The 55,376-nt window shown below is 65.8% G+C and carries 57 protein-coding genes (2 of these 57 running past the window's edge); 36 read left to right on the plus strand and 21 right to left on the minus strand.

Translation table 11 applies throughout. The features are described 5' to 3' along the window. From VOI27_RS05395 to VOI27_RS05455, 13 genes are all read left to right on the plus strand, one after another. A protein-coding gene (locus tag VOI27_RS05395) for an aspartate kinase (RefSeq protein WP_323764281.1) crosses the window boundary here: on the plus strand, positions 1-593 show its 3' end. 646 nt of this gene lie to the left of the window's left edge; 593 of the gene's 1,239 nt are visible here — the last part of the coding sequence; the start codon falls outside the window, past its left edge; its stop codon occupies positions 591-593. 56 nt (positions 594-649) lie between these two features. Next, positions 650-1,432: a hypothetical protein gene (locus VOI27_RS05400; RefSeq protein WP_323764282.1), complete on the plus strand. Its 783-nt coding sequence runs from the start codon at positions 650-652 to the stop codon at positions 1,430-1,432. 68 nt (positions 1,433-1,500) lie between these two features. Further along, positions 1,501-3,741: a phosphoenolpyruvate--protein phosphotransferase gene (gene ptsP / locus VOI27_RS05405; protein ID WP_323764283.1), complete on the plus strand. Its 2,241-nt coding sequence runs from the start codon at positions 1,501-1,503 to the stop codon at positions 3,739-3,741. A 74-nt stretch (positions 3,742-3,815) separates the two neighbouring features. Next, positions 3,816-4,475, plus strand: coding sequence for a COG3650 family protein (locus VOI27_RS05410; protein ID WP_323764284.1), 660 nt, complete (start codon positions 3,816-3,818; stop codon positions 4,473-4,475). 59 nt (positions 4,476-4,534) lie between these two features. Further along, a complete protein-coding gene (locus VOI27_RS05415; RefSeq protein ID WP_323764285.1) occupies positions 4,535-4,891 on the plus strand; it encodes a hypothetical protein in 357 nt (118 codons plus the stop codon). After that, positions 4,888-5,781 carry a DMT family transporter gene (locus tag VOI27_RS05420; protein WP_323764286.1) on the plus strand — a complete coding sequence of 298 codons (894 nt, stop codon included), beginning with the start codon at positions 4,888-4,890 and terminating at the stop codon, positions 5,779-5,781. Before VOI27_RS05415 ends, VOI27_RS05420 begins: the two co-directional genes overlap by 4 nt. A gap of 98 nt (positions 5,782-5,879) precedes the next feature. After that, positions 5,880-7,058 (plus strand): OmpP1/FadL family transporter, encoded by a 1,179-nt coding sequence (locus VOI27_RS05425; RefSeq protein WP_323764287.1) that lies wholly within the window; start codon positions 5,880-5,882, stop codon positions 7,056-7,058. Between the two features lie 111 nt (positions 7,059-7,169). Further along, positions 7,170-8,042: an ATPase gene (locus tag VOI27_RS05430; RefSeq protein WP_323764288.1), complete on the plus strand. Its 873-nt coding sequence runs from the start codon at positions 7,170-7,172 to the stop codon at positions 8,040-8,042. 59 nt (positions 8,043-8,101) lie between these two features. Continuing rightward, positions 8,102-9,040, plus strand: coding sequence for a homoserine O-acetyltransferase MetA (gene metA, locus VOI27_RS05435; RefSeq protein WP_323764289.1), 939 nt, complete (start codon positions 8,102-8,104; stop codon positions 9,038-9,040). After that, entirely contained in the window at positions 9,040-10,008 is a 969-nt protein-coding gene (locus VOI27_RS05440) for an alpha/beta hydrolase (protein ID WP_323764372.1), read from the plus strand. The genes metA and VOI27_RS05440 overlap by 1 nt, the downstream gene beginning before the upstream one ends. Positions 10,009-10,062: 54 nt before the next feature. Continuing rightward, the gene (ppk2, locus tag VOI27_RS05445; protein ID WP_323764290.1) at positions 10,063-10,947 is read left to right on the plus strand and encodes a polyphosphate kinase 2; all 885 of its coding nucleotides are present in this window, start codon (positions 10,063-10,065) and stop codon (positions 10,945-10,947) included. Then, entirely contained in the window at positions 10,940-11,557 is a 618-nt protein-coding gene (locus tag VOI27_RS05450) for a TetR/AcrR family transcriptional regulator (RefSeq protein ID WP_323764291.1), read from the plus strand. The genes ppk2 and VOI27_RS05450 overlap by 8 nt, the downstream gene beginning before the upstream one ends. Positions 11,558-11,566: 9 nt before the next feature. Further along, positions 11,567-12,424, plus strand: coding sequence for a sulfotransferase family protein (locus tag VOI27_RS05455; RefSeq protein ID WP_323764292.1), 858 nt, complete (start codon positions 11,567-11,569; stop codon positions 12,422-12,424). Here VOI27_RS05455 and VOI27_RS05460 read toward each other — a convergent pair. The 4 genes from VOI27_RS05460 to VOI27_RS05475 form a co-directional block, all read right to left on the minus strand. Next, positions 12,411-13,448 (minus strand): glycosyltransferase family 2 protein, encoded by a 1,038-nt coding sequence (locus VOI27_RS05460; RefSeq protein WP_323764293.1) that lies wholly within the window; start codon positions 13,446-13,448, stop codon positions 12,411-12,413. The genes VOI27_RS05455 and VOI27_RS05460 overlap by 14 nt on opposite strands. Before the next feature lie 131 nt (positions 13,449-13,579). After that, positions 13,580-14,068, minus strand: a complete 489-nt coding sequence (rpsI, locus tag VOI27_RS05465) for a 30S ribosomal protein S9 (protein WP_323764294.1) — start codon at positions 14,066-14,068, stop codon at positions 13,580-13,582. Next, the gene (gene rplM, locus VOI27_RS05470) at positions 14,068-14,532 is read right to left on the minus strand and encodes a 50S ribosomal protein L13 (protein WP_323764295.1); all 465 of its coding nucleotides are present in this window, start codon (positions 14,530-14,532) and stop codon (positions 14,068-14,070) included. Before rplM ends, rpsI begins: the two co-directional genes overlap by 1 nt. A 174-nt stretch (positions 14,533-14,706) precedes the next feature. Next, positions 14,707-16,104 carry a PLP-dependent aminotransferase family protein gene (locus VOI27_RS05475; protein ID WP_323764296.1) on the minus strand — a complete coding sequence of 466 codons (1,398 nt, stop codon included), beginning with the start codon at positions 16,102-16,104 and terminating at the stop codon, positions 14,707-14,709. A gap of 96 nt (positions 16,105-16,200) precedes the next feature. On the opposite strand from VOI27_RS05475, the gene VOI27_RS05480 reads away from it, so the two are divergent. After that, positions 16,201-16,431, plus strand: a complete 231-nt coding sequence (locus tag VOI27_RS05480; RefSeq protein ID WP_323764297.1) for a DUF1127 domain-containing protein — start codon at positions 16,201-16,203, stop codon at positions 16,429-16,431. A 139-nt stretch (positions 16,432-16,570) separates the two neighbouring features. On the opposite strand, the gene VOI27_RS05485 is transcribed toward VOI27_RS05480, so the two are convergent. Continuing rightward, positions 16,571-17,017 carry a PaaI family thioesterase gene (locus tag VOI27_RS05485; RefSeq protein WP_323764298.1) on the minus strand — a complete coding sequence of 149 codons (447 nt, stop codon included), beginning with the start codon at positions 17,015-17,017 and terminating at the stop codon, positions 16,571-16,573. A 56-nt stretch (positions 17,018-17,073) separates the two neighbouring features. Here VOI27_RS05485 and VOI27_RS05490 point away from each other — a divergent pair, with 56 nt between their 5' ends. Genes VOI27_RS05490 through gluQRS form a run of 3 tightly spaced genes read left to right on the plus strand, consistent with a single transcriptional unit; the run spans position 17,074 to position 20,113 of the window. Continuing rightward, entirely contained in the window at positions 17,074-17,859 is a 786-nt protein-coding gene (locus VOI27_RS05490) for an enoyl-CoA hydratase (protein WP_323764299.1), read from the plus strand. Positions 17,860-17,898: 39 nt separating this feature from the next. Continuing rightward, on the plus strand, positions 17,899-19,251 hold the full coding sequence (gene trmFO, locus VOI27_RS05495) for a methylenetetrahydrofolate--tRNA-(uracil(54)-C(5))-methyltransferase (FADH(2)-oxidizing) TrmFO (RefSeq protein ID WP_323764300.1): 1,353 nt from the start codon (positions 17,899-17,901) through the stop codon (positions 19,249-19,251). Positions 19,252-19,255: 4 nt separating this feature from the next. Beyond that, entirely contained in the window at positions 19,256-20,113 is an 858-nt protein-coding gene (gluQRS, locus tag VOI27_RS05500) for a tRNA glutamyl-Q(34) synthetase GluQRS (protein WP_323764301.1), read from the plus strand. Between the two features lie 25 nt (positions 20,114-20,138). Here the strand turns inward: gluQRS and hisI are convergent, their stop codons facing one another. After that, positions 20,139-20,498 (minus strand): phosphoribosyl-AMP cyclohydrolase, encoded by a 360-nt coding sequence (hisI, locus tag VOI27_RS05505; RefSeq protein WP_323764302.1) that lies wholly within the window; start codon positions 20,496-20,498, stop codon positions 20,139-20,141. Between the two features lie 71 nt (positions 20,499-20,569). Here hisI and VOI27_RS05510 point away from each other — a divergent pair, with 71 nt between their 5' ends. Further along, complete coding sequence (locus tag VOI27_RS05510) at positions 20,570-21,016, plus strand: iron-sulfur cluster assembly scaffold protein (RefSeq protein ID WP_323764303.1); 447 nt, start codon at positions 20,570-20,572, stop codon at positions 21,014-21,016. A gap of 176 nt (positions 21,017-21,192) precedes the next feature. Here VOI27_RS05510 and VOI27_RS05515 read toward each other — a convergent pair whose 3' ends face one another. The 5 genes from VOI27_RS05515 to VOI27_RS05535 all read right to left on the minus strand — a co-directional run bounded on the left by VOI27_RS05515 (position 21,193) and on the right by VOI27_RS05535 (position 26,789). Then, on the minus strand, positions 21,193-21,315 hold the full coding sequence (locus VOI27_RS05515; protein WP_323764304.1) for a hypothetical protein: 123 nt from the start codon (positions 21,313-21,315) through the stop codon (positions 21,193-21,195). 100 nt (positions 21,316-21,415) lie between these two features. Beyond that, positions 21,416-23,506, minus strand: a complete 2,091-nt coding sequence (recG, locus tag VOI27_RS05520; protein WP_323764305.1) for an ATP-dependent DNA helicase RecG — start codon at positions 23,504-23,506, stop codon at positions 21,416-21,418. Then, the gene (gene ligA / locus VOI27_RS05525) at positions 23,503-25,620 is read right to left on the minus strand and encodes an NAD-dependent DNA ligase LigA (protein WP_323764306.1); all 2,118 of its coding nucleotides are present in this window, start codon (positions 25,618-25,620) and stop codon (positions 23,503-23,505) included. The genes recG and ligA overlap by 4 nt, the downstream gene beginning before the upstream one ends. A 74-nt stretch (positions 25,621-25,694) precedes the next feature. Further along, positions 25,695-26,414, minus strand: a complete 720-nt coding sequence (gene ctrA / locus VOI27_RS05530) for a response regulator transcription factor CtrA (RefSeq protein WP_323764307.1) — start codon at positions 26,412-26,414, stop codon at positions 25,695-25,697. A 96-nt stretch (positions 26,415-26,510) separates the two neighbouring features. Further along, positions 26,511-26,789, minus strand: a complete 279-nt coding sequence (locus VOI27_RS05535; protein WP_323764308.1) for a DUF1153 domain-containing protein — start codon at positions 26,787-26,789, stop codon at positions 26,511-26,513. A 123-nt stretch (positions 26,790-26,912) separates the two neighbouring features. Here VOI27_RS05535 and mnmA point away from each other — a divergent pair, with 123 nt between their 5' ends. Continuing rightward, a complete protein-coding gene (gene mnmA / locus VOI27_RS05540; protein ID WP_323764309.1) occupies positions 26,913-28,058 on the plus strand; it encodes a tRNA 2-thiouridine(34) synthase MnmA in 1,146 nt (381 codons plus the stop codon). Positions 28,059-28,127: 69 nt separating this feature from the next. On the opposite strand, the gene VOI27_RS05545 is transcribed toward mnmA, so the two are convergent. Then, a complete protein-coding gene (locus tag VOI27_RS05545; protein WP_323764310.1) occupies positions 28,128-29,357 on the minus strand; it encodes a glycerophosphodiester phosphodiesterase family protein in 1,230 nt (409 codons plus the stop codon). 95 nt (positions 29,358-29,452) lie between these two features. Then, positions 29,453-29,749, minus strand: coding sequence for an antibiotic biosynthesis monooxygenase family protein (locus tag VOI27_RS05550; RefSeq protein ID WP_323764311.1), 297 nt, complete (start codon positions 29,747-29,749; stop codon positions 29,453-29,455). Between the two features lie 196 nt (positions 29,750-29,945). Between VOI27_RS05550 and VOI27_RS05555 the strand changes: the two genes are divergently transcribed. Further along, complete coding sequence (locus tag VOI27_RS05555) at positions 29,946-31,166, plus strand: alpha/beta fold hydrolase (RefSeq protein ID WP_323764312.1); 1,221 nt, start codon at positions 29,946-29,948, stop codon at positions 31,164-31,166. A gap of 6 nt (positions 31,167-31,172) precedes the next feature. Here the strand turns inward: VOI27_RS05555 and VOI27_RS05560 are convergent, their stop codons facing one another. Beyond that, positions 31,173-32,327: a sugar-transfer associated ATP-grasp domain-containing protein gene (locus VOI27_RS05560; protein WP_323764313.1), complete on the minus strand. Its 1,155-nt coding sequence runs from the start codon at positions 32,325-32,327 to the stop codon at positions 31,173-31,175. Between the two features lie 191 nt (positions 32,328-32,518). Here VOI27_RS05560 and purB point away from each other — a divergent pair, with 191 nt between their 5' ends. From purB to VOI27_RS05580, 4 genes are all read left to right on the plus strand, one after another. Continuing rightward, positions 32,519-33,826: an adenylosuccinate lyase gene (gene purB / locus VOI27_RS05565; RefSeq protein ID WP_323764314.1), complete on the plus strand. Its 1,308-nt coding sequence runs from the start codon at positions 32,519-32,521 to the stop codon at positions 33,824-33,826. 86 nt (positions 33,827-33,912) lie between these two features. Beyond that, positions 33,913-34,065: a chitin-binding domain-containing protein gene (locus tag VOI27_RS05570; RefSeq protein WP_323764315.1), complete on the plus strand. Its 153-nt coding sequence runs from the start codon at positions 33,913-33,915 to the stop codon at positions 34,063-34,065. An 89-nt stretch (positions 34,066-34,154) separates the two neighbouring features. Continuing rightward, positions 34,155-35,237: a flagellar motor switch protein FliG gene (locus VOI27_RS05575; RefSeq protein ID WP_323764316.1), complete on the plus strand. Its 1,083-nt coding sequence runs from the start codon at positions 34,155-34,157 to the stop codon at positions 35,235-35,237. A gap of 41 nt (positions 35,238-35,278) precedes the next feature. Further along, entirely contained in the window at positions 35,279-36,166 is an 888-nt protein-coding gene (locus VOI27_RS05580; protein ID WP_323764317.1) for a DMT family transporter, read from the plus strand. On the opposite strand, the gene VOI27_RS05585 is transcribed toward VOI27_RS05580, so the two are convergent. After that, positions 36,167-36,886, minus strand: coding sequence for a DUF1223 domain-containing protein (locus tag VOI27_RS05585; protein WP_323764318.1), 720 nt, complete (start codon positions 36,884-36,886; stop codon positions 36,167-36,169). It lies immediately after the preceding gene. Positions 36,887-37,106: 220 nt separating this feature from the next. On the opposite strand from VOI27_RS05585, the gene acnA reads away from it, so the two are divergent. The 5 genes from acnA to VOI27_RS05610 all read left to right on the plus strand — a co-directional run bounded on the left by acnA (position 37,107) and on the right by VOI27_RS05610 (position 45,049). Then, on the plus strand, positions 37,107-39,881 hold the full coding sequence (acnA, locus tag VOI27_RS05590; protein WP_323764319.1) for an aconitate hydratase AcnA: 2,775 nt from the start codon (positions 37,107-37,109) through the stop codon (positions 39,879-39,881). Between the two features lie 241 nt (positions 39,882-40,122). Beyond that, positions 40,123-41,151, plus strand: coding sequence for a Hint domain-containing protein (locus VOI27_RS05595; protein ID WP_323764320.1), 1,029 nt, complete (start codon positions 40,123-40,125; stop codon positions 41,149-41,151). Positions 41,152-41,483: 332 nt separating this feature from the next. Continuing rightward, a complete protein-coding gene (locus VOI27_RS05600) occupies positions 41,484-42,389 on the plus strand; it encodes a Hint domain-containing protein (protein WP_323764321.1) in 906 nt (301 codons plus the stop codon). 358 nt (positions 42,390-42,747) lie between these two features. Further along, the gene (locus VOI27_RS05605) at positions 42,748-43,632 is read left to right on the plus strand and encodes a Hint domain-containing protein (RefSeq protein WP_323764322.1); all 885 of its coding nucleotides are present in this window, start codon (positions 42,748-42,750) and stop codon (positions 43,630-43,632) included. A gap of 244 nt (positions 43,633-43,876) precedes the next feature. Continuing rightward, entirely contained in the window at positions 43,877-45,049 is a 1,173-nt protein-coding gene (locus VOI27_RS05610; RefSeq protein ID WP_323764323.1) for a Hint domain-containing protein, read from the plus strand. 15 nt (positions 45,050-45,064) lie between these two features. On the opposite strand, the gene VOI27_RS05615 is transcribed toward VOI27_RS05610, so the two are convergent. Continuing rightward, positions 45,065-46,069, minus strand: a complete 1,005-nt coding sequence (locus tag VOI27_RS05615; RefSeq protein WP_323764324.1) for a hypothetical protein — start codon at positions 46,067-46,069, stop codon at positions 45,065-45,067. 267 nt (positions 46,070-46,336) lie between these two features. On the opposite strand from VOI27_RS05615, the gene VOI27_RS05620 reads away from it, so the two are divergent. Beyond that, positions 46,337-47,245, plus strand: a complete 909-nt coding sequence (locus VOI27_RS05620) for a Hint domain-containing protein (RefSeq protein ID WP_323764325.1) — start codon at positions 46,337-46,339, stop codon at positions 47,243-47,245. Between the two features lie 243 nt (positions 47,246-47,488). Then, the gene (locus tag VOI27_RS05625) at positions 47,489-47,611 is read left to right on the plus strand and encodes a hypothetical protein (protein ID WP_323764326.1); all 123 of its coding nucleotides are present in this window, start codon (positions 47,489-47,491) and stop codon (positions 47,609-47,611) included. Here the strand turns inward: VOI27_RS05625 and ccmD are convergent. The 5 genes from ccmD to VOI27_RS05650 all read right to left on the minus strand — a co-directional run bounded on the left by ccmD (position 47,596) and on the right by VOI27_RS05650 (position 50,453). Continuing rightward, complete coding sequence (ccmD, locus tag VOI27_RS05630; protein ID WP_323764327.1) at positions 47,596-47,760, minus strand: heme exporter protein CcmD; 165 nt, start codon at positions 47,758-47,760, stop codon at positions 47,596-47,598. The two genes, VOI27_RS05625 and ccmD, sit on opposite strands and share 16 nt — an antisense overlap. After that, positions 47,757-48,488 (minus strand): heme ABC transporter permease, encoded by a 732-nt coding sequence (locus VOI27_RS05635; RefSeq protein ID WP_323764328.1) that lies wholly within the window; start codon positions 48,486-48,488, stop codon positions 47,757-47,759. Before VOI27_RS05635 ends, ccmD begins: the two co-directional genes overlap by 4 nt. A gap of 261 nt (positions 48,489-48,749) precedes the next feature. Continuing rightward, complete coding sequence (gene ccmB / locus VOI27_RS05640; protein WP_323764329.1) at positions 48,750-49,406, minus strand: heme exporter protein CcmB; 657 nt, start codon at positions 49,404-49,406, stop codon at positions 48,750-48,752. Then, positions 49,403-50,017 (minus strand): heme ABC exporter ATP-binding protein CcmA, encoded by a 615-nt coding sequence (ccmA, locus tag VOI27_RS05645; RefSeq protein ID WP_323764330.1) that lies wholly within the window; start codon positions 50,015-50,017, stop codon positions 49,403-49,405. Before ccmA ends, ccmB begins: the two co-directional genes overlap by 4 nt. A 70-nt stretch (positions 50,018-50,087) precedes the next feature. Beyond that, complete coding sequence (locus VOI27_RS05650) at positions 50,088-50,453, minus strand: Mth938-like domain-containing protein (protein ID WP_323764331.1); 366 nt, start codon at positions 50,451-50,453, stop codon at positions 50,088-50,090. Positions 50,454-51,159: 706 nt separating this feature from the next. Here VOI27_RS05650 and yajC point away from each other — a divergent pair. From yajC to serS, 5 genes are all read left to right on the plus strand, one after another. Then, positions 51,160-51,450: a preprotein translocase subunit YajC gene (gene yajC / locus VOI27_RS05655; RefSeq protein ID WP_323764332.1), complete on the plus strand. Its 291-nt coding sequence runs from the start codon at positions 51,160-51,162 to the stop codon at positions 51,448-51,450. A 21-nt stretch (positions 51,451-51,471) separates the two neighbouring features. Continuing rightward, entirely contained in the window at positions 51,472-53,133 is a 1,662-nt protein-coding gene (secD, locus tag VOI27_RS05660) for a protein translocase subunit SecD (protein ID WP_323764333.1), read from the plus strand. Between the two features lie 4 nt (positions 53,134-53,137). Continuing rightward, positions 53,138-54,103, plus strand: coding sequence for a protein translocase subunit SecF (gene secF, locus VOI27_RS05665; RefSeq protein ID WP_323764334.1), 966 nt, complete (start codon positions 53,138-53,140; stop codon positions 54,101-54,103). Further along, the gene (locus VOI27_RS05670; RefSeq protein ID WP_323764335.1) at positions 54,096-54,848 is read left to right on the plus strand and encodes a sulfite exporter TauE/SafE family protein; all 753 of its coding nucleotides are present in this window, start codon (positions 54,096-54,098) and stop codon (positions 54,846-54,848) included. The genes secF and VOI27_RS05670 overlap by 8 nt, the downstream gene beginning before the upstream one ends. A 73-nt stretch (positions 54,849-54,921) precedes the next feature. After that, positions 54,922-55,376: the 5' end (the start) of a serine--tRNA ligase gene (gene serS / locus VOI27_RS05675; protein ID WP_323764336.1), read on the plus strand. 838 nt of this gene lie beyond the right edge of the window; only the first 455 of its 1,293 coding nucleotides appear in the window; it begins with the start codon at positions 54,922-54,924; its stop codon lies off the right edge, out of view.

The following is a 55,376-nucleotide window of genomic DNA, read 5'->3' on the forward strand; positions in this document are numbered from 1 at the left end:
CGGTCGAGCTGGCGATGCGCTACAACGTGAAGCTGCGGGTGCTTTCGAGCTTCGAGGAAATGGACGATGCGGCCGGAACGCTCGTCTGCGATGAGGAAGAAATCATGGAACTCAATGTCGTCTCTGGCGTGGCCTATTCCCGTGACGAGGCCAAGATGACCCTGATCTCGGTGGCCGACCGCCCCGGCATCGCCGCCGCGATCTTTGGCCCGCTGTCGGATGCCGGCGTCAACGTCGACATGATCGTTCAGAACATCTCGGAAGAGGGCCGCACCGACATGACCTTCTCCTGCCCCACCGATCAGGTAAAGCGGGCGGAAAAGGCAATGTCCGACGCCAAGGCCTCGGGCGCGATCAACTACCACGACATCGTCGCCGACACCGGTGTCGCCAAGGTCTCGGTCGTGGGGATCGGCATGCGGTCCCACGCCGGCGTGGCGGCCAAGATGTTCAAGGTACTCTCGGATGAGGGTATCAACATCAAGGTCATTACAACCTCCGAGATAAAAATTTCCGTTCTGATCGACCGGAAATATATGGAACTCGCCGTGCAGGCCCTGCATGATGCCTTCGAACTGGAAAAAGCGACCTGACGCCCCCGCCCTGAGACGGGCCTGGGGCAAGTCGGGTCCGAACGGGGAGATCGGCGATGCGACACGCGGCTTTTGCCGTCGCTCTTGGTGCCTGCCTGCCGCTTGCCGCGGCGGCCGAGCCGCTGTTCTTTTCCTCGGTCACCTCGAATGACATCGACTATATTCATGCCACCGACCCCGACGCGCTGGCCTGTCTGGTAGATCGCGGCGACGGACGCCGCGAGATGCCAGACAAGCGCGGCGGCCCGCTGATCGCCGAGGGGGTGCACCTGTTTGATGCGCGCTATCTTGATGGTGCGGTGGTGCCGATCTGGGCGCATCCGGCGCTGGGTGACCGGGCCGCGGCCCTGCAGACGGTCGCGCCGCTGGCACAGGCCATCGGCAAGCTGCCGGCCTTCATGCGCGCGGGGCTGGACCATGTGGTGGTGCTCAAGGGCGACGAGAGCGCCTTTGCCGAGGACCGCGGGCGCTTCTTCGTGGTCTATTCCGACAATGTGGCACGCCGCATCGCCACCCATGATCTTGAGGAAACGGTGTTTCACGAGAGCGTCCATGCCACGCTCGACCAGCCGCACGCGCGTTCCGAGGGCTGGCTTGCGGCGCAACGGGCCGACGGCGCCTTTCTGACCGGCTATGGCGCCGAAAACCCCGAGGGCGAGGACTTGGCCGAGACGCTGCTGATCGCCCATGCGGCGCTGCGTCATCCTGACAGGCTGCCGGCGGCCGTGCATCAGGCGCTCGCGACACAGGTCCCCCAGCGGCTGGCCTTTCTCGAGCAGCTTCTGTCGCGGCTGGACCGGCCGCCGACAGTGCAGGACAGGGCCACGGTTTGCGGCTAGACGAAGACGGCACTACTGCGGAGCCTCCGCACAACGATACACCGGTCCGAACGAGGGGACAGCACCACATGCCAGAAGGTACGGAAAGCGAAAGCCGCAAGCTTCTCAAACGCTTGCGCGACCTCATGGCCGAGGAAGCCGCCGGTCAGGAACGGCTCGACAAGATCACCCACCTGACCGCGGATTCGATGAAGACCGAGGTCTGCTCGGTCTATCTGTTCCGCGACGAGGACACGCTCGAGCTTTGTGCCACCGAGGGGCTCAAGGCCGAGGCGGTGCACCAGACCCGGCTGCGGGTCGGCGAGGGTCTGGTCGGCCGGGTGGCCCGGCAAGGCAACATCATCAACACCGCCAATGCGCCGCAGGCGCCGGGCTTTCGCTACATGGCCGAGACCGGCGAGGAGATCTATTCCTCCTTTCTCGGCGTGCCGATCCAGCGGCTGGGCGAGATGCTGGGCGTGCTGGTGGTGCAGTCGAAAGAGGCCCGCGAATTCACCGCCGACGAGGTCTATGCGCTCGAGGTTGTGGCAATGGTGCTGGCCGAGATGACCGAGCTGGGCGCCTTTGTCGGCGAGGGCGCGGCGCTCTCGGCGCGGCACACCCAGCCGTATCTGATCCGCGGCATCACCGGGCAGGAAGGCGCGGCCGAGGGCCATGTCTGGCTGCACGAGCCGCGGGTCGTGGTCACCAACCCGATCGCCGAGGATCCGCACCGCGAGCTCGACCGGCTCAAGGAAGCGGTCGACAAGCTGCGCATCGGCGTCGACGAGATGCTCGAAGGCGCGATGGGCGGCGATGCCGAACAGCTCGAGGTGCTGCAGGCCTATCGCATGTTCGCCAATTCGCGCAGCTGGATGCGGCGGATGGAAGAGGACATCGCCCGGGGGCTCTCGGCCGAGGCCGCCGTCGAGAAAGAGCAATCCGCCGCCCGCACCCGCTTGGGTCAGGTGCCCGATGCCTATCTGCGCGAGCGGCTGCATGATCTCGACGACCTGTCGAACCGGCTGCTGCGCATCCTCACCGGACAGGGCAGCGTCACCGGCGCCGAGATGCCCGACGACCCGATCCTGATCGCCCGCAACATCGGCCCCGGCGAGCTTCTGGAATACGGCCGCCAGCTCAAGGGCATCGTGCTCGAGGAGGGCTCTGTCGGCAGCCATGCCGCCATCGTCGCGCGGGCACTGGCGATCCCGCTGGTCTTGCAGGCCAAGCGGGTGACCACCGAGGCGCTCAATGGCAACCACATCATGGTCGATGGCGATCAGGGCGTGGTCCACCTGCGCCCCGATGACAACGTGGTCACCGCCTTCCGCGACAAGATGGCGATGCTGCACAAGGCGCAGGAGCGGTATTCCTCGATCCGCGAGAAGCCGGCGAGAACGCTGTGCGGCAAGACCATCGCGCTGCAGATGAACGCCGGGCTGATGGCCGACCTGCCCTCGCTTGAAAACTCTGGCGCCGAGGGCGTGGGCCTGTTCCGCACCGAGCTGCAGTTCCTGATCCGCAACCAGATGCCGCGCCGGATGGAACTGGCCCAGCTTTATTCGGGGGTGCTCGACGCCGCCCACGGCAAGCGCGTGGTGTTCCGCACGCTCGACATCGGTTCGGACAAGGTGCTGCCCTACATGAAGGCCACCGACGAGCCCAACCCGGCGCTGGGCTGGCGCGCGATCCGGGTCGCGCTGGACCGGCCCGGCGTGATGCGGATGCAGCTGCAGGCGCTGTTGCGCGCCGCCAATGGCCGGCCGCTGTCGGTGATGTTTCCTTTCATCGCGCAGTACAGCGAATACCGCCAGGCCCGGGCCGAGATGGACAAGGCAATCGAACGCGAGACCATCCTCGGCCATCCCCTGCCCTCCAAGCTCGAAGTCGGCGCCATGCTCGAGACGCCGTCGCTGGCCTTTGCACCGAATGCTTTCTTCGAGGAGGTGGAGTTCGTGTCGATCGGCGGCAACGATCTCAAGCAGTTCTTCTTTGCCGCCGACCGCGAGAACGAGCGGGTGCGGCGGCGCTATGACACGCTCAATACCTCCTTTCTCAGCTTTCTCGAGATGATCATCGCCCGCTGCGACAGCACCGGCACCCAGGTCAGCTTTTGCGGCGAGGATGCCGGCCGGCCGATCGAGGCGATCTGCATGGCGGCGATGGGGCTGCGCACGCTGTCGATGCGGCCGGCGTCGATCGGTCCGGTCAAGCACCTGCTGCGGCGCACCAACCTCGACGAGCTGCGCGGGGTGATCGATGCCGAACGCAAGCGCGGTGCCGAAACCGTGCGCGATGCGGTGATGGAGTATCTGCGCACGCATTAGGCGCAAGACAGATGCCGCGCGCCCGTTTCGCGCTATACTCAGATCCGAGCCCTTTGGAATCGGAGCCCCCTGTGATGTTGCGCCCTGCCCTGTCCTCTTCTGCCCTGCTGCGCCCTGCTCTTTTGGCCAGCCTCCTCGCCTGCGCCGCCGGCACGGCCCTTGCCGAGCCGGGCTATTTCCGGGTCACCGGCGTGGCCTCTGACGACACGCTGAACGTCCGCGCCGAGCCGGATGCCGGCAGTGCCGACATCGGTGACCTCGCCCATGACCAGAGTGCCGTCGAGGTGCTCGACACCGACGCCAGCGGCGACTGGGGGCGGATCACCTGGGAGGAAAGCCACGGCTGGGTGGCGATGCGCTTTCTCACGCCTGAGGAACTGCCGATGATCGGCGACAGCCGTCTGCCGGCCGGGCTGCTCTGCACCGGGACCGAGCCATTCTGGTCGATCCGCTACACCGCCGACACCGCGCTCTACTCGGATTTCAACAACAATACCGCCAACCTGCCGATGACCGACCAGCTCACCGCCGCCGGGCGGGCGGGGTTTCCGGTGCTGCTGCGCCATGGCGCCAGCAACGTGACGGCCACCGCGGTGATCCGGGCGCAGCTCTGCTCCGACGGCATGAGCGACCGCGACTACCCCTATGCCGCCGGCCTGATGATCGAGGCCGGCAAGGAGCGGATCCTGTTTGACGGCTGCTGCCGGCTGCCGCTCGAGGCGGGCTCGAATTAACGCCTGAATGGCGCGCTGTCCCCTTTTCAATCGCGCCGGCATATGGTCCTTATCGCGGCATGTTACGCAGTGCCGCCCTGTCCCTGATGCTCTTTGCCGCGCCGGCGCTGGCGCGCGATCTGCCGTTGTCCTGCGCAGGCGAGGCCCCCGGCTGGCGGCTTGATCTACTGGGGCCGGTGGCGGTGTTCCATTTCCCCGCGCGTACCGAGATGGAGGTCCGGCTGACCACCCCGGCCGAGGGCCGCGACTGGCCGATTGCCAAGACCCTGACCGGCCCCCGCGACACCGCCATCGTGGTGCTGCAGGAACGCGCCTGCGTCACCGGTCACGGAAGCTTTCCGATCGAGGCGCAGGTGCTGACCCAGCGCGGCACCACGCCGATCCTGCTCACCGGCTGCTGCGCGGTGGTGGAATGAGCGATACCGTCAAGGCCGCGCTCTGGATGATCGGGGCGATCGTCTCGTTCACCTCGATGGCAGTGGCCGGGCGCGAGGTGAGCCTCAACCTCGATACCTTTGAAATCATGATGTACCGCAGCCTGATCGGCGTGGTCATCGTCGTGGTGGTCGCAGGCGTCACCGGCAGTCTGGGCCAGGTGACCCGCCGCAACCTGGGCGTGCATGCCATCCGCAATCTGAGCCACTTCGCCGGCCAGAACCTGTGGTTCTACTCGATCACCGCGATCCCCCTGGCGCAGGTTTTCGCGCTCGAATTCACTTCGCCGCTCTGGGTCATCGTTCTGGCGCCGCTGATCCTGGGCGAGCGGCTGACACGGGTGGGTGTCATTGCGGCGGGCATCGGCTTTGTCGGCATCCTGATCGTCACTCGTCCCAACCCCGAGACGCTGGAGTTCGGCCAGCTCACCGCGGCGCTGGCGGCGATCGGCTTTGCCGGATCGGCGGTCTTTACCCGGCTTCTGACCCGGACCGAGACGATCACCTGCATCCTGTTCTATCTCACTGTGATGCAAGCGGTTTTCGGGATCATCTGCGCCGGCTTCGATGGTGATGTCGCGCTGCCGACGGCGGCCAACCTGCCCTGGGTGGCGCTGATCGCCTGTGCCGGGCTGGTGGCGCATTTCTGCCTGACCACGGCGCTCAAGCTGGCGCCGGCGGCGGTGGTCATGCCGATTGATTTCGCCCGTCTGCCAGTGATCGCCCTGGTCGGGATGTGGGTCTATTTCGAGCCGCTGGACCTGCTGGTTCTGGCCGGCGCGGCGATCATCTTTGGGGGCAATTACCTCAACATCTGGTCTGCCTCGCGGGTCCGCGGCCCGGTGCGTGGCGTTGACGTAACAGAAAAGTAACGTCACGGCACAACCACAAGTATGACGTTGGGTCAGGAATTGACCCAAAACTCCCCTGCGACATAGCGTTCAGGCAGGGAAGAGACAGGAAAATCCAGATGAAATATATAGCAAGCGCCGCCTCGGCGGCCTGCCTTGTCGCAGGCGTGGCCCAGGCGGGCGGCCTCGAACGGGCGCGACCGGCCGAGTCCATTCTGTTCGAGCAGGGCAATTATGTTCAGTTCTCGTTTTCGCAGACCGATGCGGACGTGTCGGGCGACTACCCCGCCTTTGTCGGTGGCGGCAGCACCGGCGACATGTCGGAGGCCACCCAGCACATCGGCTTTGGCCTGAAGATGGCGATCAACGACCGGTTCGACTTTGCCATGCTGATGTCGCAGCCCTATGCGGCCGATGCGAGCTATGGACAGGGCTTCTACGAGGGGCTCACCGCGCGCTGGAACAGCACCGCCGTCGACGCCATCCTCAAGTACAAGATCAACGACCGGATCTCGGTCTATGGCGGTCCGAGCCTGCTGACCTCTTCGGCCGATATCACCATCCCGCTGACGCTGGCCAATATCGCTTCCGACCCCGACGGTCCGGCGCTGCTGGGCGGCGGCCCGCAGCCGGGCTCGATCGTCAGCGACTATTCCGCCTCGAGCTCGAGGGAGACCGACCTCGGCTTCATCGTCGGTACCGCCTATGAGATCCCCGACTATGCGCTGCGCGTGGCGCTGACCTATCGCTCGGAGATCGAGCATGAATTCGACGCCCGCGAAAGCTATACCCAGCTCACGCTGCCCGGCGGCGTGCCGACCTTTGCCGCGGTGGCCACCAACAGCGACCTGCCGATCATCATGCCGCAATCGCTGACCCTGGATTTCCAGACCGGCGTGGCGCCCAAGACGCTGGTCTTCGGCTCGGTCAAATGGACCGAATGGTCCAAGTGGCAGGTCAAGCCCGGCAACTACGAGGCCGAGACCGGCGGCGAGATCACCAGCTTCGACAATGACACCTTCACCTATCAGCTCGGTGTCGGCCGTCAGCTCTCGGACGAGCTCTCGGTGTTTGCCCGGGCCGGCTACGAATCGAAGAAGGGCGGCGAACGCTCGCGTCTGTCGCCCACCGACGGCTATACCTCGATCGGCCTCGGCGGCAGCTATACCATGGGACAGGTCAAGATCACCGCCGGCGTCGAACACGCCTGGCTGGGCGATGCGGAATCGAGCACGCCCACCGACTTTTCCGACAACACCGCCACCGGTTTCGGCATCAGCGTCGGCTTCGCCTTCTGAGGCCCGCACGACATCCGCTCACGGATCGGCCCCGTTCGCGTTCATCGCGGCGGGGCTTTTTCGTGGCGGGCGGCTGTGCTAGGCGAAGCCCGAGACCAACGGGACCGTGACATGCTCTATTCATCTGCCGACGACTGGCGCCGCGCGCGCAAGAAACGGGTGCTGTTCTTTGGCATGTCCGGCCTGGGAAAGACCCATGTCTCCAACCTGTTGCGCGACAATGGCGACTGGTTCCACTATTCCATCGATTACCGCATCGGCACCCGTTACATGGGCGAATACATCGCCGACAATGCCAAGGCGCACGCCATGCAGGTGCCGTTTCTGCGCGACCTGCTGCTGTCAGACAGCATCTACATCGGCTCGAACATCTCGTTTCACAACCTGACCCCGGTTTCGGCCTATCTGGGCAAGCCCGGCAACCCCGACCACGGCGGTCTGCCGATGACGGAATACACCCGCCGGCAGGACCAGTTCCGCCAGGCCGAGATCAACGCGCTGATGGACACCGGCTATTTCATCGACCGGGCGCAGGCGCTTTATGACTACCCGCATTTCATCTGCGACACCGGCGGCTCGATCTGCGAATGGGTCGATCCCGAGGATCCGGCCGACCCGGTGCTGACCGCGCTTTCGGACCGCACGCTGATGATCTGGATCGAAGGCTCCGAGGCGCATACCCAGGAGCTCATTCGCCGCTTCAACCGCGCGCCCAAGCCGATGGCCTATCAGCCGGCCTTCCTCGCCCGCTGCTGGCAGGAATACCTGGCCGAAGAGGGCTGCACCGAGGCCGAGGTCGACCCAGATGCCTTTATCCGCTGGACCTATGGCCGGGCGCTGGCGCATCGCCAGCCGCTCTATGCCGCGATGGCTCGGAACTGGGGCGTGACGGTCACCGCCGACGAGATCGCGCACGTGCGCGATCAGGCCGATTTCACCGATCTGGTGGCGCGGGCCATCGCTCAGCCCGGTCCGCGCGCCTGACCGCTTGTGGCGCGCGCCGCTCTGGCCTATTCCTCTGACGCCACAGGAAAGGACACCCGATGCCCCTGAAACTGCCCAGTGATCTGCCCGCCTTCGACGTGCTCTCGCGCGAGGGTGTGATGGTCATGGCAGAGCAACAGGCCGAGCATCAGGACATCCGCCCCCTGCGCATCGGGCTGCTGAACCTGATGCCCAAGAAGATCGCCACCGAGACCCAGTTCGCCCGGCTGATCGGTGCCTCGCCGCTGCAGATCGAGCTGACGCTGATCCGGATGAGCGAGCATGAGACCAAGACCACCTCGGCCGAGCACATGGAGAGCTTTTATCACCCGTTCCGCGAGATCAAGCACCAGAAGTTCGACGGGCTGATCATCACCGGCGCCCCGATCGAGCATCTGCCCTTTGCCGATGTCACCTATTGGGACGAGCTCACCCAGATCCTCGACTGGACCCAGACCAACGTGCATTCCACCTTTGGCGTCTGCTGGGGCGGCATGGCGATGATCAACTATTTCCACGGCGTGCAGAAACACATCCTGCCCGCCAAGGCCTTTGGCTGTTTCCGTCACACCAACCTCGATCCGGCCTCGCCCTATCTGCGCGGCTTCTCGGACGAGTTCGTGATCCCGGTCAGCCGCTGGACCGAAATGCGCCAACCCGAGATCGACGCCGCGCCGGGGCTGCGCACGCTTCTGGGCAGCGACGAAGTCGGGCCCTGTCTGGTCGAGGATCCGACCCACCGGGCGCTCTATATCTTCAACCATTTCGAATATGACAGCGGCACGCTCAAGGAGGAATACGACCGCGACGTCGCCAATGGCACCGCGATCAACGTGCCGCGCAACTACTACCCCGGCGACGACCCCTCGAAAAAGCCGCAGAACCGCTGGCGCAGCCACGCGCATCTGCTCTACGGCAACTGGATCAGCGAAATGTACCTGACGACGCCCTTCGACATGAGCGAGATCGGTTGCAAATCGACCGACCTGCGCGGCTGATGGTCGCCAACCTGGCCTTTGCCCTGTTGACCGTGGCGCTTCTGGCCGGAGGCGTCTTTCTGATCGACCGGCGGGCCGACCTGCGCGAGGCCGAGGCCGAGGCGAAATATGGCCCCAAGGGCGAGCTCATCGACGTGGACGGCACCACGGTGCACGCGCTGGTGACCGGCGAGGGCCCGGATCTGGTGTTGATCCACGGCGCCTCGGGCAACCTGCGCGATTTCACCTTCGATCTGGTCGAGCCGCTGGCGCGCAACTACCGGGTGATCGCCTTTGACCGCCCCGGTCTTGGCTGGACCGACCCGCTGGACGGAACCGCCGACACCCCGCGCCACCAGGCGCGTCTGCTGCAACAGGCGGCCGACCGGCTGGGCGTCTCGACCCCGCTGGTGCTGGGCCACTCCTTTGGCGGTGCTGTGGCGCTGGGCTGGGCACTCGAGCGGCCCGAGGAGACCGCCGGGCTGGTGCTGCTGGGCGCGGTGTCGAACCCCTGGCCTGGCGGGCTGGACACGCTCTATCACGTCAATGCCTCGCGCCTTGGCGGTGCGCTGGTGGTGCCGCTGATCACCGCCTTTGCGCCCCTCACCCGGGTGCATGCGGCGCTCGAGGCGATCTTTGCGCCGCAGCGGGTGCCGGTGGGCTATGCCCGCCACATCGGCGCCGGGCTGACCCTGCGCCGCGACAGCCTGCGCGCCAATGCCCGGCAGATCATCGACCTGCGGCCGCAGGTGGTCGAGATGTCAGCGCAGTACCCGCGCCTCGGGATGCCGGTCGAGATCCTTCATGGAGAGGCCGATACCATCGTGCCGCTCGAGGTCCATTCCGTGCCACTGAGCCGCCAGCTGCCGGACGCCAATCTGGTGCGGATGCCGGGCGTCGGCCACATGCCGCATCACGCCGATCCCGAGGCGGTGATCGCCGCGGTCGATCGTGCCGCGGCCCGCGCCGGGCTTCGTGAAGGGCATTAACATTGCAACACCGGACCTAAGACGCCATATTTCAATAAAAATATGCGAGGCTCCATGGCTAGACCCTTTGACGGCGCGATCAGCGCCTTTTTCGAGAACGACGCCCCCAAGAACATCCGCAACGCCATCAAGCGCTCCGAGAAGGGCGAGATGCTGTCGGAAGGCTACCCCTATCTCGAACGCATGCCGCGCAAGGCCTATGACAAGGTCATGGCGGCGCTGCAGATCGAGTTGGTCAAGCTGCAGGCCTGGGTCAAGGACAGCGGCGCGCGGGTCGCCGTGGTGTTTGAAGGCCGCGATGCCGCCGGCAAGGGCGGCACGATCAAGCGCTTCCGCGAGAACCTGAACCCGCGGGTGGCGCAGGTGGTGGCGCTGCCGAAACCCTCAGACAGCGAGGCCGGGCAATGGTATTTCCAGCGCTACATCACCCGCCTGCCCACCGCCGGTGAAATCGTGCTGTTCGACCGCTCGTGGTACAACCGCGCGGTGGTGGAAAAGGTCTTCGGCTTCTGCACCGACGAAGAACGCGAACGGTTTTTCGACCAGGCGCCGGATTTCGAAAAGATGCTGGTGGATGAAGGCATTATCCTGATCAAGCTCTGGCTCAACGTCGGCCGCGCCGAGCAGTTGCGCCGCTTTCTCAGCCGCGAGAAGGACCCGCTCAAGCACTGGAAGCTGAGTTGGGTCGATGTCGAGGGCCTCAAGCGCTGGGACGCCTACACCGCCGCCATCGCCGAGACCTTCGAGCGCACCGATACCGAGGTCGCACCCTGGACGGTGGTGCGCTCGGACGACAAGCGCCGGGCGCGGATCAATGCGCTGCGCACCGTGCTGCACCGGATCGACTATGCCAACAAGGACGCCCATGCCATCGGCCAGATCGACCCGCTGATCGCCGGCGGGCCGGAGCTGTGGCAGGCCCGCGCGCAAGATGCCTAAACGCGGCTATCACCATGGCAACCTGCGGCAGGCGCTGATTGATGCGGCGCTGAAGCTGATCGAGGATCGGGGGCCGACCGGCTTTACCCTGTCCGAGGCGGCCAAGCAGGCTGGCGTGACCCCGGCGGCAGTCTATCGCCACTTCGAGGGCCGCGAGGACCTGATCGCCGAGGCGGCCCTGCAGGGTTACGAGATCTTCGCCCACGTGATGGAATACGCCTATGACGGCGGCAAGCCCTCGGCGCTGGGGGCCTTCGAGGCCACCGGCCGCGCCTACCTGGCCTTTGCCCGCAAGCACCCCGGCCACTACATCGCGATGTTCGAAAGCGGCGTCTCGGTCAACAAGACGCCGGATCTGGCCGCCGCCTCGGCCCGGGCCCGTGGCGTGCTGGAAAAGGCTGCAGAGGGGCTGTCGGAACACATTCCGGCCGACAAGCGGCCCCCCGCCGCGATGTTCTCGGCGCATATCTGGGCGATGAGCCACGGCGTGGTCGAGCTGTTTGCCCGCGGCTCGCCCGGCACCCGCAGCCCCTATCCGCCGGAAGAATTGCTGGAAGCCGGAATTGGCATATACCTGCGCGGGCTTGGCCTGATCCCGCCGGACGCGTAAGGCAGACCCATGAGCGACAAGACCTTCTTCCTCGGCCTCGGTGGCCAGAAATGCGGATCGAGCTGGATCCAGGCCTATCTCAACCGGCAGGCGGGCGCCGACTTCGGCCGGCTCGGCGAATACCAGATCTGGGAGGCCGACCTCGGCTCGGTCTTTGATCGCTACAAAGTGCCGCAGCCCTCCGCCCTCGAAACGCTGCGCGCCGAGGCCAAGCGCCGGCTGGGCCTGTCAGAGCCTGCCGCCTATCTGCGCTGGCGCCTGCAACGGGACCGGTCGCAGTATTTCGGCTATTTCGAACGGCTGCTGGCCAAGCCCGGCGTGACCATGACCGGTGACATCACACCCAGTTATGCCGCCTTGCCCGCGCCGCTGCTGCACAAGATCAAGGACGGTTTCGAAGCCTCTGGAATTGCGACGAAAGCCATGTTCTCGATGCGCGACCCGGTGGCCCGAATCCGCTCGCATTACCGGATGGATCTCGACAAGGGCATCGCCCCGGAGCCTGTGGATTTCGAGACCGGTCTGCGCGCCTTTTACCCCAGCGCGGAGGCCGCCGCGCGCACCCGCTATGACATGACACTCGACGCCATGGAGACGGTCTTTGCCCCCGAGGACCGCTTCCTCTGCCTCTTCGAGGAGCTCTTCACGCCAGAGGGCGTCACCGCGCTGGCGGGGTTCGCCGGCGTCCCGGTCGAGGCCGGGGCCGGCAGCCGCAAGGTCAACGCCCGCGGCTCGGCCGGCGGCATCTCTGACGCATTGACCGCCGAGATTGCCCGCCATTACGCCCCGGTCTATGCCGCGGTGGCCCGACGGCTGCCGCAGGTGCTCGAACTCTGGCCCAGCGCGCGGTTTCTCACCAGCGCATGAGGCCGGCGTCGATCAGCTGCTGCGGCGATTCAAAGCGCACCGAGTTCTCGTCCAGAAAACTGCCCTCCCGGGCCTGCATGCGCGCCAGAAGCTCGGCATAATAGCGGTACTTCGCGGCACCGTTGGCATGTGCGCCCCATGTCATGGCGCGGGCGATCTTGTCCGCGAATTGCGCGGTAAAGACGAAATGCGCCACCGTCAGCAAAACGGTCTCGCTGGGCGGCAGGTTGGCGTAATGCGAGCCGGTCAGCCGGCTCTGCCCGTCGCGCAGCACCAGCGGCGTCTTGTGGCGTGGCGACTTCTGGAACTGCTGCGCCTTCCTGGCCTTCGACGACATGTAGAGCCGTTGCAGCCCCCGCCGCTCGACCTTGGGCTCGATCCCGAACTGCTTGAAAAGCCGCGCGGTTTTCGATTTCCCCAGAAGCTCAGGCTGGGCGCCGGGGACCAGCCTGACCAGTTCTTCCGACTGGAAATAGGGATAGGCTTCGAGCAGCCCGTCAAAGCTGCGCGGCAGATCGCCGGAAAGCCCGGCCACATCGGCGGGAAAGAACTCCACCACCGTAGAAATCGCCGAAGGCGCGCCCTCGGCCGCGAGCCGGGTCACCACCTCGCGGATCGAGCTGACACCGGGGGGCAGCAGCAGGAACTCGTCGGCATCGACATAGGCCACATAGGCGCCGTCGAAGAACAGATGCGGCAGGGCGATCTTGAAGTAGGTGCCGGCGCGCTCTTGCCGGGTCTCGCCCTCGGGGTCGCGATAGGTGATCTCGTCGCCGAAGCCGAGGTCTGACTGCATCACCACGCAATCGGGCTGCGCGGCAAGATAGGTGACGGTGCCGTCGTCGGAGGCGTCGTCGAAGATCAGGAACTGCTCGAAACCGATGGCGCGGTAGTGCGACAGGAAGGCCGGCAGGAATCCCATCTCGTTCTTCATGGTGGAAAACAGCGTCAGCCGGTCGGCGTCCACCTGCCCGCTCACCACCCGGGCCAGCCGGCCCGCGTCTTCTATGCCATATGCGCTCATGTCAGAGCCTTCGGATCTTGCGCGGCGCGCGTCAAGCCCCTGCGCGAGGAGGCCCCGCAAGGGCCGAGGAGCAGCACATGAAAAAGGCCGCCTGAAACAGGCGGCCTTTTCCGAAATCTTGGTGGTACAGCTTAACGCTTGGAGAACTGGAAGCTCCGGCGCGCCTTGCGCTTACCGTATTTCTTGCGTTCCACCACGCGGCTGTCGCGGGTCAGGAAGCCGGCGGCCTTCAGAGCGCCGCGCAGGCTGGGATCATAGAGTTGCAGCGCCTTGGAGATGCCGTGCTTGACCGCACCGGCCTGACCGGAGAGGCCACCGCCCTTGACGGTTGCCTGCACGTCGAACTGGTCTTCGACACCGGCGACCGAAAACGCCTGGCGCAGGATCATCTGCAGCACCGGACGGGCGAAATAGACGTTCAGTTCCTTGCCGTTGACGGTGACCTTGCCGGAGCCCGGCTTGATCCAGACACGGGCGACCGCGTCCTTCCGCTTGCCGGTGGCATAGGCACGGCCCAGCGCGTCACGCACGGGCTCGCGCGGGGTTGCCACCTCGGCCACGGCCTCGACACCGCCGGTGACGGCGTTCAGGTCTTCGAGGGAATTCACTTGCTCAGCCATTATTTCGCCACCCGGGTGTTTTTCGAGTTCATGTTCTTGACGTCGAGCACTTCGGGCGACTGCGCCTCATGGGGGTGCTCGGTGCCGGCATAGACGCGCAGGTTGGTCATCTGCTGGCGCGCCAGACGGTTGCCCGGCAGCATGCGCTTGACCGCGAGGGTCACGACGCGCTCGGGGTGGGCGCCCTCGAGGATTTGCTGCTTGGTGCGCGACTTGATGCCACCGGGGTGGCCGGTGTGCCAGTAGTGGTGCTCTTCGCGCTTCTTGCCGGTCAGCTGGACCTTGTCGGCATTGACGATGATGACGTTGTCACCGCAGTCCATGTGGGGCGTGAAGGAGGGCTTGTGCTTGCCGCGCAGGCGCGTGGCGACGATCGAGGCGAGACGACCGAGCACCACGCCTTCGGCGTCGATGACGATCCATTTCTTCTCGATGTCTGCCGGTGTCGCAGAGAAGGTTTTCATATCGGGTCTACCCTTGGGTCTTGAGGTCCGACGCTTCGGGGGACCCCCGGCGCCAAATTCGATGGGCGGGTTATAAAGGCTTGCGGGTCACAGTCAAGTTGGGTTGTCGCGAATTATGGCAGTGATTTCAATATCTTGAAAATTAGGTACTATTTTACCCCACAATTCACCCGGTCACACCCCGATGTTCTGCGGCGGATTGTCCAGCAGGCGGCGCAGGCGCAGCATCGCGTCCTCGAAGGCGGCCAGCGAGACCTCGGCATTGATCGAGATCCGCACCGCATGCGGCACCCGGGCCTCGCGCATGGCGAAATCCTCGGCGCTGCGGATCTTGAGGCCCTGCGCCTCGGCCGCCTGGCAGAAGGCCGAGACCCGCCAGCCCTCCGGCAGCCGCAGCCAGAAGAACGGCACATCGGCGTTCCACGTCAGGTCGTAGCTTCCCAGCGCATTGACCCCGGCGCGGATGTAGCGGCCCACCTCGGCGCGCACATCGGCTGCCAGCCGGTCGGCGGACGGCGCGCCGAGCAGCACGCCGATGGTCTCGGCCAGCGGCGTCGAGAGGCCGAAGAAGCCGTATTCCGCCGCCCGGCGTAGCGCCGCAGCGCTGTCGCGCGGCGCGACGGCAAACCCCACCCTGAGCGCCGGGGTCAGCTGCTTGGAGATCGAGGCGATGTACCAGGTCTGCTCCGGCAGCAGCATGCGATAGCCGGGCTGGCGCGCCTCGGCCAGACGATAGCAGTCGTCCTCCAGAATCTGGAAACCGCGCGCCCGCGCCACCTCGGCAATCGCTTCGCGGCGCGCCAGGGGCGTGTGCAGGCAGGTCGGGCTCTGCACCTCTGGCGAGGTACAGAGCAGCTGCGCCGCATGGGTGCGGGCCAGACGGTCGAGCTCTTCGGGGATGATGCCCTGGGCGTCCATCGGCACCGGCACCACCTCGGCGCGCAACAGCTCGGCGGCGCGGCGGAAGCCGGGATAAGAGAGCTCCTCGACCAGGATCACCGGCCGGCGGCCGCGCAGTACGCATTGCATCACCAGCGAGACGGCGTTCTGGCCGCCATGGGTAAAGACCAGCTGTTCGGGATCGACCGGCCCCAGCTGCGCAGTCGAGAGCCAGCGCGCCGCCGCCTGACGGGCGCTGTCGGAAGCGCGGGCCGAGGGGTAGTTGAGCAGGTCGGTGGCCTCGCTCTCGGCCACCTCGCGCAGGGCGCGGCGGATGGCCCCCACCTGGCCGACATCCGGCAGATGTGGGCTGAAAAGCGATACAATTCCGGTCTCGCGCGGCGGGTTGCGGATATGCAGCCGCGGCTCGGGACGCGCGGGCGCCTCCTGCCCCGCGACAAAGGTGCCGCGCCCGACCTCGGCATGCAGCACGCCCTTGTCGGTCAGCACCGAATAGGCCCGCGCCACCGTGCCCGGGGTGATTTTCAGCTCCCAGGCAAGGTCACGCACCGGCGGCAGCTTGTCGCCGGGGGTGAGCCGGCCGTCGGAGATCGCAGCCTGGATCAGCTCGGCCACCGCACGATACTTCGGCCCCGGCATGCCCGAGATATCACCGATTGAAATTGTATCCATCACAATATTTCCATGGATCATTGCACCCCAGTAATGTATCAATTTCTTACGGCAATTCGCCACATTGTGTCAATACAATTTACGGAAGGACATCCCATGGCACATCTCCATCAGACCCAAGTGCAGGCAACAGGCTTTCTCGACGGCCGTTCGCTGACCCCGATCGCATCGGTGGCGCTCAAGGTGGTCGTGGCGATTGCGAAATGGGAGTTCAACCACCGCACCCGCACCCGTCTGAAACATCTTGATGATCACATGCTGCGTGACATCGGCGTGACGCGCGATCTGGCCGACAGAGAGGCCACTCGCCCGTTCTGGCAGGGGTGAGATCCCGCTCCTGACAGACCTCTTCCTGGGCCCGGAGGCATTGCTCCGGGCCTTTTTTCGTGTGTCAGTGCCAGGCAAGGCAGCCCCGTCCCGGACCCCGCTCCGGGATCTCTCCCCGTTCGCCCCGGGAGGTCCCGGGTCACGTCCGGGACGCGGGGTGGCCCTGACGCGCCGGCGGGATCGAATAGGTCAGGCTGGCACGGGCCACCGGCGCCGCCTGACCCTCGGAAGACAGCAGGCAGTCGACCACGCTCAGCGTCCGGCCGAGCTTGAGCAGCCGGAACTCGCCCAGCACATCCGCCCCCGCCGCCGGTTTGCGCATGAAGTCGATCGAGCAATTGGTCGTCACCGCTAGCGCCTGCCGGCCGATCCGCGACATGGTGATCACATAGGCCCCCACATCCGCCAGAGCGAACATCGCCGGGCCCGAAACCGTGCCGCCCGGGCGCAGGTGCTGCTCTGAGGCATGCAGCCGCATCACCAGCGCCGTCTCGTCGAGCCGGTCGATCGAGAACATGCCCTCGACCTGTGGAAACACCTCGCTCAGAAAGGCGGTCATCTCTTCGGCATTCACGACTATCGTCATTCTTCCCTCTCGCGCTGCGTGGCGCTAGGCTGCCGCCGAGGACGAGGGAGGGCAAGATGGCGATTTTGGAACGTAGCGACACCGGCGCCGTGGCGCACCTGCGGATGAACGCGCCCGAGCGGCTGAATGCGCTCTCCGACGAGATGCTGGCGGCGCTTCAGGGCCAGATCGACACGCTGCGCGAGGACCGGGCGATTCGCGCCGTGGTGATCTCTGGCGCCGGCAAGGCGTTCTGCGCCGGCCATGACCTCAAGCAGATGCAACAGGGCCGCCAGTCCGAAGACGGCGGCCGCGGCTATTTCGCCGATCTCTTCGCCCGATGCGCCAGCGTGATGACCGGCCTGACCCGCCTGCCCCAGCCGGTGATCGCCCAGGTCCACGGCATCGCCACCGCGGCCGGCTGCCAGATGGTGGCCAGCTGCGACATGGCGGTTGCGGCCGAGGGCACGCGGTTCGGCGTCAACGGCGTCAACATCGGGCTGTTCTGTTCGACGCCGATGGTGGCGCTGTCGCGCAACATTCCGCGCAAGAAGGCCTTTGAAATGCTCACCACCGGCCAGTTCATCGAGGCCGACGAAGCCGAGACACTGGGGCTGGTCAACCGCGTGGTCCCGGCCGGGGCGCTGGAGGCCGAGGCCGCGGCGCTGGCCGAACAGGTGGCCGCCAAGCTCGGAACAGCTGTGCGCATCGGCAAGGAGGCGTTCTATGCCCAGTCCGAACTGGGGCTCGACGCCGCCTATGCCTATACCGGCGCGGTCATGGTCGAGAACATGCTCGAGCGCGACACCAGCGAGGGGATCAGCGCCTTTCTCGCCAAACGCCCGCCGAGCTGGCAGCAGTGACCCTTTGACAGGACCGTCAAAAGGCGTATGTCAGCGCGCATGACACAAGAGCTTCATATCGTCGGCGGCGGCATGGCCGGATCCGAGGCCGCCTGGCAGGCCGCGCAGCTGGGCGTGCCCGTGGTGATCCACGAGATGCGCCCCAAGGTCGAGACCTTTGCCCATCGCACCGGCAACCTGGCCGAGATGGTCTGTTCCAACTCCTTCCGCTCGGATGACGACGAGCAGAACGCCGTGGGCCTGTTGCATTGGGAAATGCGCGCCGCGAACGGCCTGATCATGGCCACCGCCGACAAGAACCGCCTGCCCGCCGGCGGCGCCCTCGCGGTCGACCGCGACCCCTTTGCCGAGGATGTGACCGCCGCCCTCAAGGCCCTGCCCAACGTGTGGGTCGAATACGGCGAGATCACCGAGCTGCCGTGCGACGGCCAGTGGATCATCGCCACCGGCCCGCTGACCTCCTCGGCTCTGGGCGAGGCGATCCGGGCCGAGACCGGTGCCGATGCGCTGGCCTTCTTCGACGCCATCGCGCCCATTGTCTATGCCGAGAGCATCGACATGTCGAAGGCCTGGATGCAATCGCGCTATGACAAGGGCGAGACCGAGGCGGAGCAGAAGGCCTATCTCAATTGCCCGATGGACCGCGAGCAATACGAGGCCTTCATCGACGCCCTGTTGGCGGCAGAGAAGACCGAGTTCCACGAGGGCGAAACCGCCGGCTATTTCGACGGCTGCCTGCCGATCGAGGTGATGGCCGAACGGGGCCGCGAGACCCTGCGCCACGGCCCGATGAAGCCCGTGGGCCTGACCAATCCGCACCAGCCGGAGGTCAAGGCCCATGCCGTGGTGCAATTGCGCCGCGACAACGCTTTGGGAACGCTGTACAATATCGTGGGCTTTCAGACCAAGATGAAGTACGGCGCGCAGACCGAAGTGCTTCGTATGATCCCCGGCTTGGAAGCGGCACGCTTTGCCCGGCTGGGCGGCATCCACCGCAACACCTTCCTCAACTCGCCCACCCTGCTCGACGCTCAGATGCGGTTGAAATCGCGGCCCAACATCCGTTTTGCCGGCCAGATCACCGGTGTCGAGGGCTATGTCGAAAGCGCCGCCATGGGTCTGTTGGCGGGGCGCATGGCCGCCGCCGAAATCCTTGGCCAGCCTCTGCCGGAAGTGCCGCAGGACAGCGCCATGGGCGCGCTCATTCATCACATCACCGGCGGTGCCGAGGCCAAGACCTTCCAGCCGATGAACGTCAATTTCGGGCTGTTCCGCCCGGTGGACGGGCTCAAGGGCGGGCGTCGTGGCCGCAAGGACCGCTACAAGGCCTATACCGACCGCGCGAAATCCGCCTGGACCGACTGGCTCGGCGCGATGGCCAACGCCGCCTGAGGCGATGGGCTTTCGCACCCGATTTGCCCCCTCGCCGTCCGGGCCGCTGCACCTGGGCCATGCCTACTCGGCCCTGACGGCCTTTGACATGGCGCAGGCCGCAAGCGGCACCTTCCACCTGCGCCTTGATGACATCGACCAGAGCCGCGCCCGGCCGGAGTGGGAAGCGCAGATCTCCGACGACCTGCACTGGCTCGGCCTCTCTTGGCCCGCCCCGGTCTGGCGCCAATCCGACCGCCTGCCGGGCTACCGCGCCGCGCTCGAACGCCTCTGGGCGCAAGGTCTGCTCTATCCCTGCACCTGCAGTCGCCGCGACATCCAGGCCGCGGCCAATGCCCCGCAGGAAGGCGCACCGCTGCATGGCCCGGACGGGCTGGTCTATCCCGGCACCTGTCGCGACAGGCCCCGCCACGGGCCGATGCCAGCGGGAGAGGCAATCAGACTTGACATGAGAAAAGCCATGCAAGCCATTGGTTCCACGTCATTTCAGGAGCACATCCACCACCCCGGCCGACACGAGGTCACGCCCGATGAGATGATCGCAACGGTCGGCGACGTGGTGCTGGCGCGCCGTGACATGGGCACCTCCTATCACCTCTCGATCGTCATCGACGACGCCGAGCAGCAGATCACCGATGTCATCCGCGGCCAGGATCTGTTTGACGCGACCGCGATCCACGTGGTGCTGCAGCGCCTGCTCGGCCTGCCCACGCCGCGCTATCACCACCATCGGCTGATCCGCGACGAGACCGGCAAGCGCCTTGCCAAGCGCGACGACGCCCGCGCCATCGCGCTCTACCGCGCCGAGGGCCATACCCCTGCCGCGATCCGCCGGATGATCGGCCTCGGGCCGGCCGCGTGACGAACCTGGCGAGGGCCCTGCCCTTTCAGCTCTCAGGCTGCATCAACTCGACCTCGGCACCGCTGCGGACCTCGGTATAGAAGCAGGTGCGCCGGCCGGTGTGACAGGCCGCGCCGGTCTGATTGACCGTCAGCAGCAGGCAATCGCGGTCGCAGTCGATGCGGAAATCCACCAGTTCCTGTACATGGCCCGAGGTTTCGCCCTTGATCCAGAAGCTCTGCCGCGAGCGCGACCAATAAGTCACCCGGCCGGTGGCCAATGTGCGCGAGACGGCCTCGGCGTTCATCCAGGCCATCATCAGCACTTCACCGCTCGTGGCGTCCTGCGCAATTGCCGGGATCAGGCCGGCCTCGTTGTAGACCAAGGTCGAAGGATCGAAGGACATGGCTGAAAAACCTTTTGCATCACCGCTGTGGACGCCTATTTAAGAAACGCAGGACAAAAGAGAAAGCCGTCATGGCCGAAACCGATCTGATCAAGCTCTATTCCGCCCGCATTCTGGCCCTTGCTGCGGATATCCCGCACAGCCAGCGACTCGATGCGCCCGAAGCCACGGTCAAGAAACGCTCGCCGCTCTGCGGATCGACGGTGACAGTGGACGTGGTGATGAAGGATGGTCGCGTCGCCGCCTTCGGCCAGGACGTCAAGGCCTGCGCCCTCGGGCAATCGGCAGCCTCGGTGCTGGGCGCGGTGGTGATCGGGCGCAGCCCGGAAGAGCTCGAAAAGGCACAGACCGAGCTGCGCGCGATGTTGAAACAGGGCGGTCCGGTGCCGGAGGCGCCGTTCGAGGGCTACGAAGTTCTGGAACCCGCGCGGGAGTACCGCAACCGCCATGCCTCGATCCTGCTGGCGCTTGAGGCGACGGTCGAGGCCGCCCGAGAGGCGCTGGCTGTTTCCGCCTGAAACAAATCAAAATTGACAGAAAAAAGGCCGCCTTCAGAAGAAGGCGGCCAAGGAAAGCACTCACGTCCAGACGGGGGTGTTGAGGCAGACCCCGAGCTCCCAAGGGGATTGGGAAGAGGCAGGTTCGCGCGGTACGGACAGGCGCGCGAGACGCGAGAGCAGGCAGACACATTCCTTCAGATAAAGGCCGGCAGATGCAGGCCGGCGACCAGGAGAAACACCAGCGATACGGCGCCCATGGCGTCGTGAAGAAAGCTGAGATCGAAACGACGGCGGGTCTTTGTCACTTTCTTGAGCATGATGTGTCTCCGTTGCGGTGTTGTCTCTTTGTTCTCATACTGGAAACGTTCTGTAAAGAACTTTCTGAGAACATTTGGGAACAAACCGCTAATGGAGGCGCTAACCCACTGATATCAAACGTATGGCTTCATCCTGCCGCATCAACCAAAGCAGAACACGCGTCGCCCGCCCCCTGACGCTCTCGAGCGTGGGGTCGGTGGTCAGCAGCGCGCGCGCATCGGTCTGGGCAGTCGACATCAGGCCGGTCTGGCTTTCCACATCGGCCACCCGGAATCGCGGCACCCCGGATTGCGCCGTACCGATCACGTCGCCGGCGCCGCGCATTGCGAGGTCGGTCTCGGAGATGACGAAACCGTCCTCGGTATTGCGCAACGTTTCCAATCGCTTGCGCCCGGCCTCACCAAGTGGCGACTGATACAGCAGCAGGCAGGTCGACGCCTGATCGCCCCGCCCCACCCGGCCGCGCAGCTGGTGCAATTGCGCGAGCCCGAAGGTCTCGGCGCGCTCGATCACCATGATCGTCGCGTTCGGCACGTTGACGCCGACCTCGATCACCGTGGTGGCCACCAGAACGGAGGTTTCGCCGGCTTGAAACCGGCGCATGGCGGCATCCTTGTCGGCCGGTGGCATCTGCCCGTGCACCAGCCCCACGCGCCCCTCGCCAAGCGCGGCGCGCAGCCGTTTGAACCGCTCCTCGGCGGCGGTCATGTCAGAGGTCTCGCTCTCCTCGACCAGCGGGCAGACCCAATAGACCTGCCGGCCCTCGTCGGCGGCGGCCCGGATGCGGCCCACCACCTCGCTCAGCCGTTCGGTCGAGACCAGCGCGGTGGTGATCGGCTTGCGCCCCGGCGGCTTCTCGTCGAGCACCGAGACGTCCATGTCGCCGTATTGCGCCAGAGCCAGACTGCGGGGGATCGGTGTCGCGGTCATCACCAGCACGTCGGCCAGCACCCCCTTGGCCCCCAGCGCCAGCCGTTGCCGAACGCCGAACCGGTGCTGTTCATCGACCACGGCGAGCCGCAGGTCGCGAAACACCACATCCTCCTGAAACACCGCGTGGGTGCCGACAAGCACCTGAATTTCCCCGTTTTTCAACGCCGAGAGCTTTGCTGCCCGCTCGGCGCCCTTATCACGCCCGGTGAGCAGCTCGAGCACCACGCCGGCGCTTTCCGCCAGCGGCTGCAGCCCTTCAAGGTGCTGCCGTGCGAGTATCTCGGTCGGCGCCATCATCACGCCCTGCCCGCCGGCCTCGACCGCGATCAGCAGGGCCATGAAGGCCACAAGGGTCTTGCCGGCGCCGACGTCGCCCTGCAAAAGCCGGTTCATCCGCTTGTCCCGCGCCATGTCGCCGGCGATATCCGCAATCGCCCGGGTCTGCGCTCCGGTGGGCACGTAAGGCAGGGATTTCAATACCTTGCCCTGCAACACTCCGGTGCCTTCGCTGCTTCGCCCGGCGCCCTTGCGGCGGGTCTGCCGGGCCAGAGCCAGGGTCATCTGATGCGCGAAGAGTTCGTCATAGGCCAGACGCAAACGCGCCGGATGCATCGGCGAGAGCATAGCGCCATCCTCAGGAGTGTGCGCCTGCGCCAGTGCCTCGGCCCAGGTCGGCCACCCCTCTTGGCGCAGCAGCGAAGGCTCGATCCATTCCGCCAGTTCAGGCACCCGGGTCAGGGCCCCCTGCGCAGCCTTGTGCATCGCTTTTTGCGTCACCCCGGCGGTCAGCGGATAGACCGGCTCGAAATCGGGGATCTCATGCGCCTCATCGAGTGGCAGGATGTGATCGGGGTGCACCATCTGGGCCATCCCGTCGAACAGCTCGACCTTGCCAGAGACCACGCGGCGCGCGCCGCTTGGCAGGATTTTACGCAGATAGTCGCCGCGGGCGTGGAAAAATACGAGCTGGAAGGCGGCCTGCGCGTCCTGAACGGTGACGCGATAGGCACCGGAACGGCTGCGCGGCGCGGTATGGCGGCCGATCTCGACCTCGACGGTGACCACGCCGGGCAGATCGGCGCCCTGCACGCTGTCGCGCTTGCGCCGGTCGATGCCGGAATGCGGCAGGGTAAAGAGCAGGTCGCGCGGGGCCTCGATCGCCAGCCCCGCGAGGGACTTGGCGGTCTTGGGGCCGACGCCCGGCAAGGTCTCGAGGTCCGCGAACAGCGGAAACAGCGGCTCCGGCCGGCTGCTCATGCGCCGATCAGGGCCAGCCACCCGTCTTCGTCCAGCATCTTTATCCCCAGTTCGGCGGCCTTCTTGCCCTTCGATCCCGCGCCCGGGCCGGCGACCACCAGGTCGGTCTTCGTCGACACCGACCCCGAGACCTTGGCGCCCAGCGCCTCGGCCCGGGCCTTGGCCTCGGCGCGGGTCATCTTCTCGAGCGAGCCGGTGAAGACGATGGTCATGCCGGCCACCGGGCTGCCTTCGACTTTTGGTTTGGCGGCATCCTGGATGTCGAGCTGCGCGGCCAGCCGGTCGATCGCGGCGCGCTCGGCCTCCTGGCCGAAGGCCGCGACCAGCGAGGTGGCCATGACCTGGCCCACGCCGTCGACGCCGAGCAGGTCGTCCCAGGCCGCGCCCTCCATCGGTTGCGCCTCGGTCATCGCGGCATCGAAGGCGTTCCATGCGCCGTAGTGGCCGGCCAGCAGGTTGGCGGATTGCTCGCCCACATGGCGGATGCCGAGGCCGAAGATCAGCCGGGAGAGTGGGATTTTCCGGCGCTCGTCGATGGCCTCAAAGAGCTTCTGCGCCGATTTCTCGCCCCAGCCCTCGCGGTTTTTCAGCTGCTGCATCCCCTGGCCGTAGCGCTCGCGCAGGGTAAAGATGTCGGCCGGTTCGGCGATCCAGCCGTCGCGATAGAATTGCTCGACCTGTTTGGCGCCGAGCCCGTCGATGTCAAACGCCTGGCGGGAGACGAAATGTTTCAATTTCTCAATCTGTTGCGCTGGGCAGATCAGCCCGCCGGTGCAGCGGCGCACGGCGTCGCCCTCATCGCGCAGCGCCTCCGATCCGCAGTCCGGGCAGGTCTCGGGAAAGACGTAGGGCGCGCTGTCCTCAGGGCGTTTCGACAGGTCGACATCGGCCACCTTGGGAATCACGTCGCCGGCGCGGTAGACCTGCACCCAGTCGCCGATCCGGATGTCCTTGCCACTGCGGATCTCGCCGCCGCTGCTGTCGCGGCCGGCAATGTAGTCCTCGTTGTGCAGGGTGGCATTCGAGACGACGACGCCGCCGACGGTCACCGGGGTGAGCCGCGCCACCGGGCTCAGCGCGCCGGTGCGACCGACCTGGATGTCGATGCCGTCAAGCCGCGTCCAGGCCAGTTCGGCGGGGAACTTATGCGCAATCGCCCAGCGCGGCGTGGTCGAGCGAAAGCCCAGGCGCTCCTGCAGATCGAGCCGGTCGATCTTGTAGACCACACCGTCGATGTCATAACCCAGCGTCGCGCGCTGCGCCTCGATCGCGCGGTAGAGCGCCATCATCTCGGCCGGGGTCTCGCAGCGGCGGGTCAGATCGTTGGTCTGGAACCCCAGGTCAGCCAGTCGCTCGATGGCGGCGGATTGCGTCTCGGCCAGCGGCTCCGACAGCACACCCCAGCTGTAGGCGAAAAACGCCAGCGGCCGGTCGCGGGTGATTTCGGGGTCGAGCTGGCGCAGGGAGCCGGCGGCGGCGTTGCGCGGGTTGGCAAAGCTCTTGCCGCCGCGCTCGGACTGGCGGAGATTGAGCGCCTCGAAATCGGCGTGGCGCATGTAGACCTCGCCGCGCACCTCGAGCACCTCCGGCGCGCCGGTCAGTATCTCGGGGATGGTGTCGATGGTGCGGGCATTGGCGGTGACGTTTTCGCCGGTCTCGCCATCGCCCCGGGTCGCGGCGGTGACCAGCCGGCCGTTCTCATAGCGCAGCGAGAGCGAGAGCCCGTCGATCTTGGGTTCGGCGGTATAGGCGAGCGGTTCGTCCTCGGGCCAGTTGAGATAGCGGCGAATGCCGGTGTCGAACTCGAGCACATCGCTGTCGTCGAAGGCATTGCCGAGGCTCATCATCCGCAGCTGGTGGGGGACCTTGGCAAAACCCTCGGCAGGCGCAGCGCCGACCTGGTCCGACGGGCTGTCTTCACGCTTGAGCGCCGGAAAGCGCGCCTCGATCTCGGCGTTGCGGCGTTTGAGCGCATCGTAATCGGCATCGGCGATCTCCGGTGCGTCCTCGCCGTGATAGGCTTGGTTGGCGGCCCCCAGCACCTCGGCCAGCGCCGCGAGTTCCTCGCGCGCCTGATCTTCGGTCAATTCGGAAACAGCAGTGTCGCGCGTCATCTAACCCCCCGCAATTCTTCCCAAGTGATAGGGCGCGGGCGGCACAGGGTCCAGTCGGTTTGCGCGGGCTCGGATCAGGCGCCGATGGCGAGACGATCGCCGCCGTCGAGTTCCTTGGGGCTCGGGTCGCGCAGCACATAGCCCCGGCCCCAGACGGTCTCGATGTAATTGTCGCCGCCGGTGGCATTGCTGAGCTTCTTGCGAAGTTTACAGATAAAGACGTCGATGATCTTCAATTCCGGCTCGTCCATGCCGCCGTAAAGGTGATTGAGGAACATCTCCTTGGTCAGGGTCGTGCCCTTGCGCAGGCTGAGCAATTCGAGCATCTGGTATTCCTTGCCGGTCAGATGGACCGGCCGTCCGCCGACCTCCACCGTCTTGGCATCGAGATCGACCGAGATCTGCCCGGTGTGGATCACCGATTGCGAATGCTCCTTGGAGCGGCGGATGATCGCGTGGATGCGCGCCACCAGTTCCTCGCGGTGGAACGGCTTGGTCAGGTAATCATCGGCGCCAAAGCCGAAGCCCTTGAGTTTGTTGTCAGTATCGTCGGACCCGGAGAGGATCAGGATGGGCGTTTCCACCCGCGCGAGACGCAGCTGGCGCAGCACCTCGTGGCCATTCATGTCCGGCAGGCCGAGATCGAGGAGGATCAGGTCGTAATCATAGAGCTTGGCCAGATCGATCCCTTCTTCCCCGAGGTCGGTACAATAGACATTCAGATTGGCATGGGTCAGCATCAATTCGATGCTCTTGGCGGTGGTAGGGTCATCCTCAACCAGCAACACACGCATGTTCTTGTCTCCAATCGACAGCCTCGTTATCGTCCTAACCTGTGGTAGAAAGGTTAACCGACTGTTACCGTATCAGGGGAAAAAGCAGAACACAACTTAAGGTTGCCGGTATTTCTGAACAGCGGTAGCTTTCAAGGCATCCTCTCCGAATTGTGTGACCGCGGTCACCCATTCACGAAACTCGTCGGCCGAGATCGCATAGCGTTTCTGCGCCTCTTCCTGCGAAATCAGGCCGTAGATCACCCCGCGCACCACGGCGGCCTTGCGCGAGGCGACCCAGCGCCGGGTCTGCGGCGGGGGAAGATCGGCGCGTGTCATCACCGTGCCATCGGGCAGGTTGACGGCGCGCGGACCTTCGACTTTCTTCAGGTACATGGCGTCCTCGTCCAGCTTTTGCCTGAAACCATGGCCCGCGTTGCTTAACCGCAGGTGAAAGCCGGTCTTGAGAGTATCTCGGATTTTCCTATATTCTCGCGGACTTCCGAAAAGGGGATTCGCATGTCTGCCGTCGCAACCGATGCGCTCAATTCTTTGGGCTTTGCCAAACCGCCCTCCGAGACCCGCGTCGTCGTGGCGATGTCCGGCGGGGTCGACAGTTCCGTCGTCGCCGCCGAACTGGCGCGCGAGGGCTATGACGTGGTGGGCATCACCCTGCAGCTCTATGACCACGGCGCGGCGCTGGCCAAGAAGGGCGCCTGCTGTGCCGGCCGCGACATCCACGATGCCCGCCGGGTGGCCGAGGAGATGGGCTTTCCGCATTACGTGCTGGATTACGAGAACGTCTTTCGCGACGCGGTGATGGACGAATTCGCCGACAGCTATCTCGGCGGCGCCACGCCCGTGCCCTGCATCCGCTGCAACGAGCGGGTGAAGTTCAAGGACCTGCTGCAGACCGCCCGCGATCTGGATGCCGACTGCATGGCGACCGGCCATTACATCCAGCGCAAGATGGGCACCAAGCGGGCCGAGCTGCATTGCGCCGCCGACAAGGTGCGCGACCAGAGCTACTTTCTGTTCTCCACCACCCAGGAGCAACTCGACTACCTGCGCTTCCCGCTGGGCCATCTGGAGAGCAAGGAAGACACCCGCAGGCTGGCCGCCAAGCACGGCCTGCCGGTGGCCGACAAGCCCGACAGCCAGGACATCTGCTTCGTGCCGGACGGCAATTACGCCAAGGTGATCGAGAAGCTGCGCCCCGGCGCGGCCGAGCCGGGCGAGATCGTCCATGCCGATGGCCGGGTGCTGGGAGAGCATGCCGGGGTGATCCACTATACCATCGGCCAGCGCCGGGGTCTGGGCATCGGCGGGCTCAGCGAGCCGCTCTACGTGGTCAAGCTCGATGTCGAGGCCAAGCAGGTGGTGGTCGGACCGAAGGAGATGCTCTCGACCCGGACGATCCCGGTGCGAGAGGTCAACTGGCTGGGCGACGGCGGCTTTGCCGACCTGCAAGAGCGCGAGATCGCGGTCAAGGTGCGCTCGACCCGACCGCCGCGCGCGGCGCTCTTGCGGCCGCTGTCGGCGACCGAGGCCGAGGTGGAGCTGCTGACGCCTGAGGAAGGCGTCTCGCCCGGACAGGCCTGCGTTTTCTATGACACCGAGAGCACCCGGGTGCTGGGCGGCGGCTGGATCTGGCGCGGCAGGTAACGGCCCTTCCGCCCCGCGCCGGCCGCCCTCGAGAGGACAGCCACGGGGCGAAAGAGCCGCGCCCGGGGGTTACTCGAGCCCCATGCAGTTGGCGTAGTAGGTCACCGTCGCCGGCCAGTCCGAGAACACGCCGATCACCCCGGCCTCTTCATGCAGGGCGTTGAGGATGGTGAAGTAATCGCCGTCGGTGTCGGTCGCCTCCTTGACCGACTGGAAATACCAGCCGCCGCCCGAGGTCAGCGGGCCGGAGCGCTCCAGCGTCCAGGTGGTGATGCCGAGGCCCGCGGCCTGCGCTTCCTTTGCCAGTTCCGAAGCGACCATATTGCCGCTCTCGTCGGTGGTCAGCAGCATCCACATCGGCGGGGCGATGTAGTTGAGGCCCATCTCCTTCAGCTCCGCCATGGTGTTGGGCCAGGTGGCGGCGTCATCCGGATCATACCCCTCGTCGTTGTACTCATCCATCAGGTAGACCGCCTGCTGGCCGTACTCGGGCTCATTGTCGACCCAGTACCTGACGATCTCCAGATCGAAGCTCTGCGGCCAGACCCGCTCGGGCGCGATGCCGGCGGCCTTGTACTCGTCGATCATCTTCTGGGCGTACGCCTCGTAGCTCATGCCGTCGAATGGCATCTCGACCGAGGGCGCCTTGAGCTCGGGGGTGAAATCGGCGCCGAGGCTGTCGAAGAGTTCGATCGACTCCGCATGGGTCATCAGCGTGCCGTCCTGCACGGAATAGAGATCGGTGCGCCACTTGGCGGTGGCGTCCATGTATTCCTCGGCGGTGGTGGCGGCGCTGTTGGCGGCGTCCATCTTGGCCGTCAGGCTGCGGAACTCGGCCAGGGTGATGTCGGAGGCGCGGCATTCCGCGCCGGCCTTGCTGTCGCCCTCGGCCGGGGTGAAGCCGGCGGTGCATTTCGACGCCAGATCGGTACCAAGGATATTTGTGGTGGTGTGCAGGTCGTTCTGGGCGTGACGGCAGACCAGTTCCTTGTCGGCGGTGAAGGTCACGTCGCATTCAAGGATGCCCGCCCCCATCCACGCCGCGGCCTTGTTGGCCTCGACCGTGTGCTCGGGGAACTGCAGCGGCGCGCCGCGGTGGCCGATCGAGAATTTCGACCGCGCCGGTGTCTGGGCCTGGCAGGAAACCAGCTTGTCCTTGAGCGCGCCCTCTTCCATCCGGTCGATCAGGTAGAAGGGCCGCGGCCCATAGGTGACAGCCTCGGCCAGGGGCGAGGTCTGGGCGATCGCGACGCTGGCGCAGGTGCCAAGCAGGGCGGCGGTGAAAGTGGTTCGAAGCATCTTGTCCCTCCGGGGTGTTTGACTGGCTGCAGGGAAAAGCCAGCAAGGCAAAACCGCTGTGACGGCGGGATGAAGATTTTGTGCAGGCGCATGGGTCACGGCGCCACGAGGTCGTAATGCGCAATCCGTCGGCGCAGGACGAGCTCTGCCTCCTCGGCCGCGATATGCGGGCTTTCGTAATCCTCGCCCACAAAGGCCTTGAGCGCCTCGAGATCCCGCCAGACCATGACGAAGGCAAACTCCTGCGGATGGTCGGGCCGGGCGGCGCCGGGCAGAACCTCGATACAGCCGTCGATGGACGTCATCAGCGGTATCGCGGTCCGGTGAAAGAATTCGGCGAAGGCACGCTCCTTGCCGGGATGGGTGGTGACCTGAAAGATGCGCAGGATCATGCGGTGCCTCCCCTTGCTGCCCCCCCATTCTAGCACGGATCGCGCATTTTCGGCACGTCTGATCGCCACATCCGGCGCGGACCCGGCTCACCGCGGCGCGCGCGGTCTCACACCCTCGTGACAGCGATGACATCGCCATGGCGGGATCACCGCAGCGCGTCTACGCTCTGGCACAGGGCCAGACAGGGGGATGCCCATGCCGACCGAACGTTTCACCTTCACCGGCCACTCCGGCGCGCCGCTGGCGGCGCGGCTCGACCTGCCGGACGGGCCGCATCTGGCCACTGCGCTTTTTGCCCATTGCTTCACCTGTTCCAAGGACATCCCCGCCGCGCGCCGCATCGCCGGCCGGCTGGCGGCCATGGGGATCGCGGTGCTGCGGTTTGATTTCACCGGGCTCGGCCAGTCAGAGGGCGCCTTTGCCGAGACCACGTTCTCCAGCAATGTCGAGGATCTCGAGGCCGCCTGCTCTGCGCTCACCGCCAAGGGCATGACGCCCGCGCTGCTGATCGGCCATTCGCTGGGCGGGGCCGCGGTGCTGCGCGCGGCCGGCCGCCTGCCCTCGGTCAAGGCGGTGGCGACGCTGGGCGCGCCCTTCGATCCCGGCCATGTCACCCACAACTTCGGCGGTTCGCTGGACGAGATCGCCGAGACCGGTGCGGCCGAGGTCACCCTTGGCGGTCACCGGATCGAGATCGGCCGCGGCTTTGTCGAGGATGTCTCGGCCCAGAACCTCGCCCCCGCCATCGCCGATCTGCACCGCGCGCTGCTGGTGCTGCATGCGCCGCTCGATGCCGTGGTGGGGATCGAGAATGCGGCCAATATCTTTCTCGCGGCGAAACACCCCAAGAGCTTTGTCACCCTCGACGATGCCGACCACCTGCTGAGCCGCGCACGCGATGCCGAATATGCCGCCGAGGTGATCGCCGCCTGGGCCGGGCGCTATCTCGACCTCAAGCCGCCGGCCCCGCCCCCCGGCGCGCCGGAGGGGATCGTGCGGGTCGCCGAGGCCGATCCCGAGGGCTTCCTTCAGGACGTCAACGCCGGGCCGCGGCACCACGTGCTGGCCGACGAGCCGGAGGCCTATGGCGGCAGCAATCGCGGCATGTCGCCCTATGGCTTTCTCGCCGCCGGGCTCGGTGCCTGCACCTCGATGACGATCCGGATGTATGCCCGCCGCAAGGGCTGGCCGCTGGCCCATGTCAGCGTCGACGTGAGCCACGACAAGGTGCATGCCCAGGATGCCAAGGACGCTCAGGCGCGCGGCGACAGCAAGGCCGATCACTTCACCCGGGTGATCCGGCTGGAAGGCGATCTGAGCGAGGAACAGCGCGCCAGGCTGATGGAGATTGCCGATAAATGCCCGGTGCACCGCACGCTCGAGCGGACCTCGGTCGTGATCACCAAGGCGGCGTGAGAGGCGTTACTCCCAGACGATCTTGCTGCCCCACTGGCGGAACATCTGGCGCACCTTCGGGGTCATGAACCCCTTGCCCTTGGCATATTGCGGCAGGGTAAAGGAGGAGCCGGCGTTGACCTCGATCACCACCGGTCCGGCGTCGGTCAGGGCGATGTCGGTGCTCTGGTAGCGCAGCGGCGCATGCAGGCGCGCCACCCGCTCGTTGACCTCGCGCAGCGCGTCCCAATGCGGCAAGTGCCGGCCGATGATCTCGCGGCCCGTCTCCGGGTGGGTCTCCAGATGGCGCAGCTCGGGCGCTTGGGATTGCACCAGAGTGCGGATCTCGCCGGTCTCGGGGTCGATGTCGCAGAGCATGTTGCCGTCGCGCCAGAAGTTGTCGGCCTGGTTGCGCTGTGCCGGCAGCTTGAGCACCGCCGCCGGCACATGGATGCCATCCTCGCCCACCATGTTGACCACCCGCACCGTGGCGGTGGTCTCGGTGTACTCCCTCAGAAAGGCGCAATTGCTGACAAATTTCTGCAGGATGAAGGCGTTCTCGCCGATGATGCTGGCAAAGAAATGCTCGTAGGACATCGGCCCGTGGTCGCGCAGCATCAGCCCTTCGCAATCGGCCGAGAGGATGGTGAAGACGCCGACCGAGCCCAGCCCGCGCATGTTCTTGCCAAAAAGCGGGGCCTCGAGCCCGCCGCCGATCGCCTTGCGCAAAGCCTGCGGGTCGGAAAACGGCCTGCTGCCGTGATAGGCGCGGCCGCTGCGGTCGATCACCCCCAGCGTTTCCGGCACCGGCAGACCGTCAGCCTCGAGCAGCTTGGCCGAGAGCCACTTGTCCTCGGTCACCGCGAACCAGTGCAGGTCGTTGACTTCGTGGATTATGGCGTTCTGCAGCAGCCATGAGATGAACTCGCCGCGCTCCTCCTCGCTGTGCGCGGCCGGGTCGTAGAGCCGGAACTTGACGTATTCGTCGAGCTCGATCTTCTGTCGTCCCTTGCGGAACTTGGCCGCCTCGATGCCGATGCCGAACGCCCCGCGCCCCGAGGCCCGCGCCGCATGGGCGATGAGCTCGGTCTTGTTGTAGTCGTGTTTTTCCGAATAGCTCTGCTGATCCCGGGCCACCAGGGCGCCGGTCTCGAGCCCTGCGGTGAGCGTTGCGTCGGACATGCTCTTATCCTCTTCGCTTTTGCGGTTACTGACCTCATTTCCGCAACAATGGGGCGAAAATGCGGCCAGTGGTTCGCGAAGCGTGTAAAATTCTCCGATCCTTGCGGCCAAGCCACGTGCTCTTGTCCCTTGGTCAGCTTGGGCGTATGACCCCGCGCAAACGCCCCAGACCAGCCCGAGAGGACGACCAGATGATCCCCCGCTATTCCCGCCCCGAGATGACCGCGATCTGGGAGCCTGCCACCAAGTTCCGCATCTGGTTCGAGATCGAGGCCCATGCCTGCGACGCCATGGCCAGACTCGGGGTGATCCCGCAGGAAAACGCCGACGCGGTCTGGAAGGCCAAGGACGTGGAGTTCGACGTCGCCCGCATCGACGAGATCGAGGCCGTCACCAAGCATGACGTCATCGCCTTCCTCACCCATCTGGCCGAGCATGTGGGCAGCGACGAGGCGCGCTTCGTCCACCAGGGCATGACCTCGTCCGACGTTCTGGACACCACGCTGAACGTGCAGCTGGTCCGCGCCTCCGACCTGCTGCTCAAGGGCGTCGACCGGGTGCTCGCCGCGCTCAAGACCCGCGCGCTGGAGCACAAGGACACCGTGCGCGTCGGCCGCAGCCACGGCATCCACGCCGAGCCCACCACGATGGGCCTGACTTTCGCGCGCTTCTATGCCGAGATGGACCGCAACCGCGCCCGTCTGCTGGCGGCGCGCGAGGAGATTGCCACCGGCGCGATCTCGGGCGCGGTCGGCACCTTCGCCAACATCGACCCGGCGGTCGAAGAACACGTCTGCGACCAGCTGGGCCTCTCGCCCGAGCCGATCAGCACGCAGGTCATCCCGCGCGACCGTCACGCGATGTTCTTCGCCGTCCTCGGTGTGATTGCCTCGAGCATCGAGAACATCGCCGTCGAGATCCGCCACATGCAGCGCACCGAGGTGCTGGAGGGCGCCGAGTTCTTCTCGATGGGCCAGAAGGGCTCCTCGGCGATGCCGCACAAGAAGAACCCGGTGCTGACCGAGAACCTCACCGGCCTCGCCCGGCTTGTCCGCATGGCGGTGATCCCGGCGATGGAGAACGTGGCGCTCTGGCACGAACGCGACATCTCGCATTCCTCGGTCGAGCGCGCGATCGGCCCGGATGCCACCATTACGCTGGACTTCGCCCTGCACCGGCTGGCCGGCGTCGTCGAGAAGATGCTGATCTTCCCCGACAACATGCTCGACAACATGAACAAGTTCCCCGGCCTCGTGATGTCGCAGCGGGTGCTGCTGGCGCTGACGCAGGCCGGTGTGTCGCGCGAGGACGCCTATGCCATGGTGCAGCGCAATGCGCTCAAGGTCTGGGAAGAGCGGGTCGATTTCCAGGAGCAGCTTCTGGCCGACGAGGCGGTGGTGGCTGCTCTGGGCGAAGACGGCATCCGCGAGAAGTTCGACATGGGCTATCACACCAAACATGTCGACACGATCTTTGCCCGCGTTTTCGGCAAGGAATGACCGACTGGGATTTTGAGCGAATCCCGACCCGTGCTACCCTTGGCAGATGGCGGAGCCCGCTCCGCCCTCACCAAGGGAGAGCCCCCATGTTGAAGACCGTTTTCTGTGCCCTGTTTCTGACTGCGCTGCCGGTGATCGGCTATGCCAGCTGCTCGGGTGGCCACCAGGCAATGTCCTGTGCCGAAGGCACCGTCTGGGATCAATCCGCCGGCGCCTGCGTCGACCGGGCCACGAGCTAGACACGTCGCCGCGCCGCAGCCGGCGCGGCTTCAGCATTTCTTCACCCTTCTCCGGCTAACTGGTCCCGAAACCTGCCGGAGTGAACGGGATGAACACCGCCAACCTGCCCTCTGTCCGCGGCGCGCCCGCGGGGGCCGCCCCCCCTGCCCGCGCCCGGTCACGTGCGGCCAACCTCACCCGCAAGCAGAAGGCGGCGATCATCGTGCGGCTCTTGGTCAACGAGGGCACCGAGGTGCCGCTGGCTGAACTGCCCGAAAGCCTTCAGGCCGACCTGACCCAGCAGATGGGCGCGATGTGCTATGTCGACCGGGCGACCCTGGCCGACGTGGTCGACGAGTTTGCAGACGAGCTGGAATCGATCGGTCTGCATTTCTCCGGTGGCATTGCCGGCGCGCTCAATGCGCTCGACGGGCGGATCTCGCCACAGACCGCCGCCCGCCTGCGCAAGGAGGCCGGGGTACGCCAGACCGGCGATCCCTGGATGCGCATCCGCGCCCTGCCGCTCGAGCGTCTTCTCGAGTTCATCTCGTCAGAGAGCACCGAGGTCGCCGCCGTATTGCTGTCGAAGCTCGACACCGCCATGGCGGCCGAGATCCTGTCGAAGATGCCGGGGCCGGCGGCGCGGCGGATCACCTATGCGGTCTCGCTCACCGCCAATGTCACGCCCGAGGCGGTGGATCGCATCGGGTTGTCGCTGGCCAGCCAGCTCGACCGCGACCCGGTGCGCGCCTTCAAGGCCGCGCCGGTGGCCCGTGTCGGCGCCATCCTCAACTCCTCGCCGGCGGCCACCCGCGACGCACTGCTCAGCGGGCTCGAGGAGGAGGACGAGGCCTTTGCCGGCCAGGTCCGCAAGGCGATCTTCACCTTCGAGAACATCGGCGACCGGGTGCAGGCGGGCGACGTCCCGGTGATCATGCGCGAGGTCGCGGCCGACGATCTCGCCCGCGCGCTTGCCGCGGCCAGCGCCAAGGGGCTCGAGGCGATCGTCGACTTCCTGCTCGGCAACATGTCGAAACGCATGGCCGAAAGCCTGCGCGACGAAATGACCGAGGTGGGCGACCAGAAACCCAAGGAGGCGGAGGCGGCGATGAGCGCCGTGGTGGCGGTCATCCGGCGCTTGGCCGATGCCGGCACCATCACCCTGCTCAGCGATGAAGATGACGACGGCTGAGCGCGATGGACAGCCGCGGCAAAGGCCCGTAAGGCTGGCCCATGGCTTTCCTGCACATCCCAAGACCGCGCACCGATGCCGGCCGCGGCATCGCGCTGATGATCGGCACCATGCTGCTGTTTTCGATCCTGGATTCCTGTGCCAAGGAGCTGACCACCCGGATCGGCGTGCCGACCACGCTCTGGGCGCGCTATGCCGGCCAGACACTGGTTGTCCTGTTGCTTGTCCTGCCGCGGCTGGGCGTGACGCTGCGCACCCGTTACCCGGGGTTGCAACTGGCGCGCTCGGTCTGCCTGTTTGCCGCGACCTTCTGCTTTTTCAACGGGTTGAGCCGCATCGGCCTGGCCGAGAACACCGCGATCATGGATCTCAACCCGGTGCTGATCACCCTCGGCGGGGCGCTGTTTCTGGGCGAGAAGATCGGGCTGCGCAGGGCGCTTGGGATTGGCGCCGCGCTGATCGGCGCGCTGATCATCATCCGCCCCGGCACCGAGGTCTTCAGCCCGGCGGCGATCTTTCCGCTTGGCGCGGCGCTGTTTTTCTCGGCCTATACGCTGATCACCCGTTTCGTCGGCCGCGACGAGGATGCCTGGACCTCGCTGCTTTATACCGCGGCCTTCGGCGGCGTGGTGATGACCGCCCTGCTGCCGGTGGTGGGCCAGATGCCAACCGACGCGGTCTCTTTCGGGTTGATCGCCGTCATCGGCTGTGTCGCCGCCGCCGGCCAGCTGCTCTTGATCCGCGCGCTGCAGATCAGCGAAGCCGGCACGCTGGCGCCCTTCACCTATTGCGGGCTGCTCTTTGCCACGCTCTGGGGGGCGCTGATATTTTCCGAGTATCCCGATGCGGCGACCATTCTGGGCGCGACGATCATCGTGGTGTCGGGGCTTTACGTCTGGTATCGCGAGACCCACGCCAAACCGGCGTGATCACGGCAGGAGACCCGCCGCCATCATCGGGCCGAACTCGGCCTGCTGCACCAGCACCGCCGCCGAACTCACCTCGGGCAGCTCGGCGCGGAAATCACCGCGCCCGTCCCAACGGCCCAACTCCTGCCAGCTCTCGACGATATTGGCATAAGAGATGGTGCGCCCGGCGTTTTCGCCCTTGGTGATCTCGGTGGTGGCTTGGGGATCGTAATCCACCAGCATCACCCGCACCTCGCCCGGCAACTCGGACGCCGCGGTCAGGGTCAGGATGGTCTTGCCGCCGCTCTCTTCCAGCGTCAGAGTCACCGGCCGCGGCCGCGCCTCGTGCTGGGCGATCAGGTCGCTCACGTCCATCGGGTGGTTGCCGACCACGTGATCGGTGCCGTTGATGATCATCTGCGGCGTATAGATCATCCGCCGTCCCGCCGCCTTGGCATAGCCCTTTTGCCGCCGGGTGTGGCCCGGCAGGGCAAAGCGGTCCTTCCAGCCGATGTAATCCCAGTAGTCGACATGCAGCGCCAGCGCGATCACGTCGCTTCGTGCCGCCAATTTGTGCAGCAGCTCGTCGGCCGGCGGACAGGAAGAACAGCCCTGAGAGGTGAAAAGTTCGACAACCACGGGCGCTCCCGGCCCTGCCTCGGCCTGAGCCCGGGCGGTGCCGGCACCCATTACCCCCGCCAGCCCGAAGGCCGCCGCGCCAAGGATCACGTTCAGCCGCATGGAAATTCCTCGTTTCGTCGCATAAGCCTACCTAGAGGCAGGCGAATGAAATAACCAATCAAGGTTTTGCGATATGGCGCGACGTCCGCACCGGACCGTCACCGAAATTAATTGCATACTATCGCATACAAAGTGCCGCACCCCCCTTGATTGCGCCCCCCCGACAGGGCTATTGCAGGCATAGCGAAACCCCTTGGCATCATCGGAAGGGAGCCATTCCATGCCCATCACAGTCGGTCATGACAGCTCGAAGACCCGCAAGTCGATTTCGGCAGGCGGCAAGAGCCTGTCCTACTACTCCATCCCCGCCGCGCAGGAGGCCGGGCTTGGTGACTTCTCCAAGCTGCCCGCCGCGCTGAAGGTGGTGCTGGAGAACATGCTCCGTTTTGAGGACGGCAAGACCGTCACAACCGATGACATCCGCGCCTTTGGCGACTGGGCCAAGGACGGCGGCAAGGGCACGCGCGAGCTGGCCTATCGCCCGGCCCGCGTGCTGATGCAGGACTTCACCGGCGTTCCCGCCGTGGTCGACCTCGCCGCGATGCGCGACGGCATCGTCGCACTGGGCGGCGACCCCGAGAAGATCAACCCGCTGAACCCGGTCGACCTGGTCATCGACCACTCGGTGATGATCGACGAGTTTGGCAACCCGCGCGCCTTCCAGATGAACGTCGACCGCGAGTACGAGCGCAACATGGAGCGCTACACCTTCCTCAAGTGGGGCCAGTCGGCCTTCAACAACTTCCGCGTCGTGCCGCCGGGCACCGGCATCTGCCACCAGGTGAACCTCGAGTATCTGTCCCAGACCATCTGGACCGACGTCGACCAGAACGGTGAGGAAGTGGCCTACCCCGACACGCTCGTCGGCACCGACAGCCACACCACCATGGTCAACGGCGCTGCCGTTCTGGGCTGGGGCGTGGGCGGCATCGAGGCCGAGGCCGCGATGCTGGGCCAGCCGATCTCGATGCTGATCCCCGAGGTCATCGGCTTCAAGCTGACCGGAGCGATGCTCGAAGGCACCACCGGTACCGACCTGGTGCTCAAGGTCGTCGAGATGCTGCGCGCCAAGGGCGTGGTTGGCAAGTTCGTCGAATTCTACGGCGACGGTCTCGACACCCTGCCGCTGGCCGACCGCGCGACCATCGCCAACATGGCGCCGGAATACGGTGCCACCTGCGGCTTTTTCCCGATCGACAACGAGACCCTGCGCTATCTCACCAACACCGGCCGCGACAAGGACCGCGTGGCGCTGGTCGAAGCCTATGCCAAGGAAAACGGCATGTGGCGCGACGCGAACTACGATCCGGTCTACACCGACACGCTCGAGCTTGACATGGGCACCATCGTGCCGGCGATCTCCGGCCCGAAACGGCCGCAGGACTACATCGCGCTGGACTCGGCTGCGACAGAATTTGGCAAGTACATCAAAGGTCTGCGCGACGGGACCGATGCCAGCGCCAATGCTGAGGTGCGTTGGGAAGGTGAAGGCGGCGCGCCCGAGCCGCAGGACATCCCCGGCGACGAAGGCCATCATGCCAAGGGCTGGTACAAGACCGACGACGGCGCCTACCAGCTGCATGACGGCTCGATCGTGATCGCCTCGATCACCTCCTGCACCAACACCTCGAACCCCTATGTGATGATCGGTGCCGGCCTCGTCGCCCGCAAGGCGCGCGAGTTGGGCCTGACCCGTCAACCTTGGGTCAAGACCTCGCTGGCGCCGGGCAGCCAGGTGGTGTCGCATTACCTTGAGGCCGCCGGCCTGCAGGAAGACCTCGACGCCATCGGCTTCAACCTCGTAGGCTATGGCTGCACCACCTGCATCGGCAACTCCGGCCCGCTGGAAGCGCCGATCTCCAAGGCGGTCAACGATTATGACCTGGTGGCGACCTCGGTGCTTTCGGGCAACCGGAACTTTGAAGGTCGGATTTCGCCCGACGTCCGCGCCAACTATCTCGCCTCGCCGCCGCTGGTGGTGGCCTATGCGCTGGTTGGCGACATGAACGTCGACATCACCAAGGAGAGCCTCGGCAAGGACAAGGACGGCAACGACGTCTATCTCAAGGACATCTGGCCCACGACCAAGGAGGTTGCCGACCTGGTCGAACAGACCGTGACCCGCGAGGCCTTTCAGTCGAAATACGCCGATGTCTTCAAGGGCGACGAAAAATGGCAGGGCGTCGAAACCACAGACGCCAAGACCTATGACTGGCCCGCGACCTCGACCTATGTCCAGAACCCGCCCTACTTCCAGGGCATCACCATGGACACTCACAAGATCGAGAACATCGACGGCGCCAAGGTTCTGGCGCTGCTGGGCGACATGATCACCACCGACCACATCTCGCCGGCGGGGTCGTTCAAGGAATCGACCCCTGCCGGTCAGTACCTGATCGAGCGTCAGGTGCCGGTGCGCGAGTTCAACTCCTACGGCTCGCGTCGGGGCAACCACGAGGTCATGATGCGCGGCACCTTCGCCAACATCCGCATCAAGAACGAGATGCTCGACGGCGTCGAGGGCGGCTATACCAAAGGCCCCGACGGCGAGCAGACATCGATCTTCGATGCTGCGATGGCGCATCAGGAAAACGGCACCCCGCTGGTGATCTTCGGTGGCGAGCAATACGGCGCCGGCTCCTCGCGGGACTGGGCCGCCAAGGGCACCGCGCTTCTGGGCGTCAAGGCGGTCATCGCCGAGAGCTTCGAGCGCATCCACCGCTCCAACCTCGTCGGCATGGGCGTCATCCCCTTCGAGTTCACCGACGGCGTGACCCGCAAGTCTCTGGGCCTGACCGGCGAAGAGGACGTGGCGATCCACGGTCTCGACGACGTGACGCCGGGCAAGATGGTGCCCTGCATCATCACCTTCGCCGATGGCCGCACCGAGGAGATCACCCTGAAGTGCCGCATCGATACCGCGGTCGAGATCGAGTACATCGAGAACGGCGGCGTGCTGCACTACGTGCTGCGCAACCTGGCGAAATCGGCCTGATCTGGCGCTGGGCCGGCACAGCCGGTCCTGCAGTCTCGTCGCAAATGACACGGCCCGGAGCACCTGCTCCGGGCCGTTTGCCTTTGCGGTTCCCCGGGGGGCTTTCCGACATCGCCGCGAGCCGCCGCTCCCGGCCTGTTCGCCCGGCACCGCGTCACATCACTTGGCGGCGCGGCGGAGTCCGGGCTACGATTGCCGTCATTCCACGCATTCATTCAGACCTGACCCGGAGGTTTTTGGCATGACTTTTGCTGTATTGACGATCAACACGACGTTCAGCGCAACGATGGAAGATGTCTATACGAACCCGGACGAGACGCATTCCTTCACCTTCGCCAGCGGCGCAGAAGCGAGTTTTCAGGTGCTCGATAGCGATGATGCCATATTCGACGACATCGGTCCGAACGATACCAATCAGATCGTGGGCCCGGATTCGGCGATTTTCCTCAAGAGCACTCCCGTCGCCTCGCGTGCAAAATTCACGGTAACACCGGATAACGGCGATCCGTCATTCACCGTCTATGTCGTGTTCGAGAATTCAACCGCAAATGACGATTTCAGCCCGCTCAATACGCTCGATTACGCACTGGTCTCGGAAACCCCGATGATCGCCGGGGTCAACTATTCGGTCTCGAACCATAACTCTGACGGTACCGTCGACTACTCGAATTTCTCCAACCTTCTGGCGTGTTTCGCCGCCGGCACGCGGATCGCGACGCCCCAGGGCGAAGTCGCGGTGGAGGCACTGGCAATCGGAGACGAGGTGCTGACCGCCGCGGGCCAGGTCGTGCCGGTCCGGTGGCTCGGGCGCCAATCCGTGACCAGAGCGACCGCCGGCCTGCGGTGTCAGCCGGTCCGCCTCCGCGCCGGGGCGCTTGGCGACGGGGTCCCTCACAGCGACCTGACCGTCACCGCCGATCATGGCATGGTGATCGACGGTCTGTTGATCAACGCCGCGGCGCTGGTCAACGGCACCAGCATCGACTGGGTGCCGATGGCGGACCTGCCAGACAGCTTTACCGTCTACCACGTCGAGACCGAAGCGCATGACGTGATCCTCGCCGAGGGCGCCCCGGCAGAGACCTTTATCGACTACATCGGCCGGCAGGCGTTCGACAATGCCGCCGAGTACCTCGCGCTCTATGGTGCCGAGCGGATCATCTTCGAAATGCAGACGCCCCGAATTTCCTCGGCGCGTCTGCTGCCGGGCGCGATCCGTCGGCGTCTGGGCCTCGCGGACCCGGCGGCAGCCGTCTCAGACGCCGGGTGATCCCAGCGGCGCCCCCCCGCGGTCACTGATCTTTAGTGCCGCCTGCGCAACCAGATGAAGTCGGCCGTCTCCGCGCCGAAACCGGTGACCGGACAGGGCCCGAGGCATCACCCTCCGGGCCTTTCTGGATCCCGGTGGCCCGAGCTTAGCGCAAATTTTGATGCTTCACCCGTTAAATACCTCTCACCTTCGAGCCAAGACATTGACATCGTGGAAACATCTGGAGAGCGTCCGTCGGGTGACCGCCCAGACAAGGCATTCGGCGCGGTGCAACATAGAAGGCGTCCGCCGGATATCGCGGGCGTAAATTGAACTGGACGACTGGAAAATTAATGGCCCAAGACTATGAAATCGCCTCATTCACTCTTTATGCCAAACCCGGCGGCGGCATTATCAACAGCAACAACTTGCCCGACGGTACATTGATCGGCGGCGACGACACCGACGACGACAGTTGGGACGTGGGCGACGCCTATACGAACGGATCTGGATACAGCTTCGTCGGTCACTATACCGAAGGTGGACATCTCTTCCTCGTCTTCGAAAGCCCTTCGTTTTATTCCATCGTCTCCCCCACCGCGGCCTCCGGCGACCCGGCCTATCCCAGCAATTACGTCAGTGATCCCGCCCCGGTGTCGGCGAGTTCGCAAGCCACCTGCTTTGCCGAAGGCACCCGGATCGCAACCGCCGACGGCGACCGCGCCGTCGAGGCGCTGGAGATCGGCGACCTCGTGCTGACCGCCACCGGTGCCACCGTCCCGGTGCGCTGGATCGGTCGACAGACCCTGCACCGCGCCGTCATGGGCGCGCGCTTTCAGCCGGTCCGCATTCGCGCCGGGGCGCTTGGCGATTGCCTGCCCCATGCCGACCTGACCGTCACCGCCGATCATGGCATGGTGATCGATGGGCTGGTGATCAACGCCGCGGCGCTGGTCAACGGCACCACCATCGACTGGGTGCCGATGGCCGAATTGCCAGACAGCTTCACCGTCTACCACATTGAGACCGAAGCGCATGACGTGATCCTTGCCGAGGGCGCCCCGGCAGAGACCTTCATCGACTACATTGGCCGTCAGGCGTTCGACAATGCCGCCGAATACCTCGCGCTCTACGGTGCCGAGCGGATCATCCCCGAAATGCCGCAGCCCCGGATTTCCTCGGCACGCCTGCTGCCAGGCGCGCTGCGTCAGCGCCTAAACCTCGCGGACCCGGCGGCAGACCTCGCACTGGCCGGCTGACGCCGTCACTGGCCTCGCGCAGCGCCGGCCGGCCCGCCCGCCGCCCGGCGCTGCGCGACCGGTCGAAAGCGGCCCTGAGGGCGAAGAAGACGGCCCCCACCACACTAGCGAATTCTGGCCGATGACGCGGCCCGGAGCCCCTGCTTCCGGGCCGTTTTGCCGTTTGCCGGTCGCGGCCCGGAAGCCGGATCCTGATCCTGTCAGGCTTGAGTTTTGATTTCAGATGAGACGACACTAGGACTTTGGTCGCATTTACGGGATCAGCATCATGCCTTTTGAAACAAATTCGCAAGCTACCTACAACTTTGACGGAACAACGTTAACGCAGTCGTCAGGGACCATTGTCGGCCCCGTCACCATGACCCACACGGAACTCTCCGGCGGCACGGTGCCGGATACCTTCGAGGCCGGGGAAGCCTACGACTCGCAGGCCACGGGTCTGGATTGGCAAACAGAATGGGTCGGCAGCTTCACGTTCAATGGCGAGGTCTTCCAGGTTTTCGAGATCACCCATTTCAACGGCAATCCGAACAACACCACGACGACCCACCTTTTCGCGCATCCGCTGCCGCCCGACCACTTTGGCGCGACGCAGCAATCCCAGATAGACAATTACCCGGACAACGTTCCGCTTGCATCGATCAACACCGCCAATTCGGCCCATTGCTTTGCGCCCGGCACGCGCATCACCACGCCGCTTGGTGCAATCGCGGTCGAGGATCTGCGCATCGGTGATACCATCGCGACGGCAGCGGGCCGGTCGGTGGCGGTCCGCTGGATCGGTCGCCAGACCCTCGCCAGGGTGAGCTCTGGTCGCCGGATGCAGCCGGTCCGCATCGCCGCCGGAGCGCTTGGTCAGGGACTGCCCTGCGCGGATCTGACCGTCACCGGCGACCATGGCCTGGTGATCGACGGGCTGGTGATCAATGCCTCTGCGCTGGTCAACGGGCATTCCATCGATTGGGTCCCGTTGCGCGACCTGCCCGACCAGATCACCTTTTACCACGTCGAGACCGAGGCGCACGACGTCATCCTCGCCAATGGCACCCCGGCCGAGACCTTCATCGACTATCTCGGGCGGCGGGCCTTCGACAATTTCGCCGAGTATCTTGGCCTCTTCGGGGCCGAGCGGATCATTCCCGAGATGGCCGCGCCGAGGATCAGTGCCGCCCGGCTGCTGCCGAAGGCGATCCGCGCGCGGCTGGGTGTTCTGGCCGACGGCGAGATGGCGCTGACCGCCTGACGCCTCACGGCCGGCCCGCGCCGGCGACCCATCTGGTCCGGGGTCTGTGCCCGGAAAGACCCGCCGCAGACCCGTGCGGGACGCCGCGGTCACGGCCCGGTTTTGACGTGTTTCCGCGTTGTCTTGTTTCCGAGTTGTCTTGTTTCCGCGTTGTCTCGTTGCCGCGTCGTCTTGACAGCTTGCCTGTCATCGCGCCGTTTCTCGACCTCTCAAACAAGTCCTTTCCCAGCTCGGAGACCAGCCCATGCCAGTGACAGACCATGTTCTGAGGGGAGGTATCGCGTTCAACGAACTGCATGCCCACCCGACGACCGATCACAACAACTTCAACGACGGCACCAACGGATTCCAGGATATGTTTGTGGAATTCACCAACGTCTCGGGCGCGGCGATCGATATCGGCGGCCTCGAGCTTTGGGGGTTCGATGGCGTGAATTTCGCGCTTCTCCATACGTTTCCGCCGGGAACTTCGCTTGGCCCGGGCGAGCACTTCACCCTTGTCGACAGTGAACGCGCCACCGGAACGTCGCCGAACAACATCGGCGGCGGACAGTCGGATTTCTCAGACCATCAACTCTGGTGGAACGACCCAGGGAACCTCTATCTGCACGATCCCGGCGCCAACCAGCATATCGTGTTGACCGGTCCCGCCACGAACTTCGATGCTGCCGACGACGCCGACTTTCTGGCCGAGAACCCGGGATCAACCGAAATCGGCCGCGACCAGACCCCGGCCAATCCCGGACCGAGCGATCAATCCTTCCAGCGCACGCCCGACGGCGAGGAGGGAGATTTTGACTCTGCCACAGCCACGCCGGGCACGGAAAACCAATGCTTTACCGCCGGAACCGCGATTGCCACGCCGGCGGGCCAGGTCGCGGTAGAGTGTCTTGTCATCGGCGACATGGTCACCACCGCAGGCGGAGGCGCGGCCGCGGTCAGATGGGTCGGCCGCCAGACTGCGCGAAAGAAGACCTCCGGCCTGTTCCTGCAACCGGTCCGGGTCCGTGCCGGGGCCTTGGGCGGTGGCCTGCCGCGCTCCGATCTGACCCTCACCGGCGATCATGGGCTGGTGATTGACGGTCTGGTCATCAATGCCTCGGCGCTGGTCAACGGCCACACGATCGCCTGGGTGCCCCTGGCCGAACTGCCCGACGAGGTGACCTATTACCACCTCGAGACCGAGGCGCACGACGTCATCCTCGCCGAGGGCGCGCCGGCCGAGACCTTCATCGACTACATTGGCCGGCAGTCCTTCGACAATCACGCCGAGTACCTCGCGCTCTACGGCGCCGAAAGGATCATCCGCGAAATGCCCATGCCGCGGATCTCCGCGCCAAGGCTCGTGCCGGCGGCGATCAAGGCGCGGTTGGGGATCGTCCATGCCGAGCAGGCTGTGACGCCGCTGGCGGGCTGAGGCGTCCGGCGCGGACTACCGCAGATGCGCCGAAAGGGTCATCTGCTTGTCCCATTCGGTATCGAGCCAGGTGTCGATGGCGGTGCGCGCCTCCTGCGGGGTGCCGCCACCCGCAAGGGTCTCTTGCAGGATCCGGCATTGTCGGAACAAGGCGCTCAGCCCGGTGCCCAGCCGGGGCGGCCACTGCGAGCGCGCGTCGCCCAGAGCGATCCAGTTCGGCATCTCCGCCTCCGGCACCCGCAACCGGCGGTAATTCGGCGCGATGGTCGCGGTCCTGCGCACCAGCCGGGCGCCCTTGGGGATGAGCGCGGCCACCTGCGGATGGACGGCCCGCGCGACATCGTCGAGCGTTGCGATGCGGGGCGCGCCCCGCCCCAGCGCCGCGGTGATGCGCATCCGCCGACCGTCGAAATCGCCATAGAGCGCCCGCGTCGGCCCCTCGACCGCAGGGCCGGACCAATGCAGCAGCGGCTGCGGTGCCGGCAGGGCCAGTTCGTAGGTCTGATAGAGCCGCACCGGGCCATCATCCTCGAGCCGTGCCGCCGGCGCGAAGGGCGCCAGCATGGCCCGCGTCGCCCGATGCGCGCCGGTGGCGTCGATGACCAGGTCAAACACCCCTGCCCCGGCAGCGCTCCGAGCGCTCAGCCGCGTGCCGCAGCGCCCGGTGAGCGTGACATCGCGCCAGGCCTCTAGGGGACGCCGGGCCAGGCAGACCGCCAGCGCGCTGTCGATCGCGGCGCGGGAAATGTGCGGTTCGGTGTACTCGGTGCAGCCATCGCCGGTCAGTTGGCGCCAGAGACAGTCCGGGGCAATCCGCGCCGTGATCTCCTGCGCCAATCCGGCGTCGATTGCCGCGGCACTGGGCAGCACCGTTCTGGCCACGACATGGGTGTGGCGGGTGGTCGGCGGCGGTCCCAGCCCCGGTCGCGGCAAGGCCCGGACCACCCGCAGGCCAAGGCCCGCAAGCGCGATGGCCGCCAGTCGCGCCGCCGGCCCGTCACCAAAGATCAAAACGTCCAATGCGCGCTCCATCGGGTCTGCCGGCGGCCAGCGCCGCACCGCACGGTCACGCCACCGCCGCCTCGGCGTGGCAGCACCGGCCAAGTATCCCCACGCCTGCGCCCTGCCGCAAGCCGGAACCTGGGCGTTTAAACCAAAACTTGTCTGGTTGACAAAGCCGCGCTAGCCTAACGGTCCGATCCCCGTGCCATCGGGACTATTTTCACCGGTTCATGGCGTTACGGGACCCTATTTTGACAGACTACATAACTTCCGAGGGATATTCACATGGCTCAAGAAAGTTTCAGCGTTTACTATGAAGTTCAAGGTATGGGCGCCGGTGCCACGCATGGTCCGGCCCAGTCCAATCCCACCACACTTGTAGAGCTTGCCAGCGACGGAGACGGCGTCAACGGCAACACCGATCCTAACCAGGACATCGACTGGTCCTCCTCGGGCTTCACCGGACCGTTCGTCTACATCGGTCTGTCCGGGAACGGCGATCCGATTATCGAGGACCAAAATAGCTTCGCGCGCTTCGTCGTGTCGAACAACAACGGTCTGGAGGGGTCGAACGTCAATCCCGATACCTCGGCGTCTTACAGCTATTGTTTTGCCGCCGGCACGCTGATCGCCACCCCAGACGGCGACCGCGCCGTCGAAACCCTATGCATTGGCCAGGACATCCTGACCGCAAGCGGCAAGACCGTCGCCGTCAAATGGTTGGGCCGACAGACCATCCGCAAATTCCTCAACGGTGCGCGCATCCAGCCGGTGCGCATTCGCAAGGGCGCCTTGGGTGACGGGCTGCCAAAACGGCCCCTTGTGGTGACCGGCGATCATGGGCTGGTGATCGACGGGCTGGTGATCAATGCCGCCGCGTTGGTGAATGGTACGACGATCAACTGGGTGCCGCTGGCCGAACTCGGCGACAGCGTCACCTATTATCATGTCGAGACCGAGAACCACGACGTGATCCTTGCCGAGGGCGCCCCGGCCGAGACCTTCATCGACTACCTCGACCGCCGTGCTTTCGACAATTACAGCGAGTACCTGGAGCTTTACGGCGCAGAGCAGGTCATCCGCGAAATGCCCATGCCGCGGATCAGCGCCGCGCGGATGGTGCCGTCGTCCCTCAGGGCCCGGCTTGGCCTGTCGATGGGAGACGAGGCACAGCCCCGCAAGAGGACCGGCTGAAAGGCTTTCCCCCGGCGGCGCGCCCTGCGCCGCCGCTTGCCGACCCGGACCGCATGCGGCGCGCGTGTTTCCGAGGCATCCCGTGCCTGATGTGCCACCTGTTCCCGCAGCCCCGCCGAATATGTGCGCAGCGCCCCGCCCATCGCGCATTCGTGAGGCGACAGCCGGGCTATTCCCCGTTTATCTGCCGGCAGCCCACATAGAATTGGGCGCAAGAGGCAGAATGGATTCCTAGAGATGAGAATGATTTTGGTTACAGTTCAGGCGGCGATCCTGTTGGTGCTCGCCGTGATCGGGGCGCAGGGCAGTGACAGCCAGCGCGCCTCCTGCCCGGTCAGTCAGCCCGGCACCTACTGCGAGCGCTGAGCCTTCAGCCGCGCCTCGACATCCCTGAGCTGGGCGCGGACCTGCCGCGCCCGCCACAGGCTGGCCCAGATGATCAGCGCCAGCAGCAACAGGCTGACCCCATAGGCCGAGAGCACCGCGCCGGCGTATTTGCCAAGCTCAGGGATCATTGCATCCGCTCCCGTGCCAGCAGGGCGCGCATCCTGCGCGCGCGGATCTCGGTCTGGGTGCGGATCAGCACCAAGAGCACGAACAAGAGCACAAAGCCCGCCATTGCCACCAGCGCCGGGTACCAGAAGACATCCGCCACGTTCTCCTCGGCATCGAGCGACAGCGAGGCGCCCTGGTGCAACCCCTGGTTCCAGAAGTTCACCGCGTAGCGCGACAGCACCGCAAAGACCGAACCGACGAGGCAGAGCACCGCGGTCAGGTCGGCGGCAGTGTCGTCATTCTCGATCGCGCTCCACAGCGCGATATAGCCGAGGTAGAACAGCAACAGGATCAGGAACGACGTCAGCCGCGGATCCCAGGCCCACCAGGTGCCCCACATCGGCTGGCCCCAGATTGCTCCGGTGACCAGCGCGATCAGCGTCATCACCAGTCCCACCGGCGCCGCGGCGCGGGCGGCCAGCGCGCTCACATGGTGGCGGCGGATGATCCAGATCAGCGAGGCCACCAGCATCATGAACCAGGCGTTGATCGCCATCAGCGCCGCCGGAACATGCAGGTAGAATATCTTGACGGTCGAGCCCTGGCGGTAGTCGTCCGGCGTGAAGAAGAACCCCCAGATCAACCCGGTGGCCAGACAGCCCAGCGACAGCACCCAAAGCGCCGGGATCACCCGGTCGCTGGTGTCGATGAACTTCTTCGGGTTCGCATATTCCCAGATCGAGGTCATGACAGATACCTATTCGTGAATGTGTGGCGATGCCAGCGGCATTTTCGTCGCGGTCCGGCGCGCCTTTGACCGGCGGAGTTCACGGTGTCCTGTTGCAGGGCGGGTCGGCACCCCACGGCCTGTTGCGCCATGCCAGCGCCCCCTGCCCGCCATCGGGTGGGATTGCACCCCCCCGCCCCTCGCGTCCCGCCGTAGGGTGGGATTGCAACACCCCGCCCCTCGCGCCCCGCCGTAGGGTGGGTTTGCAACCCACCGCCCCCATCACCGCAGGTTCACCCTGAGCACCGCCGCACTGGCAAAGGGCAGCAGCGCGATCACCGCCAGCGACACCCCTGCCAGCATCATCAGCGGGGTCTCCACCGCCATGCCTTCTGCCCCGCGCCGCGCCACCTCGGCGCCAAAGATAAGCGTCGGCACGTAGAGCGGCAGCACCAGGAGCGACAACAGCAGCCCGCCGCGCTTCAGCCCCACGGTCAGCGCCGCGCCGAAGGTGCCGATCACCGAGAGCGCCGGCGTGCCGAGCAAGAGCGACAGCGTGAGCCAGAAAAAGCCCGGCCCCGCCAGGTTCAGCAGCACGCCGAACACCGGCGCGGCAAGCACCAGCGGCAGCCCGGTGGTCAGCCAATGCGCCAGTGCCTTGACCGAGACGATGCCTTCCATCGGCAGCGGCGCGGTGGCCAGCAGGTCGAGCGAGCCATCCTCCCAGTCGAGTGCCAGAATGCGGTCAAGCGACAGCAGGCAGGCCAGAAGCGCGCCCAGCCAGAGCACCCCGGGCGCGATCCGGCCCAGCAGGTCCGACTGCGGGCCGACCGCGAAGGGCACCAGGGTGACGACGATCAGGAAAAATGCCAGCCCAAGGCCGAAACCGCCCCCGGCCCGCACCGCCAGCGCCAGGTCGCGTTTCAGCAGCGCGATCACAGGAAGACCTCGTCGAACTCATCCGTCGTGCGCGGCTTGGCACGAAACCGGCTGACATCAAGCTCAGCGCCATCGAGGCCAAGCTCGATATGGGTGGCGATCAGCGCCGCGCCACCGCCTGACAGATGCGCCCGCACGGCCGCCGCAAACATCGCCACCGCCGCGCGATCGAGCGAGACCGTGGGTTCGTCCAGCACCCAGATCGGCCGCCCGGTCACCATCAGCCGCGCCAGTCCCAACCGGCGTTTCTGCCCGGCTGAGAGCTGGCCGGCGGCTCGGCTGGCCAGCGGCTCCAGCTCATAGGCGGCGAGCGCCGGGGCAATATCGGTCCGGCCAAAGACCTGCGCCCAGAAGGTGAGGTTTTCCGCCACTGTCAGGGTCGATTTCAGCCCGTCGGCATGGGCAGCATAGGCCACGCGGTCCTCCGCCCCGGTCAGCCGGCCTTTCAGCGGTGGCTGCAGCCCGGCGACCGTGCGCAACAGCGTGGTCTTGCCGATGCCGTTGGGCCCGCGCAGCACCAGTGCGCGCTCAGGTGGCAAGGCAAAGCTCACCGCCTCGAGCACCGGAATGCCCCCCCGGGTGACCGTCAGGGTGTCGGCCTGCAGGATCATGACGTGCGGCCTGCCGCAACGACCGGCCGACGGCACGCACCGCGGCGGCACCCGGCTCTGTGCGCCGGCGTCACTCTGCCGCTGCCACCAGCAAGGCCGCCAGTGCCACCCGGCGCCCTTCCGAGAGCAGCACGTTGTAGGTGCGGCAGGCGGCGGGCGAGGCCATGGTCTCGACCCCGAGACCGGCGGCTTCGAGGCTCTGGCGCAGCGCGGCGGGAATATGCGCGATCTCGGCGCCGGTGCCGATGAAAAGCACGTCGATCTCTCCGGCCAGCGCCAAAAGCGGCGCGGTGTCGTCAAGACCGTCCCAGAGGCGGGTGCCCGAAGGTGCGGTGATCACATGGCCGCGATGGACCTTGCCGCCGATGCGGAAGAAGCCGGGGCCATAGCCGTCGACGGGCTCGGCGTCGGTGAAGGAGATCTCGTTCAGTCGCATGGGGAAGAGATAGCGGAGCCGCGGGGAGAAGAAAAGACGAGCCGTGCGTTGTGGGGCGGTGGTGTCGAGCCGCGCATCGTCGGGCCGTAGGGCGGCGATCCAACGGTCATGCTGCGCGATTAATGGTAACCAAATCCGTAGAACCTCTGAACGCCGCGAGTTCGGCTGCCAAATCGCCGTGCCAGGGGACGGCGTCATGCCAAAGGCATGCCTTTGGCATGACGATGCGCGGCGGGCTTGCAGCCCGCTGTTAACGCGCAGGGAGGTATATGGCGGTCGTTTCGGCTTGGGGCTGATAGCGCATCACCCCCTCCTCAGCCGCGCATCGATTGGCCGTGGTGTGGCGAACAAACGGTCTTGTTGAGCAATTTACGCAGCCAAGCTCGAACAACCTTTGATCGAGGCGTCAGAGGCAGCCAAATCGACGTGCCGAGGGAGGCCTCATGCCAACGGCTTGCCTTTGGCATGACGCTGCGCCTCGAGCCCTCAGCCCGCGGTCAACGCGCGGGGAGATCAAAGCTGCTGTTCCAAAGTCCGACCCGTAGACCCCGCCAACAGTCCGACGCCACCGCCGCACCCCCGCCACTGCCACTTTCCCCGCAGGTCCCGCCCGCCTTCGCCTTGCAAACCGCCCCTGCCGCGCATAGGTTCCGGCAAAATTCGGCGGGGGTCCCCCCGCGGCCCCTCATCTTGAAAGGACGCCTCCATGGAAGGCAACGCGATCGCGCAATTCATCCCGCTGATCCTGATCTTTGCGATCATGTATTTCCTGCTCATCCGCCCGCAGCAGAAAAAGATGAAACAGCACCAGAACATGGTCAGCGCCCTGCGCCGTGGCGACCAGGTGGTCACCCAGGGCGGGCTGATCGGCAAGGTGACCAAGGTCAAGGAAGACGGCAACGAGATCGAGGTCGAAATCGCCGAGGGCGTCAAGGTCCGGGTGGTGCAGAACACCATCGCCCAGGTTCTCAACAAGACCGAGCCTGCCAAGTCCTGACCTCTGAAAGGGGAGCGGCGCATGCTGCAGATCGATCTTTGGAAACGGGTGCTCATCTGGGCGCTCTGTGCGGCGGGGCTTGTCATTGCCCTGCCGAATGCGTTTTACAGCCGGGTCGAAGGCGTCAATGACGCCCGCGCCGCCATCGAGGTGCAAGGCGCCACCGCCGAGCTGAGCGATCAGGCCGCGGGCTGGCCGTCCTTCCTGCCGGCCGCGTTGGTCAACCTCGGGCTCGACCTGCGCGGCGGTGCGCATCTCCTGGCCGAGGTCAGGGTCGAGGAGGTCTATGAGAGCCGCATCACCGCGCTCTGGCCCGAGGTCCGCGACACCCTGCGGCCGCTGCGCGACGAGGTCGGCACCATCCGCCGGCAGAACGCCCCGGCCGACGAGCTGCACGTCAAGCTCGGCAATCCTGAGGGCATGCAGGCCGCCCTGACCGCGATCCGCGCCCTGGCGCAGCCGGTGGTGTCGCTGACCTCGGCCGGCGAACAGGACCTCGCGGTCCGCGGCGAGGAGGACGTGCTGATCGTCACCCTGTCGGAAGCCGAACGCCTCGCCACCGACGAGCGCACGGTGCAGCAGTCGCTCGAGATCATCCGCCGCCGGATCGACGAGGTCGGCACCCGCGAACCCACCATCCAGCGCCAAGGCAGCGACCGCATCCTGATCCAGGTGCCCGGGCTCGGCTCGGCGCAGGAACTCAAGGACATCATCGGCACCACCGCCCAGCTGACCTTTCAGCCGGTGGTGGGCCGCACCTCCGACGGCACCGCCAACCCCGGCATCGGCGAGGAAATCCTGCCCTCGCTGGACGAGGACGGCGTGTTCTACGTGCTCGAGGAAAACCCGGTGGTGACCGGCGAAGAGCTGACCGACGCGCAGCCCGCCTTCGATCAGAACGGCCGCCCGGCGGTCAACTTCCGGTTCAATCCCTCCGGCGCGCGCAAGTTCGGCGATTACACCGCCGAGAACATCGGCAACCCCTTCGCCATCGTGCTCGATGACGAGGTGATCAGCGCACCGGTGATCCAGAGCCACATTCCCGGCGGCTCGGGCATCATCACCGGCAATTTCTCGGTCGAGGAATCGACCAACCTTGCGGTGCTGCTGCGTGCGGGCGCCCTGCCCGCCGGTCTCGACTTCCTTGAAGAGCGGACCATCGGCCCCGAGCTTGGCGCCGACAGCATCGAGGCCGGCAAGATCGCCACCATGGTGGCCTTTGCCGCGGTGCTGGTCTTCATGGTGCTCAGCTACGGTCTCTTCGGCCTTTTCGCCAATATCGCGCTGATCCTGAACATCGGCCTGCTGTTCGGCGTGCTCAGCCTGATCGGCGCGACGCTGACCCTGCCGGGCATCGCCGGTATCGTGCTGACGGTGGGCATGGCGGTCGATGCCAACGTCCTGGTGTTCGAGCGGATCCGCGAAGAGCTCAAGACCGCGCGCGGCCCGGCCCGCGCCATCGAGCTTGGCTATGAAAAGGCGCTGAGCGCCATCGTCGACGCCAATATCACCACCTTCATCACCGCCGTGATCCTCTTCGTCATGGGCTCCGGCCCGGTGCGGGGCTTCTCCATCACGCTGGGTCTGGGCATTCTCACCTCGGTGTTCACCGCGATCTTCGTGACGCGGCTGATCATCGTGACGTGGTTCGAACGCCGCCGCCCCAAAACCATCGAGGTATAGGCCCATGCGTCTGAAACTTGTCCCGCAGGAGACTTCCTGGGATTTCTTCTCCCGCCCCAAGCTCTGGCTGGGGATCTCGATGGTCCTGATCGTCCTCGCCTTCGTCTCTTTCGGGCTGCGTGGGCTGAACTACGGCATCGACTTCCGCGGCGGCACCACGATCCGCACCGAGAGCAGCCAGGACCTCGACATCGGCCTCTACCGCGACGCGCTGGCGGCGCTCGAGCTGGGCGACATCTCGATCTCGGAAGTCTTCGACCCGAGCTTTGACGACGACCAGCATGTCGCCATGGTCCGCATCCAGGCCCAGGACGGCGAGGAAAGCGTCTCGGCCGGGGTGATCGCGGCGGTCGAGGCGGCACTGCAGGGCGTGGCGCCGGACATCCGCTTCATCTCGGTGGAATCGGTCGGTCCCAAGGTCTCTGGAGAGCTGATCCAGACCGCGGCAATCGCCGTGGTACTCGCCATCGCGGCGGTGCTGGTCTACATCTGGCTGCGCTTCGAGTGGCAGTTTGCCCTCGGCGCGGTGGTGGCGCTGGTGCATGACGTGATCCTGACCATCGGTGTCTTCTCGGAGCTGCAGATCAGGTTCGACCTCGCGATCATCGCCGCCCTCTTGACCATCGTCGGCTATTCTCTGAACGACACGGTTGTGGTGTTTGACCGGGTGCGCGAGAACCTGATGAAGTTCAAGAAACGGCCTCTTCGCGAGGTGCTCAACCTGTCGATCAACGAGACCCTCAGCCGGACCTTCATGACCTCGCTGACCACGCTTCTGGCGCTGATCGCGCTTTTCGTGCTGGGCGGCGACGTGATCCGGGGCTTCGTCTTCGCGATGATCTGGGGCGTCGTGGTCGGCACCTACTCGTCGATCTTCGTGGCCTCGACCGTGCTGCTGATGCTGGGCGTCAAGCGCGACTGGACCAAGACCAAGGACACCGGCAACCAGTTCGGCGACGTGGATGCCTGACTGGCTCGTCCCGGTGCTGGCGGTGCCGGGACTGGGCTGGATGGTCTTTACCATTGCCATGGCGGGCGTCGTGCGCGGCTTTACCGGCTTTGGCACTGCCCTGATCTTCGTGCCGGTGGCCGGCCAGTTCCTGCCGCCGGCCGATGTCATCCTGCTCATCACCCTCACCGGCGTCGGCACCACCGTGGCGCTGCTGCCGCGCGCCTGGAAAGATGCCGACAAGGCCGAGGTCGGGCTGATGGCGCTCTGCGGCGTGCTCACCGTGCCGCTGGGTGTGCAGGCGATGCACGCCTTGCCAGAGACCACGGTGCGCTGGGTGGTGACGGCGGTGGCCGGCGGCACGCTGATCGCGCTGATCACCGGCTGGCGCTATCGCGGCACCATGGGCCGCGGCGGGCTGATCTCGATCGGCCTCGCGGCCGGGCTGGTCGGCGGCATGACCGGTCTGACCGGGCCGGTGGTGATCCTGTTCTACCTCGTCGGGCTCAAGGCGGCGCGGGTGGTGCGGGCCAATACCATCCTCTACCTCGCGCTGCTCGACGTGGTGGTGCTGGCCAACCTGGTCCTTGCCGGCCTGTCGAACCCGGCGATGGTTCTGGTGGCGCTGGTGCTGGCGGTGCCCTACGTCGGAACGGCGCTGATTGGCCAGCGGATGTTCGATCCGAGCTATGAGCGCAGCTACCGCTGGATGGCCTATGGGGTGATCGCGCTGGCGGTGGTCTCTGGCGCACCGCTCTTCGACTGATCCCGCCCCTACCGCTTTGCGCTCAGGTGTTGCATAACCTCGGCGCGACTCACACCAATCAGAGGACGAAGAGATGCACGACATCCGCGCCATCCGCGAAAATCCGGCTGCTTTCGATGCCGCCATGGCCCGCCGTGGGGTGGAGAATGCGTCGTCGTCCCTGCTCGAGATCGACGAGGCCCGACGCGCCGCGATCCATGCCGCCGAGACCGCCCAGGCCGACCAGAAGGCCGCCGCGAAAGAGGTCGGCGCCGCCAAGGCCCGTGGCGACGAGGCCGAGTTCGAGCGGCTGCGCGCGCTGGTCGGCGAGAAGAAGGCCGAGGTCGCCGAGATGCAGGCCCGCGCCAAGGATCTCGACCAGCAATTGACCGACGCGCTTATGTCGGTGCCGAACCTGCCGTTCGACGATGTGCCGGACGGTGCGGACGAGGAGGACAATGTCGAGATCCGCCGCTGGGGCACGCCGCGCGCCTTCGAGTTCACCCCGAAGGAGCATTACGACCTCGCCGGCGTCAAGGACGGCATGGA

Origin of the sequence: Marinovum sp. (assembly GCF_034669705.1) — a bacterium.
Taxonomy (GTDB): Bacteria; Pseudomonadota; Alphaproteobacteria; order Rhodobacterales; family Rhodobacteraceae; genus Marinovum.

Bases quoted from the DNA above. Each gene is read 5' to 3' on its own strand.
- VOI27_RS05490 (WP_323764299.1), top strand. From the start codon at position 17,074: ATGGCGATTTTGGAACGTAGCGACACCGGCGCCGTGGCGCACCTGCGG.
- ccmA (WP_323764330.1), bottom strand. From the start codon at position 50,017: ATGATCCTGCAGGCCGACACCCTGACGGTCACCCGGGGGGGCATTCCG.
- VOI27_RS05480 (WP_323764297.1), top strand. From the start codon at position 16,201: ATGGCACATCTCCATCAGACCCAAGTGCAGGCAACAGGCTTTCTCGAC.
- VOI27_RS05570 (WP_323764315.1), top strand. From the start codon at position 33,913: ATGTTGAAGACCGTTTTCTGTGCCCTGTTTCTGACTGCGCTGCCGGTG.
- VOI27_RS05430 (WP_323764288.1), top strand. From the start codon at position 7,170: ATGCTCTATTCATCTGCCGACGACTGGCGCCGCGCGCGCAAGAAACGG.
- ccmD (WP_323764327.1), bottom strand. From the start codon at position 47,760: ATGATCCCTGAGCTTGGCAAATACGCCGGCGCGGTGCTCTCGGCCTAT.
- VOI27_RS05650 (WP_323764331.1), bottom strand. From the start codon at position 50,453: ATGCGACTGAACGAGATCTCCTTCACCGACGCCGAGCCCGTCGACGGC.
- VOI27_RS05485 (WP_323764298.1), bottom strand. From the start codon at position 17,017: ATGACGATAGTCGTGAATGCCGAAGAGATGACCGCCTTTCTGAGCGAG.
- VOI27_RS05555 (WP_323764312.1), top strand. From the start codon at position 29,946: ATGCCGACCGAACGTTTCACCTTCACCGGCCACTCCGGCGCGCCGCTG.
- gluQRS (WP_323764301.1), top strand. From the start codon at position 19,256: ATGGGCTTTCGCACCCGATTTGCCCCCTCGCCGTCCGGGCCGCTGCAC.
- ppk2 (WP_323764290.1), top strand. From the start codon at position 10,063: ATGGCTAGACCCTTTGACGGCGCGATCAGCGCCTTTTTCGAGAACGAC.
- VOI27_RS05635 (WP_323764328.1), bottom strand. From the start codon at position 48,488: ATGACCTCGATCTGGGAATATGCGAACCCGAAGAAGTTCATCGACACC.
- VOI27_RS05600 (WP_323764321.1), top strand. From the start codon at position 41,484: ATGGCCCAAGACTATGAAATCGCCTCATTCACTCTTTATGCCAAACCC.
- purB (WP_323764314.1), top strand. From the start codon at position 32,519: ATGATCCCCCGCTATTCCCGCCCCGAGATGACCGCGATCTGGGAGCCT.
- VOI27_RS05440 (WP_323764372.1), top strand. From the start codon at position 9,040: ATGGTCGCCAACCTGGCCTTTGCCCTGTTGACCGTGGCGCTTCTGGCC.
- VOI27_RS05535 (WP_323764308.1), bottom strand. From the start codon at position 26,789: ATGTACCTGAAGAAAGTCGAAGGTCCGCGCGCCGTCAACCTGCCCGAT.
- VOI27_RS05585 (WP_323764318.1), bottom strand. From the start codon at position 36,886: ATGCGGCTGAACGTGATCCTTGGCGCGGCGGCCTTCGGGCTGGCGGGG.
- VOI27_RS05625 (WP_323764326.1), top strand. From the start codon at position 47,489: ATGATTTTGGTTACAGTTCAGGCGGCGATCCTGTTGGTGCTCGCCGTG.
- VOI27_RS05620 (WP_323764325.1), top strand. From the start codon at position 46,337: ATGGCTCAAGAAAGTTTCAGCGTTTACTATGAAGTTCAAGGTATGGGC.
- VOI27_RS05455 (WP_323764292.1), top strand. From the start codon at position 11,567: ATGAGCGACAAGACCTTCTTCCTCGGCCTCGGTGGCCAGAAATGCGGA.
- secD (WP_323764333.1), top strand. From the start codon at position 51,472: ATGCTGCAGATCGATCTTTGGAAACGGGTGCTCATCTGGGCGCTCTGT.
- VOI27_RS05475 (WP_323764296.1), bottom strand. From the start codon at position 16,104: ATGGATACAATTTCAATCGGTGATATCTCGGGCATGCCGGGGCCGAAG.
- VOI27_RS05550 (WP_323764311.1), bottom strand. From the start codon at position 29,749: ATGATCCTGCGCATCTTTCAGGTCACCACCCATCCCGGCAAGGAGCGT.
- VOI27_RS05420 (WP_323764286.1), top strand. From the start codon at position 4,888: ATGAGCGATACCGTCAAGGCCGCGCTCTGGATGATCGGGGCGATCGTC.
- mnmA (WP_323764309.1), top strand. From the start codon at position 26,913: ATGTCTGCCGTCGCAACCGATGCGCTCAATTCTTTGGGCTTTGCCAAA.
- VOI27_RS05610 (WP_323764323.1), top strand. From the start codon at position 43,877: ATGCCAGTGACAGACCATGTTCTGAGGGGAGGTATCGCGTTCAACGAA.
- acnA (WP_323764319.1), top strand. From the start codon at position 37,107: ATGCCCATCACAGTCGGTCATGACAGCTCGAAGACCCGCAAGTCGATT.
- VOI27_RS05605 (WP_323764322.1), top strand. From the start codon at position 42,748: ATGACCCACACGGAACTCTCCGGCGGCACGGTGCCGGATACCTTCGAG.
- VOI27_RS05595 (WP_323764320.1), top strand. From the start codon at position 40,123: ATGACTTTTGCTGTATTGACGATCAACACGACGTTCAGCGCAACGATG.
- VOI27_RS05510 (WP_323764303.1), top strand. From the start codon at position 20,570: ATGGCCGAAACCGATCTGATCAAGCTCTATTCCGCCCGCATTCTGGCC.
- VOI27_RS05410 (WP_323764284.1), top strand. From the start codon at position 3,816: ATGTTGCGCCCTGCCCTGTCCTCTTCTGCCCTGCTGCGCCCTGCTCTT.
- ligA (WP_323764306.1), bottom strand. From the start codon at position 25,620: ATGACGCGCGACACTGCTGTTTCCGAATTGACCGAAGATCAGGCGCGC.
- rpsI (WP_323764294.1), bottom strand. From the start codon at position 14,068: ATGGCTGAGCAAGTGAATTCCCTCGAAGACCTGAACGCCGTCACCGGC.
- VOI27_RS05515 (WP_323764304.1), bottom strand. From the start codon at position 21,315: ATGCTCAAGAAAGTGACAAAGACCCGCCGTCGTTTCGATCTCAGCTTT.
- VOI27_RS05670 (WP_323764335.1), top strand. From the start codon at position 54,096: ATGCCTGACTGGCTCGTCCCGGTGCTGGCGGTGCCGGGACTGGGCTGG.
- VOI27_RS05575 (WP_323764316.1), top strand. From the start codon at position 34,155: ATGAACACCGCCAACCTGCCCTCTGTCCGCGGCGCGCCCGCGGGGGCC.
- VOI27_RS05425 (WP_323764287.1), top strand. From the start codon at position 5,880: ATGAAATATATAGCAAGCGCCGCCTCGGCGGCCTGCCTTGTCGCAGGC.
- VOI27_RS05400 (WP_323764282.1), top strand. From the start codon at position 650: ATGCGACACGCGGCTTTTGCCGTCGCTCTTGGTGCCTGCCTGCCGCTT.
- ptsP (WP_323764283.1), top strand. From the start codon at position 1,501: ATGCCAGAAGGTACGGAAAGCGAAAGCCGCAAGCTTCTCAAACGCTTG.
- ctrA (WP_323764307.1), bottom strand. From the start codon at position 26,414: ATGCGTGTGTTGCTGGTTGAGGATGACCCTACCACCGCCAAGAGCATC.
- rplM (WP_323764295.1), bottom strand. From the start codon at position 14,532: ATGAAAACCTTCTCTGCGACACCGGCAGACATCGAGAAGAAATGGATC.
- secF (WP_323764334.1), top strand. From the start codon at position 53,138: ATGCGTCTGAAACTTGTCCCGCAGGAGACTTCCTGGGATTTCTTCTCC.
- yajC (WP_323764332.1), top strand. From the start codon at position 51,160: ATGGAAGGCAACGCGATCGCGCAATTCATCCCGCTGATCCTGATCTTT.
- VOI27_RS05560 (WP_323764313.1), bottom strand. From the start codon at position 32,327: ATGTCCGACGCAACGCTCACCGCAGGGCTCGAGACCGGCGCCCTGGTG.
- VOI27_RS05545 (WP_323764310.1), bottom strand. From the start codon at position 29,357: ATGCTTCGAACCACTTTCACCGCCGCCCTGCTTGGCACCTGCGCCAGC.
- VOI27_RS05415 (WP_323764285.1), top strand. From the start codon at position 4,535: ATGTTACGCAGTGCCGCCCTGTCCCTGATGCTCTTTGCCGCGCCGGCG.
- VOI27_RS05450 (WP_323764291.1), top strand. From the start codon at position 10,940: ATGCCTAAACGCGGCTATCACCATGGCAACCTGCGGCAGGCGCTGATT.
- VOI27_RS05460 (WP_323764293.1), bottom strand. From the start codon at position 13,448: ATGAGCGCATATGGCATAGAAGACGCGGGCCGGCTGGCCCGGGTGGTG.
- hisI (WP_323764302.1), bottom strand. From the start codon at position 20,498: ATGTCCTTCGATCCTTCGACCTTGGTCTACAACGAGGCCGGCCTGATC.
- VOI27_RS05580 (WP_323764317.1), top strand. From the start codon at position 35,279: ATGGCTTTCCTGCACATCCCAAGACCGCGCACCGATGCCGGCCGCGGC.
- metA (WP_323764289.1), top strand. From the start codon at position 8,102: ATGCCCCTGAAACTGCCCAGTGATCTGCCCGCCTTCGACGTGCTCTCG.
- recG (WP_323764305.1), bottom strand. From the start codon at position 23,506: ATGAGCAGCCGGCCGGAGCCGCTGTTTCCGCTGTTCGCGGACCTCGAG.
- trmFO (WP_323764300.1), top strand. From the start codon at position 17,899: ATGACACAAGAGCTTCATATCGTCGGCGGCGGCATGGCCGGATCCGAG.